This window comes from Streptomyces sp. NPDC006372, assembly GCF_040612515.1.
GTDB lineage: Bacteria > Actinomycetota > Actinomycetes > Streptomycetales > Streptomycetaceae > Streptomyces.
The window spans coordinates 1-55,380 of the sequence record NZ_JBEXQJ010000019.1 but is presented as its reverse complement, the minus strand read 5'-3'; the positions used below and the strand labels follow the sequence as shown (position 1 = coordinate 55,380).

The window sequence follows — 55,380 nt, the reverse complement described above, 5'->3', positions numbered from 1 at the left end:
GACCGTCGATCGCGCGTTCGGGTTGTACGGAAATAGTCGCATTGACCACTGTTCGGAAGGGCCGTTGCATGGGTGAGGGCCCCTCGCCGCGGGGGCGGGGGGCGTTGCCCACCCGGGGGGAAACATGCGTTCTGGGTTACGCGCGGCCGTGGTCTCGGTCGTGGCATCGATGTGCGCGGCGGCGGCCGTGCCCGCCGAGGCGTCCGAGCCGAGACCGCGGCTGGAGTTCGTCGACGTCACGGCTGACGGCGTGAAGGGGAACGGCCATTCGGCGTATCCCGTGGTCAGCGCGGACGGCAGGCAGGTGGCCTTCCTGTCCTGGGCCACGAATCTGGCTTCCGGGGACACCGACAGCGCCGCCGACGTCTATGTGAAGGACTTGCGGACCGGGAGGCTCCGCTGGGTCAGTGACGTCCCCGGCGGCGAGGGCGAGAACGTGGAGTTCGGGACGCCGTCGATCAGCGCCGACGGCACGCGGGTGGCGTTCGCCGCGCTGGCGCCGAACACGTGGCCGCCGTCGCGCGACGTGAGGCTTCCGGCCTACGTGCACGACACCCGGACCGGCCGCATCGAACGGATCGACGAGACGACGGACCCGGCCTTGCGCCGTGTCTCGACACCGGTCCTGAGCGGAAACGGACGGTACGTGGCCTTCACCGGCCAGCCGGCCGGAATCGGCAATCGGTTCCGTGTCCATGTCCGTGACCTCCGGCGCGGCACCGGTTCCTGGATCGACCACCCGCTGCCCAGCGGCGAACAGAGCCTCGCCTCGCCCACGCTGAGCCACGACGGCAGGCGGGTCGCCTACGTCGCGTGGGACGCGGGAACCGATCCCGGCGAGGACCACGAGGGTGTCTACGTCCTCGACCGACGGACGGGCGAGCGGTTCCGTGCGGACGCCGACTGCGCCGGGGATCCCGCGGACAACGGAGTCAGCGCTCCCGCGATCAGCGCCGACGGCCGCCATGTCGCGTTCCGCTGGAAGTGCCTCACCCTGCCCTCGGGCGGCACCAGCGACACCGGCGACGTCTTCGTACGGGATCTGCGGCGGGGCACACTGCGGCACGTGCTGGGCCCGAACCCGAAGTACGCCACACACAGCGCCCGGCCGAGCGCGGACGCCCGCCGGATCGCCTTCGCCGTGTTCGAGTCGGAGACCGGTCAGCGCCCGCGCCAGGTCGTCTACTGGCGCGATATGCGCACCGGACGCGTGGAGTTGGTCAGCGCGCGTCCCGACGGCACGGTGAACCAGCGGCCCGCGGCTCATCCGACCATCGACGCCCGCGGCCGTGTCGTGGCCTTCGACGGGGAGCGGCTGGATCTCCAGGGCGAGGACGGCTTCAGTGAGCGGCAGGCGTTCGTGACGCGGGTGCGCTGAGGGCGGGGCGGCTCGGAATGCACCGGTGGGCAGGGGGAGTTGGCAACGACGCCAGGGCCGCCGCCTGCGGCGACGACCACACTCCGCGAAGGGACCGCCCGACCATGCCGCATGACTCCCGCACCATCACCAACCCGGCCACCCTGCACGACCCGACCCCGTTCGGCTACAGCCACGCCGTCTCGGCGCCCGGCGAAACCGTCTTCATCGGCGGCCAGTACGCCTCCGACGCCACCGGCGCCCCGGTGCCCGGGGACTTCGCCGCGCAGGTGGACCTCGCCTTCGACCGGCTGGGGTCGGCACTGGAGGGGGTCGGGCTCGGCTACGAGCATGTCGTACGGCTCGGTACGTTCATCGTGGACCACGACGTCGACAAGCTGCAGATCCTGGGCAAGGCGCTGCACGCCCGCTTCGGGGAGCGGCTCCCGGCGCAGACGCTGAGCGGGGTCGCCGCGCTGGCGTTGCCGGGGATGCTGTTCGAGGTGGACGCGGTGGCGGTACGCACGGAGGTTGCGGAGGCCGGCTGACCCCACCCGTCGCCGCGCGGCGTGCCCCGGCGCACCGGACGGCTCCTGCCCGTCGCACGGCTAGTCGCGTTCCAGCACGCGCTTGAGGGCGGCGAGGTCGGCGGACACCGCCTCCGCGTCGCGCCGGAACTCCTCGTCGGTCACTCCCGGCCTGCGGCGCAGGGTGAACACCACCTCGCAGCCGGGGCCGTCGGCGATCACCCGCATCGGGTTGTGCACGGTCTCCCCCGACGGCAGGGTCACGTGGTGGTCGAGCACGCCGAAGTCGTTCCTGGGCGTGAAAGCCACCACGATCCGCCCCATGGGCGACTCCCCCACCCACCGGCCGTCCACCAGCTCGAGGGACCGGGCCAGACCGGGGGCCCAGCCGGGGACGTTGGCGGGTTCCGAGACGTAGTCGTAGACCTCCTGGGCGGGGCGGTCGATGGAGATGCCGAGGTGCCGGGACTGCCGGGTCGTGGTCGTCATGGCTGCGACGTTACGGAGCTGATGAAGCGGCGGTCTTGAAGGAAACGGACACCGGCCGGCCTGTGTCCGTTTCCTTCAAGACCGGCCGTCGCCGCACTCTCTACGGTGGGCCCATGACCGCACGATTCGATGCCATCGGCCTCGTCGTCTCCGACATGGCCGCCTCCGTCATCTTCTACCGCCGGCTCGGCTTCGCCTTCCCCGAGGGCGCCGAGAACGAGCCGCACGCCGAGGCCGGACTGCCCGGCGGGCTGCGGCTGTTGCTCGACACCGAGGAGACAGTCCGGTCCTTCCATCCGACGTGGCGGCCCCCCACCGGCGGGGGCCGGGCCGGGCTCGCCCTGCGGTGCGACGCGCCCGAGGAGGTGGACGCGCTGTACGAGGAGCTGGTCGGCGCCGGGTACCACAGCGAGCTCAAGCCCTGGGACGCCTTCTGGGGCCAGCGGTACGCCGTCGTGCTCGACCCGGACGGCAACGGGGTGGACCTGTTCGCTCCCCTACCGGCCACCCAGTAGGGCACGCACCGGCACACCCGCCAGCTCCTTGACGTCCCGGGCCAGATGGGCCTGGTCCGCGAACCCGGCCCGGGCGGCCGTCTCCGCGAGGGGCACGCCGTCCCGGGCCAGTGCGAGGGCACGCCGCATCCGCAGCACCCGGGCCAGCGTTTTCGGACCGTAACCGAAGGCGGCCAGCGAGCGGCGGTGCAACTGCCGGGCGCCGAGGCCGAGTTCGTCGGCGGTCGCGGCGACCGGGCGCCCCGCTTCGAGAGCGGCGACGACCTGCCGGAGCAGCGGGTCAGGCGGGTCGGCGCGGGCCGCGCACGCCAGGGCCACGTCCTCCAGCCCGCTCGCCGGGTCCGGAGCCCCGTTCACCCGGGCCGTGAGGCTCCGCACTTCCGAGGCCGGCCACAGGTCGGCGAGCTCGACCCGCCGGTCACGCAGCTCGTGCGCGGGCACGCCGAGGAGGGCGGGCGCGGTCCCCGGGTAGAAGCGGACCCCCGCCCAGCTCGGGGGCGCGCCTTCGGTGATGTACGCCCGTGTGTCCGGACCCGCGACCAGCAGCCGCCCCTCGGTCCAGAGCAGATCCATACACCCGTCGGGCAGGATGCGCCCGTCACCGCCACCGGCCGGGGTGTTCGTCCACACCACCGCGCCGGGCAGCCGGGACGCCCGCTCCGCGTACACAGGGAAAAGGCTACGCGTCGTCCCGCGCACCCTGCGTCGAGCCGTGGCTCTCCTAGTCGCCGTCGTCGCCGGAGGTCCGGTTCCCACTCCCCCGGCTGCCCTTCCCGGCGCTGTGCAGCAGCTCGCCCGCGGCACGTGTCAGGGCCGCCACGACACGGACCCAGGGAGGACCACCGCGCTCGGCCCACACGACGCACACGCACCCCCCGATGACGAGTGCCAGGACACCGAGCAATACCAGAACGGCCACGTCCCCCACCTCTGCTTCCGTACGGCGGTCCTGATCTTCTCAGATCAGGAGGCGGCGCCTCACCGGGCACGGCCGTCCCGATGATCCCGAGGGCTCACCCCGTACGCCCTCTTGAACGCCGTCGACAGGGCGAACGCGCTCCCGTAGCCCACCCGCCGGGCGATCGTCTCCAAGGTGTCGTCGGAGTCGCGCAGCCGGTCCGCCGCCAGGGCGAGGCGCCAGGCGGTGAGGTAGGACATGGGCGGTTCGCCCACGAGGCCGGTGAAGCGGCGGGCGAGTGCGGCGCGGGAGACGCCCGACTTTGCTGCGAGGGACGCCACCGTCCAGGGGTGGGCCGGGTCGTCCTGCAGCAGCCGCAGGGCCCGGCCCACGACCGGGTCCGCGAGCGCCCGGTACCAGGTGGGCGCCTCGGCGTCCGGGCGGGAGAACCAGGCCCGCAGCGCGGCGATGACCAGCAGGTCCAGGAGGCGGTCCAGGACGACCTCCTGACCGGGCTCGTCGCGGACCACCTCCTCCGTGATCAGCGGGGTGAGCGGGCAGTCCCACACGTCAGGGGTGAGGGTGAGCAGCGGCGGCAGCGCGTCCAGCAGCCGGCTGCTGATCTCGCCGCGCATCGGGTAGGTGCCGATCAGCACCACGGTGGCACCGTCGGGCCGGTCGCCCCAGGTGCGGACGCCCAGGTCCATGGAGCCGTTGAGGGGACGTCCGTCGGGGTAGCGGCACTCCTGGCCGGGCAGGATGAGCGCCTGCGGTGCCGTGCCGGGGTCGTCGGCGCAGGTGTACGGGTCCGGGCCGCGGGCGATGGCGAGGTCTCCGGTCCGCAGCCGCGCCGGCCCGCCCCCGTCGGGCAGGATCCAGGCCTCGCCGCGCACGACGAGCATCACGGTGAGCGGGGCCTCGTCCTCCACACGCACCGCCCACGGCGGGTCGAAACACGCCCTGATCATGAACGCGCCCCGGGCGCGGGGGCCCTCCAGTAGCCCTGCGACTGCGTCCATGGGGCCAGCGTAGACGCGGTCGTATGGGAATGAGCCGTTCAGCGATGGGTCCGTCCCGCGCCCGGCAGTTGACTCGACGGCATGACGAACACGGCAGAGAACACGACAGGTGACGCGACAGCGGACGCGCGGGTCATGACGGTGGTGGTGACGGGTGCCTCGGGCCGGACGGGAAGCCGGGTGGCGCGGGCCGCGGAGGCCGCCGGGCTCACGGTGCGGGCGGCGTCGCGGACAACCGGTTTCGACTGGTGGGACACCTCGACCTGGGCGGACACTCTGCGGGGTGCGGACGCCGCCTACCTCGCCCACCCCATGGACGTCGGCGCACCGGGCGCCGCCGAGGTGATCGGCGCGCTGGCGGGCGAGGCGGTGGGCCTCGGCGTGCGGCGGCTGGTGCTGCTGTCCGCGCGGGGCGAGGACCAGGCCCTGCCGACCGAGGAGGCGCTGCACGCCTCGGGGGCGGCCTGGACGGTCGTACGGGCCGCGTGGTTCGCGCAGAACTTCAGCGAGGGCCCGCTGGTGGCGGAGCTGCGGGAGCGCGGGGAGCTGGTGTTCCCGGCCGGCGAGGTGCGTGAGCCGTTCCTCGACGTGCGGGACATCGCGGACGTGGTGGTGGCCGCGCTGACGGCCGGCGACCGGTACGTGGGGCGGACCCTCGCGCTCTCCGGGCCCCGGCTGCTGACCTTCGGTGAGGCGGTCGCGGAGATCGCGGCGGCCACGGGGCGCCCGCTGGGCTACCGGGCCGTGTCGACGCGGGACTACGGCGCGGCGCTGACCGGCTTCGGGGTGCCCGCGGCGGAGGTCGAGGCCCTGACCGGGATCTTCGACACCCTCCTCGACGGCCGCAACGCGCACCTCTGCGACGGCGTGCGGCAGGTCCTGGGGCGCGCGCCCCGGGACTTCGCCGACTTCGTACGGGAGGAGACGGTGGCCGGGACCTGGACGGCCTGAGAGGCGGCGTCCGTCACTTCTCCTCGGGCGGCTGCACCTCGCCGTTGACCTCGGTGGTCTTTCCGTGCCCGCTCTTCACGTGGGTGCTCTTCACATGGGTGCGCAGCCGGGCCGAGACGTCCTCCGGCGGCAGGAAGCGGGACCAGCGTTCCGGGAACTCGGAGGGCATGTCGGGGTCGGCCTCGCCCTGGGCGGCGGCGCGGGCCACGTACTCGGCGACCTGCGCCTGCCGCAGCCGCTCGTTGGCCTCGCGGGCCGCGGCCGTGGCGGCGGCCGGCCAGACCCGGTCGATGGCGGCGTTGACCGCGGCCCCCACGAGCACGGCGAACGCGGACACACCGATCCACAGGAGCACGGCGACGGGCGCGGCCAGGGAGCCGTAGATCGTGGGGCCCTCGACGGTGCTGGTCAGGTAGATCCGCAGCAGGAAGCTGCCGAGGACCCACATGCCGAGGGCGACGAGCGCGCCGGGCACGTCCTCGATCCAGGGGGAGCGGACGGGCACGGACACGTGGTACAGCGTCGTCAGGAAGGCGATCGACAGCAGTATCACCGTGGGCCAGTACAGGACCTGCACGACCGTCGTCGACCACGGCACGATCCGTACCACCGCGTCCGGCCCGGCCACCATCAGCGGCAGCGCGACCGAGCCGATCAGCAGGGCCACGATGAACAGCAGGAAGGCCAGCAGCCGGGTCTTGACGATGCCGCGGACGCCGTCGAGGCCGTACATGACGGTGATGGTGTCGATGAAGACGTTCACGGCGCGGGAGCCGGACCACAGGGCGAAGAGGAAGCCGATGGAGATGACGTCGGGCCGGCCGCCCTTCATCACGTCGTGCAGGATCGGGTCCGCGATCTCGTGGACGCCCCGGTCGGACAGGACCGTGCGGGAGGCTTCCAGGATGTTGGTCTGGAGGCTCTGGATGGTGTCGGCGCCGGTCCAGGCGTCGACGTAACCGAGCAGTCCGATCATGCTCAGCAGCAGCGGCGGCACCGACAGCAGCGTGAAGAACGCGGCCTCTGCCGCCAGGCCCAGGATGCGGTACTCGACGCAGGAGTTGACGGTGTCCTTGAGCAACAGCCAGGCGGTCCTGCGCTTGGAGACGTTCCGGTAGAGAGCCCGCGCCCGGTGGAGGCGTCCGGAGGGTGTGTCGGGGGTTTCACTTGCTGGCTGCACCCCCTAACGGTATCCGTCGTGCCCGACCCCACTCATCCACAGGCCCGGTCTTCCGCGTCCGGGTCCCGTTCGCTGGTGACCAAGGGGCTACCGCGGGGTACGTTCGCACCATGGCAGGCAGCACCCACACCGTCACGAACCAGGTCCCGCCGCTGGTCGGGTACGACGTCTTCACCGCCGACCGGGCCCTGACGGCCGCGGTCGAACGGCACCTGGATCCGGACCTGGGCGACGAGGTGCTGGGCGAGCTGTCGGCGCTCGGCCGCGCCTCCGGCTCCGCCCAGGTGCAGGAGTGGGGAGCTCATGCCAACGAGATCCCGCCGCGGCTGCGCACCCACGACCGGTACGGCAACCGGATCGACGAGGTCGAGTTCCATCCGTCCTGGCACCGCCTGCTCGGCAAGGGCGTCTCAGCCGGTCTCACGGCCGCCTGGACCCGGCCGGGCGGGCACGTGCGGCGGGCCGCGGCCTTCCTGGTGTGGACGCAGGTCGAGGCCGGCAACGGCTGTCCGCTGTCGATGACGCACGCGGCGGTGCCGGTCCTGCGCACGGACCCGGAGCTGGCCGCCGAGTGGGAGCCGCGGCTGACGTCCCAGACCTACGACCGTGGCCTCAGGCCCGCCCACCTCAAGGCCGGGGCGCTGTTCGGGATGGGCATGACCGAGAAGCAGGGCGGCAGCGACGTACGGGCGAACACCACGGCCGCGCGGCCGCTCGCCGAGGCCGGGACGTACGAGCTGACCGGGCACAAGTGGTTCTGCTCGGCGCCGATGTCCGACGGTTTCCTGGTGCTGGCGCAGGCTCCGGGCGGGCTGACCTGCTTCCTGGTGCCGCGGGTGCTGGCGGACGGCACCCGCAACGTGTTCCTGATCCAGCGGCTCAAGGACAAGCTGGGCAACCGGTCGAACGCCTCCGCCGAGGTCGAGTTCGAGGGTACCTGGGCGCGCCGGGTCGGCGAGGAGGGGCGCGGGGTGCGCACCATCATCGAGATGGTGGCGGCGACCCGGCTCGACTGCGTGCTCGGCTCGGCGGGGCTGATGCGGCAGGCCGTGGCGCAGGCGGTGCACCACTGCACTCACCGCGAGGCGTTCGGCGGGAAGCTCGTCGACAAGCCCCTGATGCGCAATGTCCTGGCCGACCTGGCGATCGAGTCGGAGGCGGCGACGACCCTGGCGCTGCGGCTCGCGGCGGCCTACGACGAGGGCGGCGAGCAGGAGCGGGCACTGCTGCGGATCGCGGTGCCGACGGCCAAGTACTGGGTGACCAAACGGTGCCCGGCGGTGGCGGTGGAGGCGGCGGAGTGCCTCGGCGGCAACGGGTACGTCGAGGAGTCCGGGCTGCCCCGGCTGGTGCGCGAGTCGCCGCTGAACTCGATCTGGGAGGGCGCGGGCAACGTCCAGGCCCTCGACGTGCTGCGGGCGTTGCAGCGGGAGCCGGGGGCGCTCGACGCGTATCTGCGGGAGGTCGGGCAGGCGCGCGGCGCCGATCACCGACTCGACGGGGCGATCAAGAATCTGCTGACCGAACTCGCCGACCTGGAGGGCGTGGAGGGGCGGGCGCGGCGGCTGGCGGAGCGGCTGGCGCTGGTGCTCCAGGGGTCGCTGCTCGTCCGGTTCGCGCCGCCGGAGGTGGCCGACGCGTTCTGCGCGGCACGGCTGGGCGGCGACGGGGGCACGGCGTTCGGGACGCTGCCGCACACCCTGGACCTGGCGTCGGTGGTGGAGCGGGCCCGGCCGGTGTCCTGACCCGGCGCGTTTCGCAGCGGGGGTGGTGCTGCGCCGACACGGCACCACCCCTGCCGCACTGGCCCGTTCGAGCCACTGAACGCCGCTCGGGACGGCGCCGCTCAAGTTTCAGCCACGGCCGGGCTGTCCACCAGGGTTGCAAGGGGTTGCAAGTTGCTGCTGACTGTGTGCGGAGTGTGCGCGCTCCCCGGGGGCAGGCGGCACTATGAGACGGACAGTCAGGAAAGGGCTTCCGGGGGGACACGCCTATGGACGTCACACACCTCGCCGCCGTGGACGCCACCCGTGCGGCCCGGGTGCTCGACGAGGTCCGCGCCGCCCGGCTGGCCGGGCAGCCCTCCCCGGTGGCGCCGCGTCGGGTGATCCAGCAGTCCTGGGAGCGCATGCTGCGCAGCGGGGTGGACCCGGACCACGATTTCCGGTCCGGTCTGCTGTCCCGCGAGGAGGTGCAGCGGCGGCGTGAGGCGTCGGCTTTGCGCCATGTGCTGCCGGTGCTGCGGGAGGGACTGCTGGCGGCCGCGGACGTCGCCCACCACATCATGGTGGTCGCCGACGAGGAGGGCCGGGTGCTGTGGCGCGAGGGCAGCCCGCCCGTGCTCCGCAAGGCCGACGGGCTCGGCTTCGAACTCGGCGCGGACTGGCGCGAGGACGTCGTCGGGACGAACGGGGTGGGCACCCCGGCGGTGGTGCGCCGGCCCGTGCAGGTGTTCGCCGCCGAGCACTTCGTGCGGTCCCAGGCCGGCTGGACCTGCGCCGGCGCTCCCCTGACGGATCCGCGGGACGGCCGGCTGCTCGGCGTGGTGGACGTGAGCGGACCGCTGGAGACGATGCACCCGGCCACGCTCGCCTGGGTCGACTCGGTGGCCAAGCTCGCCGAGGCCCGGCTGCGGGAGATGCACGGGGAGTCGCTGGAGCGGCTGCGCGCGGTGGCGGCGCCGGTGCTGGCCCGGCTCGACGGGCGCGCCCTGGTCGTCGACGCGGACGGGTGGACCGCCGCCGTGAGCGGGATGCCGTACACGCGGCGGGTCGCTCTGCCGAAGTCGCTGTCGCCGGGTGCGAGACGGCTGCCCGTGCTCGGGCCGTGCTCGGTGGAGCCGCTGGCCGGCGGGTGGCTGCTGCGGGCGGCCGTCGACGAGCCGGTGCCGCGCGGGGCCAGCAGGATCGTGCTGGACCTGAGGCGGGCCCGCGGATGGTCGGTCGAGGTGTCCGGTGGCGCGGGCTCCTGGACCCGTGAACTGACTCCCCGCCACGCCGAGCTGCTCTGCCTGCTCGCCGTGCACCGCACCGGCCGTACCGCTTCGGCCCTGGCGGGTGACCTGTTCGGCGACCCGGCCCGCACCGTGACGGTGCGGGCCGAGATGTCCCGGGTGCGGCGCTACCTCGGCGCGTTCCTGGAGCACCGGCCGTACCGCTTCGCCGAGGACACCGAGGTCGAGGTCCTGTTCCCGGAGGATCCGCGCGATCTGCTGCCGTACTCCACGGCACCGGCGATGAGCGGGCTGCGGACGACCGCGGCGATGCCCTGAGGTTCACACTCGGGTGCCGTCCGGCGGTCCTCAGGGTGCATCTTTCGCATATTTGCGGGGTCTTCGTCCGCCACCCCGCCCACCTGCCGTAGCATCCCCTTACGGGCCACCCCACCTGCTCCTCCGTCAACGTACGGATCATCAGGCGCAGTTGGTCCGCCTCGGGAGGACGTTATGAAGCATCGCGGCAGACACCGGCGGCGCAGACGGGGCAGGGCGCTGCGCGCGACCCTGGCCGGGACGGCCCTCGCGCTCACCGCCGCCGCCACGTTGATCAGCGCTTCGCAGGCCACGGTCGCCGACGCCCCCGGGGCACTGAAGCCGATCGGCGGGTCCGCCGAGGCCGGGGGGCTGCCGCTGGCCGAGCACCGCGTGCCCGAGCGGTGGCTCGACCGGCTCGCCTCGTCGATGGGCCGTCCCGTCGGCGTCGGCACGGTACTGGACAGCGCCGACCGCACCCTGCGGGACGCGGTCGACTGCTCGACCGCCGAGAAGCACGCCCTGCCGGTGGAGCCGGCGGCCACCCGCGCGTACTGCTTCGGCGGCGCCGACACCCGGGGCTGGCGGCCCGGCGCGGTCACCACCTCGGGGGACGCCGACGACGACGGCCGCTGGGGCGGGAACCGCGTGATCCTCTCCGGCTGGACCCGCGGGGCCGAGGGCGGCTCGATGGACGGTCCGGCTCCCGAGCGGGGTCTCGCCAAGGTCGCCTTCGTCGACGCCGACGACCTCGGCCGGCCCCGCTACACCTGGGCGCTGCTGGCCGTCCCGGTGGACGGCGGCCGGGACTACCGGGGGCTGGTCTCCTCGCTGTCCGGCATGGTCTGGTACCAGGACAAGCTGCTGGTGACGACCCGCGAGGGCGACCGGAACGCGCTCTACGTGTACGACATGGACCGCATCCAGCGCGCCACCGTCGACTCCGACGCGGTCGGCCGGGTACGGGGCGGCTGGGCGGCGCACGGCTACCGGTACGTCCTGCCCGCCGTCGGCTCGTACGCCCTGCCCGCCGGCGACGACGTGCCGCACCCGGCCGCCGTCTCCCTCGACCGCAGCACCACCCCCGACAGTCTGGTCGCGAGCGAGTGGGTGTCGGCGGACAGCGACCGGCAGACCCGGCTGTGGCGATACGCGCTGAGCCGGGAACCGGGCCGGTCCGGTCTGCTCGCCACCGGGTCCTCCGGACGCGCGGACCCGGTCGAGGCGTACGAGACGAGGACGGCCGACGTGCGGGGTGTGCTGTCGTACCGCTCGCACTGGTACATCGACCGCGCCGCCGACCGGCCGGCCGGGCACGGGACGCTGTGGCGCCAGGACCGGGACGGCGCGCGGGCGACGGAGTGCGGGACCGACGAGACGCGCCAGTGCTGGAGCGGCGGATCGGGGTCGCTGTCCTACTGGCAGGCGACCGGCGAGGTCTGGTCGCAGTCCGGGCGGATGCTGTTCGCACTGCCGCTGGCGTCGGTCGACCGGGCGCTGGGCTGAGGCGGCGAAGCCTCCGGCCTCCACCGGCCTTTACCGGTCTCCGTCGACACGGCACCGGGCCGGATGATTTTCTGGCCCGCATGACCACCATCGCCGTGACCACTTGGTCCCTGGAGCAGACCGCGCCGACCGACCTGCTGTCGGCCGCCGCGCCGGAGGGGGACGTCCGGATCGTCCGCTCCGAGGTACCCTCGCCCGAGTTCAGCCGGTTCCTGTACGCCTCCGTCGGGGGTGACATCCTGTGGACGGACCGGCTGAGCTGGTCGTACGCGCGGTGGCTGGAGCACCTGGAGCGTCCGGGCGTCGAGACGTGGGTGGCGTACGACCGGGGCACGCCCGCGGGGTTCGTGGAGTTGGAGGCCCAGGACGACGCGGTCGTGGAGATCGTCTACTTCGGGCTGCTCCCCGCCTTCCGGGGCAGGCGCATCGGCGGCCACCTGCTGTCGTACGGCACCGCCCGCGCCTGGGACCTCGCGGACCGGTGGGCGGGGCTGACGCCGACGAAGCGGGTCTGGCTGCACACCTGCAGCAAGGACGGCGAGCACGCGATGGACAATTACCAGCGTCGCGGGTTCAAGCTGTTCGACACCAAGGTCGAGGAGGAACCGGACGTCGCGGCTCCGGGACCGTGGCCTGGGGCATTCCCCGTCTGACCTGTACGGACACCCCGTAGCGCCCGAATGTGACCAAGGACACCCACGTCTTGGATTTCGAGACACAGGTGTCCGAATCTTGGACGAAGCTGGACTGTGTCCAGATCGCCGTGACACGCTTCCGTCATGTCTGGAACTGGAATCGCCTTGGTGAGTCGACGGCACGTCGACCTCGGCCGCATGTCCAGCGCCATCTGTCCGGCGCACTGAGCGTACTCAGCCCGCGCCCGACACCCCCTTTTTCTCTCCTCATTCCTGCGCAATGACGCGCCCTATGCCCATGCGCCCGCGCGCGCAGGTCAGAGCCGCTTTCCCGCCTGTCCCGAAGGACGTATCAACCATGGCCGCCACCCCGCAGAAGCCTGCCGCCGCGACTCCCCGCCGCAAGGTGAGCCGTCACCGCGGTGAGGGTCAGTGGGCCGCGGGGCACTTCACCCCGCTCAACGGCAACGAGCAGTTCAAGAAGGACGACGACGGTCTCAATGTGCGGACACGCATTGAGACGATCTACTCCAAGCGGGGCTTCGACTCGATCGACCCGAACGACCTGCGCGGCCGGATGCGCTGGTGGGGCCTGTACACCCAGCGCCGCCCCGGGATCGACGGCGGCAAGACGGCGATCCTGGAGCCGGAGGAGCTGGACGACGAGTACTTCATGCTGCGCGTCCGCATCGACGGCGGCGCGCTGACCACCCAGCAGCTGCGGGTCATCGGTGAGATCTCCCAGGAGTTCGCGCGCGGCACGGCCGACATCACCGACCGGCAGAACGTCCAGTACCACTGGATCCGGATCGAGGACGTGCCCGAGATCTGGAACCGGCTGGAGGGCGTCGGCCTGTCGACGGTCACCGCCTGCGGCGACACCCCGCGTGTGATGATCGGCTCGCCCGTCGCCGGGATCGCCGCGGACGAGATCATCGACGCCACCCCGGCGCTGGAGGAGATGAAGCGCCGCGTCCTGAACAACCAGGCGTACTCGAACCTCCCGCGGAAGTTCAAGACCGCGATCTCGGGCTCGCCGGTGCTGGACGTGGTGCACGAGATCAACGACGTGGCGTTCGTCGGCGTCGTGCACCCCGAGCACGGCCCGGGCTTCGACGTGTGGGTCGGCGGCGGCCTGTCCACCAACCCCAAGCTGGGCGTGCGCCTCGGCGCCTGGGTGCCGATCGACGAGGTGCCGGACGTCTACGAGGGCGTCCTGTCGATCTTCCGTGACTACGGCTACCGCCGGCTGCGCAACCGCGCCCGCCTGAAGTTCCTCGTCGCCGACTGGGGCGCGGAGAAGTTCCGGCAGGTGCTGCAGGACGAGTACCTGAAGCGCGAGCTGGTCGACGGCCCGGCCCCCGAGCAGCCGTCCCAGCAGTGGCGCGACCACATCGGTGTGCACCGGCAGAACGACGGCCGGTTCTACGTCGGCTTCGCCCCGCGCGTGGGACGCGTGGACGGCGCGACCATCACGAAGATCGCCGACCTCGCCGAGGCCCACGGCTCGGGCCGGGTGCGCACCACCGTCGAGCAGAAGATGATCGTCCTCGATGTCGAGGAGGACAAGGTCGAGTCGCTGGTCGAGGGCCTGGAGGCGCTCGACCTCACCGCCCGGCCGTCCTCCTTCCGGCGCGGCACGATGGCCTGCACCGGCATCGAGTTCTGCAAGCTCGCCATCGTCGAGACCAAGCAGCGCGGTTCGCAGCTGATCGACGAACTGGAGCGGCGCCTGCCGGACTTCGACGAGCCGCTCACGATCAACCTCAACGGCTGCCCGAACGCCTGCGCCCGTATCCAGGTCGCGGACATCGGTCTCAAGGGTCAGCTGGTCGTCAACAGCGAGGGTGAGCAGGTCGAGGGCTACCAGGTGCACCTGGGCGGCGCGCTGGGCCTGGAGGCCGGGTTCGGCCGCAAGGTGCGAGGCCTCAAGGTCACGTCCGACGAGCTGCCCGACTACATCGAGCGCGTCCTGAAGCGCTTCGAGGCGGAGCGCGAGGACGGCGAGCGGTTCGCCACCTGGGCGGCCCGGGCCAGCGAGGAGGCCCTGTCGTGAGCGAGCGCGCCGCGCCCTTCTACTGCCCTTACTGCGGGGACGAGGACCTGCGTCCGAGCGAGGAGAAGCACGGCGCCTGGGAATGCGCGGCGTGCAGTCGGGCCTTCCAGCTGAAGTTCCTCGGGCTGCTGGCCCAGGGAGTGAAGCGATCCGAGACCGGAGGGGCACAGATATGACGACGGCTCAGGAAGAGCGCACGACCGACGAGCTGAAGGCGCTCGCCGAGCAGGCGGGCCGCGACCTGGAGGACGCCTCCGCGCTGGAGATCCTCCAGTGGGCCGCCGAGACGTTCGGCAAGCGCTTCTGCGTGACCTCCTCGATGGAGGACGCGGTGGTCGCCCACCTCGCCTCCCGCGCCATGCCCGGCGTGGACGTCGTGTTCCTCGACACCGGCTACCACTTCGAGGAGACCATCGGCACCCGTGACGCGGTCGACGCCGTGATGGACGTCAACGTCATCACGCTCACGCCCCGCCAGACGGTCGCCGAGCAGGACGCGGAGTACGGCCCGAAGCTGCACGACCGCAACCCCGACCTGTGCTGCAAGCTGCGCAAGGTGCAGCCGCTGGAGGAGGGCCTGAAGGACTACCAGGCCTGGGCGACCGGTCTGCGCCGCGACGAGTCCCCGACCCGGGCGAACACCCCGGTGGTCGGCTGGGACGAGAAGCGGCAGAAGGTCAAGATCTCCCCGATCGCCCGCTGGACCCAGGACGACGTGGACGCCTACGTCACCGAACACGGTGTCCTGACGAACCCGCTGCTGATGGACGGCTACCCCTCCGTCGGCTGCGCCCCCTGCACCCGCCGGGTGCTGGAGGGCGAGGACACGCGCGCCGGCCGCTGGGCGGGCCGCAGCAAGACCGAGTGCGGACTGCACGGATGACCGCGACGATTCAGACGACGATTCAGGAGAGCGACGTGACGACCGGAGCCACCGTCTGGCTCACGGGTCTGCCGAGTGCCGGCAAGACCACCATCGCCCACGAGCTGGCCGGCCGGCTGCGCGCCGAGGGCCACCGCGTCGAGGTGCTCGACGGCGACGAGATCCGCGAGTTCATCTCGGCGGGCCTCGGCTTCAGCCGCGAGGACCGGCACACCAACGTGCAGCGCATCGGCTTCGTCGCCGAACTGCTCGCCCGCAACGGCGTGCTGGCCCTCGTCCCGGTCATCGCGCCCTACCAGGACAGCCGCGAGGCGGTGCGCAAGCGGCACCAGGCGAACGGCACCGCCTACCTGGAGATCCACGTGGCGACTCCGGTCGAGGTGTGCAGCGAGCGGGACGTGAAGGGCCTGTACGCCAAGCAGGCCGCGGGCGAGCTCAAGGGGCTCACCGGCGTCGACGACCCGTACGAGACGCCCGAGTCGCCCGACCTGCGCATCGAGTCGCAGAACCAGACCGTGCAGGAGTCCGCGGCGTCCGTGTACGCCCTGCTCAGCGAAAGGGGACTGGCATGACGACGACCGTCGCCACTGTTGCCGGGGACACCGACAGCCCGTACGCGCTCTCCCACCTCGACGCCCTCGAGTCCGAGGCCGTGCACATCTTCCGCGAGGTGGCGGGCGAGTTCGAGCGGCCGGTGATCCTGTTCTCCGGCGGCAAGGACTCCATCGTCATGCTGCACCTGGCGCTGAAGGCCTTCCGGCCGGCGTCGGTGCCGTTCTCGCTGCTGCACGTGGACACCGGGCACAACTTCCCCGAGGTCCTCGACTACCGGGACCGTACGGTCGCCGAGCACGGGCTGCGGCTGCACGTCGCCTCCGTGCAGGACTACATCGACCGCGGTGTGCTCAAGGAGCGCCCGGACGGCACCCGCAACCCGCTGCAGACGCTGCCGCTGACCGAGAAGATCCAGGCGGAGAAGTTCGACGCCGTCTTCGGCGGCGGACGCCGCGACGAGGAGAAGGCACGGGCCAAGGAGCGGGTGTTCTCGCTGCGCGACGAGTTCTCCCAGTGGGACCCGCGCCGCCAGCGCCCCGAGCTGTGGAACCTGTACAACGGCCGGCACGCCCCCGGCGAGCACGTCCGGGTGTTCCCGCTGTCCAACTGGACGGAGCTGGACGTGTGGCAGTACATCGCCCGCGAGGGCATCGAGCTGCCGCAGATCTACTACGCGCACGAGCGCGAGGTGTTCCAGCGCGCCGGCATGTGGCTGACCGCCGGCGAGTGGGGCGGGCCGAAGGACGGCGAGACCGTCGAGAAGCGCCTGGTGCGCTACCGCACGGTCGGTGACATGTCCTGTACCGGGGCCGTCGACTCCGAGGCCGACACCATCGAGAAGGTGATCGTCGAGATCGCCGCCTCCCGGCTCACCGAGCGCGGCGCCACCCGCGCCGACGACAAGATGTCCGAAGCCGCGATGGAAGACCGCAAGCGCGAGGGGTACTTCTAGAGATGAGCACCATCACGACCGAGGAACTCTCGGAGACCACCCTGCTGCGGTTCGCCACCGCGGGTTCCGTCGACGACGGCAAGTCCACCCTGGTGGGCCGGCTGCTGCACGACTCCAAGTCGGTCCTCACCGACCAGCTGGAGGCTGTGGAGCGCGCCTCCGCGAGCCGGGGCCAGGAGGCGCCGGACCTCGCGCTGCTGACGGACGGTCTGCGGGCCGAGCGGGAGCAGGGCATCACCATCGACGTGGCGTACCGCTACTTCGCCACGCCGCTGCGGCGGTTCATCCTCGCCGACACCCCCGGCCACGTGCAGTACACGCGGAACATGGTCACCGGCGCCTCCACGGCCGAGCTGACGGTCATCCTGGTCGACGCCCGCAACGGCGTCGTCGAGCAGACCCGTCGGCACGCCGCCCTCGCCGCCCTGCTGCGCGTCCCGCACGTGGTCCTCGCGGTCAACAAGATGGACCTCGTCGGCTACGAGGAGAAGGTGTTCGCGAAGATCGCCGAGGAGTTCACGGCGTACGCGACGGAGCTGGGCGTCCCCGAGGTCACCGCGATCCCGATCTCGGCGCTCGTCGGTGACAACGTCGTGGAAGCGTCCGCGAACATGGACTGGTACGGCGGCCCGACCGTGCTGGAGCACCTGGAGACGGTGCCGGTCAGCCACGACCTGAGCCACTGCCACGCCCGGCTGCCCGTGCAGTACGTGATCCGGCCGCGGAACGCCGAGAACCCGGACTACCGGGGGTACGCCGGTCAGATCGCCGCCGGTTCCTTCCACGTCGGCGAGGAGGTCACCGTCCTGCCCTCGGGCCGCACCTCGAAGGTCTCCGGCATCGACCTGCTGGGCGAGCCGGTCGACGTCGCCTGGACGACGCAGTCGGTGACCCTCCTGCTGGAGGACGACATCGACATCTCGCGCGGCGACCTGATCGTGCCCACCAAGGACGCGCCCGCGACCTCGCAGGACATCGAGGCGACCGTCTGCCATGTCGCGGACGCCCCGCTGACCGTCAACCACCGGGTGCTGCTGAAGCACGGCACGCGCACGGTCAAGGCGATCGTCAAGGACATCCCGTCCCGGCTCACGCTCGACGACCTGTCCCTGCACCCGCATCCGGGACAGCTCGTCGCCAACGACATCGGCCGGGTGAAGATCCGTACCGCCGAGCCGCTGCCGGTCGACTCCTACTCCGACTCGCGGCGCACCGGCTCCTTCATCCTGATCGACCCCAACGACGGCCAGACCCTCACCGCGGGCATGGTCGGCGAGTCCTTCGCCTCCCCGGAGCCCGTCAAGGACGAGGCCGAGGACGACGGGTGGGACTTCTGACATGAACTCCCCCGACTTCTACTCCTCGTTCGCGAAGGAGGGCGGCCGCGTCGGCAGCGGTGCTCTCGGCAGCGGGCAGGGCGGAGTGGCGCGATGTGTGCGTTGACGTACGCGCACTGCCTGCGCGCCCTCACCCCCCACCGCCGTAGACGAAAACCTGCCGACCTCCCGGCCACGACCTGAAAGACCGTGACCGCCGGGCCTGGCGAGAGGACCACCTCCCGTGCCTGCATCATCCGCTCTGCGCCGCAGCTTCGCGGTCATCGCCGCACTTCCCCTGCTCACGCTGGCCGCCTGCGGCTACGGCTCCCAGTCCAAGGACGACGGTGCCGCCAAGGTCGCCGCCGGGGCGAAGAAGATCGACGGTCTCGACAGCGTCAAGATCGGCTACTTCGGCAACCTCACCCACGGCACCGCGCTGGTGGGCATGCAGAAGGGCTTCTTCCAGAAGGCCCTCGGCGCCACCAAGGCCGACCCGGCCATCTTCAACGCCGGGCCCTCGGAGATCGAGGCGCTCAACTCGGGGTCCATCGACATCGGATGGATCGGCCCGTCCCCCGCGATCAACGGCTACACCAAGTCCGCGGGCAAGAACCTGCGCATCATCGGCGGTTCGGCGTCCGGCGGGGTGAAGCTCGTCGTCAACCCGGACAAGATCAAGTCGCTGAAGGACGTCAAGGGCAAGCGGATCGCCACCCCGCAGCTCGGCAACACGCAGGACGTGGCGTTCCTCAACTGGGCCGCGGAGCAGGGCTGGAAGGTCGACCCGCAGAGCGGCAAGGGTGACGTCACGGTCGTCCGCAGCGACAACAAGGTCACCCCGGGCGCCTACAAGGCCGGGTCGATCGACGGCGCGTGGGTGCCGGAGCCGACCGCGTCGAAGCTGGTCGCCGAGGGTGGCAAGGAGCTGCTCGACGAGTCGACGCTGTGGCCGGACAAGAAGTTCGTGATCACGAACATCATCGTGCGACAGGACTTCCTGAAGGAGCACCCGAAGGTCGTCGAGGCGGTGCTGAAGGGCTCCGTCGAGACCAACAAGTGGATCAACGCCAACCCGGACGCGGCGAAGGCGGCGGCGAACAAGCAGCTGGAAATCGACTCCGGCAAGGCACTGCCCGCCGACGTGCTCGACCCGGCGTGGAAGTCGATCCGCTTCACCGACGACCCGCTGGCCTCCACCCTCAACACCGAGGCGGAGCACGCCGTGAAGGCGGGGCTGCTGCAGAAGCCCGACCTGAAGGGCATCTACGACCTCGCGCCGCTGAACAAGGTCCTCAAGGCCGAGGGCGAGCCCGCGGTCGACGACGCCGGTCTCGGCGCGAAGTAAGCCCGCATCCCGAAGCCGCACTGTGAAGAGTTCCCAGGAGGTGACGACCATGGCCACGACCCTCGCCAAGGCCGCCGACCGCACCGAGTCGGTCACGCACGCCGCCCGGATCGAACACGTTTCGAAGTCGTTCGCGGGCCCCGCCGGGCAGCAGCTCGTCCTGGACGACATCACCCTCGATGTCGCGCCCGGCGAGTTCGTCACCCTCCTGGGGGCCTCGGGCTGCGGCAAGTCCACGCTGCTCAACCTGGTGGCCGGCCTGGACCGGCCCACCGCCGGCGAGATCACCACGGACGGCCGCCCGGCGCTGATGTTCCAGGAGCACGCGCTGTTCCCGTGGCTGACCGCGGGCAAGAACATCGAACTCGCGCTGAAGCTCCGGGGCGTGCCGAAGCCCGATCGGCGCGGCAAGGCCGAGGAGCTGCTCGAACTGGTACGCCTGAAGGGCGCGTACGGCAAGCGGGTGCACGAGCTGTCGGGCGGTATGCGGCAGCGTGTCGCGCTGGCCCGCGCGCTCGCCCAGGAGAGCAAGCTGCTGCTGATGGACGAGCCGTTCGCCGCGCTCGACGCCATCACGCGGGACGTCCTGCACGACGAGCTGACACGCATCTGGCGCGAGACGGAGGTGTCCGTCCTGTTCGTCACGCACAACGTGCGCGAGGCGGTGCGGCTCGCCCAGCGCGTGGTGCTGCTGTCCTCCCGCCCGGGGCGGGTCGCCCGCGAGTGGACCGTCGACATCCCGCATCCGCGCCGCATCGAGGACACCGCCGTGGCGGAGCTGTCCGTCGAGATCACCGAAGAACTTCGTGGGGAGATCCGCCGTCATGGCCAGCACTGATTCGACGACCGTCGCCAAGGACGGCAACGATCTCGCCGGGCTGGAGGCGGGCCTCGACGCGCTGGAGACGCGGCAGACGAGCCGGCCCCCGTTTCGGCAGACCTTCGTCGAGAAGATCCTGCCGCCCGTCATCGCCGTCGTGCTGGTGCTGGCGGTCTGGCAGGCCCTCGTCTCGTTCAAGGTCGTCGACGACCCGACCAAGCTGCCCGCGCCGTCCGACGTGTGGAACGTCGTCCACACCGCGTGGCTCCAGGGCGAACTGCTCGGCTACATCTGGACCAGCGTCTCGCGCGGTCTGCTCGGCTTCTGCTTCGCCCTGGTGATCGGCACGCCGCTGGGCCTGCTGGTGGCCCGGGTGAAGGTGGTGCGCGCGGCCATCGGCCCGATCCTGTCGGGTCTGCAGTCCCTGCCGTCGGTCGCCTGGGTGCCGCCCGCGGTGATCTGGCTGGGCCTGAACAACTCCATGATGTACGCGGTGATCCTGCTCGGCGCGGTCCCGTCGATCGCCAACGGTCTGGTGTCGGGTGTCGACCAGGTGCCGCCGCTGTTCCTCCGGGCGGGCCGCACGATGGGCGCGACCGGGTTGAAGGGCACCTGGCACATCGTCCTGCCCGCCGCCCTGCCCGGGTATGTGGCGGGTCTGAAGCAGGGCTGGGCCTTCTCCTGGCGCTCCCTGATGGCCGCGGAGATCATCGCGTCCTTCCCCGACCTCGGTGTCGGCCTCGGTCAGTTGCTGGAGAACGGCCGCAACGCCAGCGACATGGCCATGGTCTTCGAGGCCATCCTGCTCATCCTGATCGTCGGCATCGCCATCGACCTGCTGATCTTCAGCCCCCTGGAGCGGTGGGTGCTGCGCAGCCGCGGCCTGCTGGTGAAGAGCTGAGTTCCATGATCGACAAGCCTGTCCTCCTCGTCATCGCCCACGGCAGCCGCGACCCGCGGCACGCCGCGACGGTGCACGCCCTCGTACGCCGGGTGCGCTCCCTGCGCCCCGACGTACGGGTGGAGACCGGCTTCCTGGACTTCAACGTGCCGTCGGTGCAGGGGGTGCTGGAGTCCCTGGCGACGCAGGGCGTCCGGAACGTGGTGGCCCTGCCCCTCCTGCTGACCCGGGCGTTCCACGCGAAGGCGGACATCCCGGCGGTCCTCGCGGACGCGCCCCCGCAGCTGCGCATCCACCAGGCGGAGGTCCTGGGCCCCTCGCCGCTGCTGCTGTCCGCGCTGGAGCGACGGCTGTACGAGGCGGGCCTGTCCCCCGCCGACAAGTCCTCGACCGGGGTCGTCCTGGCCTCGGCGGGGTCCACCGACCCGGAGGCGATCGCAGTGATCGCAGAAATCGCGCGGGAGTGGCGGCACACCGGTTGGTGCGCCGTGCGGCCTGCGTTCGCCTCCGCATCTCTCCCGCGCACGGAGGACGCCGTCCGCGAACTCCGCGCACTCGGCTGCTCGCGGGTGGCGGTCGCCCCCTACGTCCTGGCCCCCGGCTTCCTCCCCGACCGCATCGCCCGGGGCGCGGCGGAGGCGGACGTCCTGGCGGACGTCCTGGGCCCGGCGCCGGAGGTGGCGCGGGTGGTGCTGGAGCGGTACGAGGCGGCACGGGTACCGGCGTTGGCGGCCGTGAGCGCCTGACCGACCAGGTGGCCGACGTCCGGGGCGACGGTCACGCGGCGGCCTCCGGCTCCGGCTGGAGGGCGAAGGAGTACGGGGCCCAGGGGCCGGTGAGCTCCACGCGGAGGCCCGGGATGCCCTGGGCGGCCGCGAGGAGGCTGGTGCGGAAGGCGTCGACGCGGTCGGCGGGGACGAGGTAGGCGTCGTTGCCCACGTTGGTGCCGGAGGCCGAGCCTGCCAGGCTGCCGCGCTCCGGGGTGTGGGCCACGCGGTCGACGGCGAGGGCGCCGGCCGTCTCGGTGAGGTGGGCGGCGGCCTGGGCGACCGTGCGCCACGCTTCCTCGTTGCGGCGCTGTCTGCGGCGGCGGATCGCCAGGTAGGCACGGCCGACCCCGAGGCCCGTGGCCGGCTCCTGCGCGTTGCCGGCCTCGGCCTCGGGCGGTGTGACGTCCGGCGTGGCGTAGATCTTGACGCCGAGTTCGACATGGCCGGTGAGGCGGTCCAGGAGGGACAGGAAATACGTGCGGCGGGTGTCGAGGGCCTGCCGGGCGCTGTCCTCGTCGTGGTAGACGGTGGCGAGGCGCAGCGGCAGCACGGCGGCGCCGCCGGCGACGAGTGCGGCGACCACGGCGTGGTGGGAGCGGACCGTGGCCTCCAGCCAGTCCAGGTCGTCGAGGTGGGCCTTCAGGGGCGCCTCGTCGTAGTCGGTGGCCGGGACCCGGCCGACGGCGAAGGCCAGTCGTGGGGCGGGGTCCGTCGGCTCCACCAGGTGGATCCGGTCCCCGGCGACCCCGCGCAGGTCCGCCACCGCCGCGGCGGCCTCGGGGGTGCGGCGCAGGACCGCGTAGGCGTAGACGAGGTCGGGGTCGGTCATGGCTCCGGGCTCCTGTCGGCCGCCTTGAGGGCGGCGATCTCGGCGCGCAGACGTTCGTTCTCGTCGGCCAGGGACCGCTCGGAGCGGGCGGCCCGGGAGGAGAGGGAGGGGTCGTGTTCCCACCAGTCGATGCCCATCTCCTTCGCCTTGTCGACGGAAGCGACGAGCAGGCGCAGCTTGATGGTGAGCAGTTCGATGTCGAGCAGGTTGATCCGGATGTCGCCGGCGATGACCACGCCCTTGTCGAGGACCCGTTCGAGGATGTCGGCGAGGTTGGCGGACTGGGCGCCGGGCGCGTGGCCGTAGGAGGAGGGAAGGCGGGAGGCTTGGTTGAGTCCGCCTGCCGCCGAGGGGGCCGGGTGGGTCATGGTCGGGGGGCTCGCCTTCGGGCGGTGATCTCGTCGAGTCGGTCCAGCAGTTCGTCCTCGCGGCGGTCGTACTCGTCCTCGCCGATCCGGCCCTCCAGCAGGGCGCGTTCCAGTTCGACGAGGGCCTGCCGGACGGGGGCCGGGTCGTAGTACTGCGCCTCGGCGGCGCTCTGGAGCTGCTCGGCGGCCCAGAGGGTGGTGCGCAGGGGCGCGAGCGGGAGGGCGAGGATGCCGGTGAGCAGACCCATGGCCGATCCCCGTCAGGCGGCGAAGCTGTAGGGGGGCAGAGGGCCGCGCAGCCGGAAGTCGTAGGCGGCGCCGTAGTCGTGGGCCAGGGCCTGGCCGGCGGCGCTGAACTCGTCGGCGCGGGCCCGTTCGACGAGGAACGACACGTTGAGGAAGTCGTCCTTGGACGGGTCGGCCACGACACTGGCCCGGGCTATCCCGGACAGCCTCCCGACGATCTCTTCGGCCTGCCGCCGCTGCCGGGCGTCGACCTGCCGGGCCACCAGTTCGCCGAGGGCGAGGCGGTCCTCGTAGGTTCCGGTGCCGTCGCGGGTGCACTGGTTGAGCCGGCGGGCCTCCTCGGATCCGTCGAGCACCTCGCGCAGCAGGTCGTCCTGGGAGCGGGCGGCCTTGAGGTTGAATTCGGCGGTGCCGTGCAGTTCGCCGAGCCTGCGGGCGTAGTCGTCGCGCTTCGACTCCAGGGCCGTTCTGACGGCGGTGTCGTCCGGGGCGAGCAGTCCGAACCGCATGGGCAGGACCGAGCCGTCGGCCATGAGGCGTTCCTGGAGCTCCTGGTGGGCGCCGAGGTCGCGCCGCTTGGGGCGCAGGTCGGGCGGAGCGGCGCTGACCACGGCGGCGAGCGGGCCGTGGACGACGGCGCGCGGGGGTTCGTCCGTCCCGCCGACGGTGCGCAGGCCGTCGAGCCGCAGGGGGTGGTCGGCGCGGGTGACGGCGTAGACGTAGACGCCGCTCACCGCTCGTCCTCCCGGTCCTTGTCGTCGCGGTCGAAGATGTCGCCGATCGCGTCGATGGCGCCGCCGATCGCGCCGCTGGTCTTGCCCCGTGCTCCGCTCTCGACGAGGTTGCCGACGATGTCGGTGAGCTTGTCGGGGGCCTTGCGCCCGGCCTCCAGGTCGAGGCGGTTGCAGGCCTCGGCGAAGCGGAGGTAGGTGTCGACGCTCGCGATGACGATGCGAATGTCGATCTTCAGGATCTCGATGCCGACCAGTGAGACCCGCACGAACACGTCGATGACGAGCCCGCGGTCCAGGATCAGTTCGAGGATGTCGAAGAGGCCGGCGGTCCCCGAACCGCTGGAGGTGGCGGCGGGTTGGATCCCGCCGGACTGCGTCATGACGGTCACGGTGCGTTTCCTCTCGCGAAGGTCCGTTCTCGTGCCGCCCGTAGGTACGGGGGTGGTGGCGGGCGTGTTCACGTGAACACCAAAAACGGTTGCCGGGAACGGGAGTTGAGAGGAGACGGGGGTGCTAGCGCTGCCGGTCGAGCTGGCCACGGGCGTAGCGGCGCACCCTTTCGTAGCCCATGAGCCGGCCCCGCGGGTCCAGGGTGACGCGGTACGTCGCCATGATGGTCATGGTGTCGGGGACCCGCTCCAGCTCCACCACCTCCACGTCGGCCGTCCAGCCGTCCGGGGCGGGGCGGACGGCGGAGACGGAGTCGGGGGTGGTGCCGAGCAGCTCCGCGAGCTGGGCGGCGGCGCCACGCATGGCCTGCAGGGCCGTCAGCCGCTCGGGAGGCGTCGTGTCGTGATCAGTGCTCGTCATGGTCCTACCGTGCCAAGTCCGAGGCACGGGTGGGGGGTGAATCGGCCAGACGCCTACCCCGGCCGTTCGCTGAACGGTGTCGCCTGGTGGAAGTAGAGCAGCCACCGGCCGTCCGTCCGCCGCCACAGCGAACTGCGGTGCGCGCGGCTGCCGTCGTACTCGGTGTCGTAGGTGAGGTGGACCAGCTCCGGGGCGAGCTGTACGCCTCTCATGGCGGAGACGGCGACGGGCCGGGAGCCCGGGCCGGTGGTCGCGGCCAGGGAGGCGATGATGGCGGCCCGGCTCCAGTGCCGGCCGGAGGCGCCGAACTCGTGGAAGTCGGGGTGCAGCAGCGCTCCGACCCTGTCGGGCGAGCTGCGGATCTTCGGGGTGAGGAGGGCCAGTTCAAGCTCCATGGCGGCCTCGACGGCCGCGTCGCGCTCAGACACCCGTCAGCTCCACCAGTTTGACGACGGTGTTCCAGTTGCGGGTCGTGGCGATCACGCCCTTGTTGATGCGGGGTTTGGCCAGGTGTTCGGCCAGTTTGGAGCGGCCGAGGCCGTTCGGGGCGTACAGGTACAGGGCGCGGTCGCCGAGGCGGAACTCCTCGGGGAGGTAGGCGGCCTGGTCGATCTCCGCGAAGCGCTCGGGGCCCACGGGCGCCGAGAAGTAGGTGACGTGGAGCTGCTTGGGCTCCAGGTCGGCGGCCGGGAACGGGCAGGCGTCGGCGATCGCCTTCAGATAGGCGTGGTCGCGCACGATCACGTCGACGCCGAACCCGAAGTGCTGTTCGAGGGCGTGCGCGATCTCGGCGGCCAGCGACTCCTCGTCGCCGCGGCCGGAGGAGAACACGGCCTGGCCGCTCTGGAGGTGCGTGGTCACGTCCTTGTGGCCGAGACCCGCCAGGAGGGTGCGCAGATCGGCCATCGGGACTTTCCTGCTGCCGCCCACGTTGATCCCGCGCAGCAGCGCCGCGTACTTCGTCGTCATCCGCACACGATAGGACGGCCGTCGTGCCCCGTGGGGGTGGGCACGACGGCCGGTGGGCTGCTGCCCGGCCCCGTAAATTACTCATGGGTCACTGTGGGGCACAACCGTCTGCCCAGGATCCACACAGCCGAGGAGCCCGGTATGTCCCCCTTGGGGTCCGGATGGGCGCGACCCGATAGATGTAAGGGCCCGCCGTCCTTTCCGGTCCTCCCCAGTGGGGAGGGAGTGCGGGCCCACTCACGTGAGGCGGCGCACGTGCAGGACGTCCTCGTCGCAGCGCAGGATCTCCAGCTCCCGGTCCGGGCGGGCGCCGTCGAAGGTGAGCGCGATGTGACGGTCCGCCACGAGCCGCCAGCGTCCGGGCACGGCGTCGGGCGCGTCCCCGCGTCCCAGCGGGTGGTCGACGAAGGCGCCGTCGGGCGCGAACCGCATGCCCCGGCGTCCGCGCGCCGGCGGGAAGGGGTAGTCGTCCGGCCGGTACACCCGTACGTCGTCGTGGTCCTCCTCGAAGGAGTGGAACCAGGAGCGGAACAGGCTCGACGGAGGCTCTCGCATGGACGGGCCACCTCACTCGCTCAAAGCTGCCCAAATTGCCGGTATTGCACCCTAGTGACTAGGATTATCAGTGTATGGGTTCGGAGGGAACGGGCAACCGGCCACTCCGCCCGGATGTCGCCCGGCCCCCGCGGCGCGTTCCAGACGCGCAGTTCCGCAGCCGCGAGCGCGGCACACCCTCAGCTCCCCCGAGGGGCAGTCATGTCCGATGCTCAGTCCTATCTTCGCGCCACCTCCGCCGAGTACAGCCGCTGGTGCGGCGCCATGGAGGTGCACCGCAGACTCCTCAGCCTGAACCCCGAGTACGCCGAGAACCGCACCCTGATCGAGAACGCCGCGTTCACCTACGAGTCGACGGAGCAGGTCTCCGCCCGGCAGAGCATCGTCGACATCCCGGTCGTGGTGCACGTCGTGCACAACACCCCGGAGCAGAACGTCGGCGACGTCCAGATCCACAGTCAGATCGCGGTGCTCAACCAGGACTTCCGGGCGGGCAACCCGGATGTCGGCAAGGTTCCCGCGACCTGGCAGGACCTGGTGGCCGACGCCCGCATCCAGTTCCACCTCGCCCGCACCGACCCGCTGGGCCGCCCCACCGACGGCATCACACGGACCCAGACCTCGAACGCCGACTGGGACACGGACGACCTGGTCAAGTTCAGCCTGAGCGGGGGGCACGACGCCTGGCCCGCGGACGTCTACCTGAACCTCTGGGTCTGCCGGCTGCGCCGCGGACTGCTGGGCTACGCCCAGTTCCCGGGCGGCGCCGCCTCCACGGACGGAGTGGTCATCACGTACTCCGCCTTCGGGAACACCGGCACCGCCACCGCTCCGTTCGACGGCGGCCGCACGGCCGTGCACGAGATCGGGCACTGGCTGAACCTGCGGCACATCTGGGGCGACGACGACGAGGGGTGCAGCGGCAGCGACTTCGTGTCGGACACCCCCAACCAGGGCGGGCCGAACCTCGGCTCCCCCAGCTTCCCCCATGTGACGTGCAACAACGGGCCGAACGGCGACATGTTCATGAACTACATGGACTACACCGACGACGCCGCGATGTTCATGTTCACCAAGGGGCAGGCGGCACGCATGGACGCCGCGCTCGACCATGCCCGCTCGCCCCTGACCCGCCAGGCCGTCGCGGTGTGAGGGCGTGACGGCCCGGCACGGGGCGGTCGCCCCGGCGGAGCGGGGCGACCACCCCGACTAGTGCTGACGGGCGCGCAGTTCGGCCTCGATGAGGTCCGCCGCGCGGTGTGTGCCGCCCTCCTCGGTCATCTGGCCCTGGATCGCCTTCAGCCGGCGCGCGACCTCCGGGTCGCCCACGAGGGCCAGGGCGGCTTCGCGCAGGGCCTCGGCGGTCGCCTCCTCCGTGGGGAGGTGCCGGGCGACGCCCAGGCTCTCGAGGACGGCCGCGTTGCCGAACTGGTCCGCGGCCTGCGGGACGGCGATCATCGGCGTGGCGGTGGCGAGGCCCTCCTGGCTGCCGCCCGCGCCCGCGTGCGTGACGAACAGATCGGCCTGCTTGAGGATCGTCAACTGAGGCACCCAGGACCGCACCTCGACAGTGCCGGGTACGTCCGCGAACTCGGCCGGGTCGATGTGCTTGCCGATCGAGAGCACCAGGTGCCAGCCCGGCAGGTCGCCGAACGCCTTGACGCACTCCCGGTAGAAGCCGGGCTGCTTGGTGAAGGCCGACCCGAGGGAGACGAGCGCGACCTTCTCGGCACCGGCCGGCCGCCGCCAGTCGCCCTCGGCGGTCCGGTCGCCCTGGCAGGCTCCGACGAAGGAGTACACGCTCTCGTCGACCCGGTCCGCGTTCGGCTGGAGCGCCCTGGGGATCAGGACGATCGAGCGGTCGGGCCGGCCGCCGAACTCGTCGGGGTGCACGGTGATCCCGTTCTCCCCCAGCCAGGCCTGGAAACGGGCGAAGTAGGCGCGGCCCCGCTCGGTCTCCTTCGGCTCCGCCCACATGGGCTCGGCGACCTCCTTCTCGTACCCCTCCCAGGCGACCATGGCCGGTGACAGGGAGATCGCGGGAACGCCCCAGCGGTGGGCGAGCACGCGGGCCGGGTACGAGGCGATGTCGTGCAGCACGAGGTCCGGCGCGTCGCCCTCGTACGCGTCGATCAGCTGCGGCAGGGCCTGGATCGCGTCCTCGAGGAACGGCTCCACGTTGTCCAGGAGTGTGGTCCCCCACGCCGACGGGTCGTCGTCGGGCGAGGGCAGTGTCGAGTTCCACGGCTTCACCTCGGCGCCGGTCGCCGCGACCTTCTCGGCGAAGACCGGCGGGATCGCGTACGTCACCCGGTGCCCCCGCGCCACGAGCTCGCGGATCACCTCGAGACTCGGGTTCACGTGCCCGTGAGCGGCGATGGAGAACATGGCGATATGAGCGCGACTGGTCATGCGCAGACCGTACGCGAGACGAGACGTCTCGTGCAAGCTCCTTCTGTTCATGCGGCCAGCTCCTCGTGCAGTCGCAGCCACCGCCCGGGCGTCACCTCGCCCACGAGCACCCCTGGATCCAGCCGCGCGGCCCGGAACGCGGCGTCCACCCGCCGCCTCGGGTGGGCCCGCCGCAAGGAGGCGTGCAGCGAACCCCCGACCCCGGAGAAGCCCAGCTCGACCAGGCACCGCCAGCTCCGGTACGCGGTGTCGTCGAGCAGCGGCGTGGCACGCCGTTCGATGCGCACCACCCCGGCGTCCACGCGGGGGACGGGCCGGAAGGCGCGCCGGCCGACCCGGTCGAGCAGCCGCCACTCGTAACGGGGCCAAGTCCGGACCGTCAGCAGCGTCCAGTTGCCGTAGTCCCCCGTGCGTTTGCGGGCGTACTCGAGCTGGGTGAGCAGGGTGGCGTCGGTGAGGGCGGGAGCGCGCAGGCACCAGTCGACGACGGCGGCGGTCCGGGAGAACGGCACGTTCCCGGCGACCGAGAAGGGCGTGCGTGGCGGGTGCCCGGCGAGGAAGTCCCCGTGTACGACGCGCACGTGTGGCGTGCCGGAGAGGCGGCCGCGCAGGACGGGCACGAGCCGCGGGTCGATCTCGTACGCGCGCAGCTCCTGGCAGCGCCGGGCCAGTGGGAGGGTCAATGCGCCTTTGCCGGCTCCGACTTCGAGCAGCAGCGGGATCGGCCGGGCCTGAGGGACGGCGAGCCGGGCGAAGCGTTCGGCGGTGGCGCGGTCGGCGAGGAAGTTCTGCGAGAGAGCGCGGGAGGTCGCGGTGGGGCGGGCCATGGCCTGCGGTCCTTGTCTTCCGTGAGGTGGAAAAGGGCAGCCGAGGGCCCTGACCGGAAGACAGAGAAGAAAGGGAGAAGGAGCGCCGGCCTCGAAAGGCTCAGCGGGCGTGGCTCCCCGGGCCGGTCAGGGCTCCGGGGCCGCGGCGCACCCGTACGGCGTGCGCGCAGCCCTGGAGGTGACCGGAGATGCAGATCGCGTTGATACCCACGAGCGGCACGCTAGGTGGTCGCGTCGGCGACGCACAACGGGTTTTCGCCCGGGCCGGACGACGCGGCAACGGCTGCGCCGTCCCGCCGGTCATACGCCGTCGCGGGTGCGCCGCGGGTTGCGGCGGCCCGCAGGCGCGGCGGACGACGGCGACGCGGCCGGGCCGTGCTCGTGAGGGGATCGAAGCGCAAGGGCCTCGGGCCCGTGCCCTGTGGGTCGTTCCGGTGCGCCCGCCTTCCGGTTCCCGGGCAGCAGTGCCGCAGGGAGCAGGCCGAGGGCCGTGATCGCGGCCAGGGCGAGCAGGGCGGCGCCGGGGGAGGCGGCGGCGCCCAGGCTCGTAGCGACGGCGATGCCGAGGGTCGGGCCGATGTTCGTCGCCGTCTGCTTGAGCCCGCCGACGGCTCCGGCGTACTCGGGCGGCGCGTCGCCGACGACGGTCCCGGTGGCGGTGACCATGACGGCGGCGAACCCGGCACCGATCAGGGCGAAGACGGCACCCACCGGCCCCATCGCGCCGCTCGCGGACAGCTGTGCGAGCCCCGCGACGCCGAGCACGACCAGGAGCGTTCCGGTGACGGCGGTCGGTCGCGGACCCCACCGGACCAGGGCGGCGCTCGCCAGGGGCGACCCGAGCACCATCAGCACCGTGAGCGGCAGGACCCGCAGCCCGGTGGCGAGAGCGTCCAGGCGCAGGACGCCCTGGAGGAGGAACGTGGCGGTGAACAGGCTGCCGAACAGACCCGCGGTGGCGAGCAGGAGCAGCACCATCGAGGCCGTCACCGGAACCGACCGCGCCACGGCCGACGGCACGATCGGATGGGCGGCCCGGCGCTGGCTCAAGGCGAGAGCGGCCGCCAGGGCCGCCACGGCGGACAGTTCGAGCAGCGTGGGCGCGGCGGTCCAGCCGTGCGACGGGACGCCCGCCAGGGCGTGGACGAGGAGCGCGAGGGTGCCCGCCAGCAGTACCGCGCCGGTGAGGTCGAGCCGCTGCGGGGCCGGGCGCTCGGGGGCGGGAAGGCGGACCACGAGGGCGAGCAGCACCGCGGCGAGCACGATCGGGACGTTGAGCCAGAACACGGCCCGCCATCCGAAGTGCGCCACGAGGACTCCCCCGAGCACCGGGCCGCTCCCGGCGGCCACCGCGATCGCCCCGGTCCGCACGGCGACGGCCCGGCGGAGCTCCCGTTCCGGGTAGGCGAGCCGCAGCACCGCGAGTGTCGCCGGCTGGAGCAGGGCGCCGAACAGGCCCTGGAGCACGCGCAGGGCGATCACCCAGCCGACCGAGGGCGCGAGCGCGATCCCGGCGGAGGCGGCGCCGAAGCCGAGCAGACCGGTACGCAGCAGCCGCAGGTGCCCGTACCGGTCCCCCAGCCGGCCCGCGAGGACGAGCAGGGCGGCCACCGCGACGAGGTAGCCGGTGCTGGTCCACTGGACCTGTACGGGGCCGGCGGCGAGCGCGCGCTGCAGGCTGGGCTGTGCCACCAGCAGGACGGTGCCGTCCAGCGCGACGATCATCGCCCCGGCCGCGCTGACGAGGAGCGGAGCGGAGCGTCGCAGCCGCCCGGTCATGAGGCGGCCGGGCCGAGATGGGCGTCCAGCGCCGCTTCGACGATCCGGTCGGGGCTGTCGGCGGGCTGCTCGCCCGGACCGCCGCCGAGGGCGAGTTGCAGGCTGCCCCAGGACCACAGTTCGGCGATGCCGTGCAGATTCGACCAGAGGGCGGCCGCGGTGACGGGCGCCGGGACCTCCGTGGCCTTTCCCCGGCACCGGGCGACGAGCGTGACGACCCGCTCGAACATCGGAAGCGTCGCCTCCCGCAGCCGGGGCCCCGCCGGAGCCTCGCTCTGCCCGTCGCTGTCGAGGAGGTCATGACGGAACATCAACTCGAACATGCCACGCCGCTCCCGCGCATAGGCGACGTACACCCGCGCCAGTGCCGCCAACTGCGCACGCGGCGACGCGGATTCGGGCGTGGCCGCGACGGCCCGCGCGCCCAGTTCCTCGAAGCCCCGGCGGGCGATGGCCGACAGCAGTGCCCGGTGCGTCGGAAAGTACCGCCGGGGCGCGCCGTGCGACACACCCGCCCGGCGGGCGATCTCCCGCAGCCCGACCGAGCCGCTGCCCTCGGACAGCACCAGCTCCACCCCGGCATCGACCAGCCGCACCCGCAGCGTCCCCTCGGCGTCCATGTGACAGTGTCTACCAGGAGCCCGTAGACACTGTCTACGCCCTTGATCGTGGCGCTGACCGGGGCCGGTACTCAGCGCTGGTAGCGCGCCAGCACCAGGTTGCCGTCCCGCTCCAGGCGTTCCCGCAGCTCACGGATGCCGATCGCGCCGCTGTAGTACTCCTGGAGGGCCGGGGTCGCCACCTTGTCCTTCCACTCGGGATAGCCCCGTACGGTCTGGGCGGGCGCGGGGCTCAGGTGGGTGGCGAGCGCCGTGCCCGTCGACCAGCCGTGCTCGGCCGTGCGCAGCGCCGGGTCGTTCAGGGCCTGGGTGCCGGTGGGCAGCATCCAGTCGCCGAGGGCGAGACGGACCATGTTCCGCGGCCTCAGCAGGAAGTCGATGAAGGCGGCCGCCTCCTTCTGGTGCGGGCAGTCCTCGGCGATCGAGAGGGTCTGCGGGCTGACACCCTGGGTGAGTCCCCCCGCGCCCGCCGGAGCCGGCAGCACCTGCCACTCGAAGCCCTTCGGGGCCTGCTGCACGATCTGCTGGCGGTAGGAGAAGCCCAGCGGGACCATCGCGTACCGGCCGCCGAAGAAGCCGGGCAGGGTGTCCGAACCGCCGCTGCCCAGAGTGGTGGGCGAGGCACTGCGGTCGGTGCCGACCTGCTCGTGGACGGTGCGCGGCACCACCTGGTCGGCCGCTTCGAACCGGACCGTCACCTTGCCGTCCGGCCCGCGGTGGAAGAGCTGTCCGCCCGCCGACAGGGAGAGGTTGAGCGTGGCGGAGACCGGTTCCTTCAGCGGCCAGGCGACGCCGTACGTGCCCTGGCCGCTGAGGCGTTCGGTGATCCGGCGGAACTCGGCCCAGGTCCAGGGGTGCTCGGGTGTCGGGATCCGGACACCGGACCGCTCGAGCCACTTCGCGTTGGCGATCAGCACGCGGGGTTCCTGGAGGAAGGGCACGCCGTAGACGCCGTCGCCGAAGGTGGTCGTCTGCCAACTGCGCGGCGGGATGTCCGACTTCAGCCGGGCGGGCAGCAGGTCGGTGAGATCGGCGAGGTAGCCGCCGTAGGCGAAGTCCGCGAGGTCGTCGGAGGCGTCGTGGATGATGTCGGGTGCCTCGCCGCCCTCGAAGGCGGTGAGGAGCTGGTCGTGAACGCTGTCCCAGGTGCCTTGCACGTACTCGACCCGGACGTCCGGGTGGGTGGCGTTCCACTCCTCGACCAGTTCCTTGTTGGCCTCGACCGACTCCTGCTGCCAGGCCAGGGACTGGAAGCGCAGGGTGATCCGGCCGTCGTCGCGGGTGCCTCCGGAGGAGCAGCCGGCGAGGAGCAGGAGGAGGACCGGTAGCAGCAGGCGTACGTGTCTCATCAGCTCTTCACCGCCCCGGTGAGCATGCCGCCCGTGATGCGCCGCTGGATGATCGCGAAGACGACCAGCGAGGGCAGCGTCGCGAGGAACGCCGCCGCCGCGAGGGGGCCGAGGTCGGCGACGCCCTCGGCTCCGATGAAGTGGGTGAGCACGACCGGCAGGGTCTGTTTCTCCGGCGTCTTGAGCAGCACGAGCGCGAAGAAGAACTCGTTCCACGCGGTGATGAACGCGAACAGCGCGGTCGCCACGATGCCCGGCGCGAGCAGCGGCGCTGTCACCGACACGAGTGTCCGCAGCCGCCCGGCACCGTCGACCGCGGCGGCCTCCTCCAGTTCGGGCGGTACGGCCCGCACGTACCCGGCGAGCATCCACAGCGCGAACGGCAGCGCCCACACCACGTAGACCAGCACCAGCCCGGGCACGGAGTTGATCAGGTGGAGGTTCTTCAGGACCAGGAACAGCGGGATGATCAACAGGACGAAGGGGAACGCCTGGCTGACCACCACCCAGCCCGTCACCGCCTTGGCGAGCCGGGTGCGGCGCCGGGCGACGACGTACGCCATCGGTGTGGCGATCAGCACCGCGACGACCGCCGCCCCGAGCGCCGCGAGCAGGGAGTTGAGGGCGGCGTGCAGCAGCGGCTGTTCGTCGAAGGCCTGCCGGAAGTTGTCGAGGGTGGGGTCCTTCGGGATCCAGGTCGGGTGCGGACTGCCCAGTTCACGCGGCGGTTTGAACGCGGTGGAGACCAGCCAGAGGAACGGGAAGGCGAGGAAGACGAGGTAGGCGAGGAGCGCCGTGTACTGGCCGACGCGGGCCGGGGTGCTGGTCCTCACGCCTCGTCACCTCCCCGGAGGCGGCCGGCGAGGAAGACGGCCAGCGCGATCGAGATCACGGCCACCATCACGCAGCCCATCGCCGCCGCGTAGCCGAACTGTCCGTAGCGGAAGGCCTCTTCGTAGGCGAAGAGCATCGGCAGGCGGGTCCGGCCGCCGGGGCCGCCGCTGGTGAGGACGTACACCAGGGCGAAGGAGTTGAAGTTCCAGATGAGGTTGAGCGCGGTGATGGCCAGGGCGACGGGTCTGAGGGCGGGCCAGGTGACCGTGCGGAACCGGCGCCAGGCGCTCGCGCCGTCGACCGCCGCGGCCTCGTGGAGTTCGCGCGGGGTGTTCTGCAGACCGGCGAGCAGCGCCACCGTCGTCTGGGGCATGCCCGCCCACACTCCCACGACGATCACGGCGGGCAGCGCGGTGGCGAGCCCGCTGAGCCAGTCGCGGCCACCGCCCAGGCCGAGGTCGCACAGGGTCTCGTTGAGAATGCCCGCGTCGGGGTTGTAGACGAGCCGCCACATGAGGCCGACGACGACCTCGGGCATGGCCCAGGGGATGATCGCCAGGGCACGGGCCAGCCAGCGCAGCCGCAGGTCCTGGTCGAGCAGCAGGGCGAGGCCCAGCGCGAGCAGGAACTGCGGCACGGTCACCCCGACCGCCCACACCAGCCCGATCCGGAACGACTCCCAGAACAGCGTGTCGTGCAGCAGGTCCCGGAAATTGAGTGCGCCGATCCACTGGGTGGGTTCGGTGCGGCCGGACTGGGCGTCGGTGAAGGCGAGCAGGATCCCGTACAGCAGCGGGCCGACGCTGAGGACGAGGATGGGGAGCAGTGCGGGCAGGACGAGGAACCAGGCGCCGTGGTCGACGGCCCGGCGGGGCCGGACCTCGCCGGGCTTGCGGCCGGCCGGTCTCTTCGGCGTCGGCGGCGAGGACTCAGTCACCGATGTCACGGAATCAGCCCCTTTGGCGGCTCGGCCGACCAGGTCATGGTCGTGAAGGCGTTCTGCCTCGTCAAGGCACCGCGCATGCCGCCCCACCTGTGCCGATGCGACACTGACCGGCGGATGGCCGGAACCCGACGGCACAGGACGTGAACGACGGAGGCGGACGATGGACGAGGCACGGGCGCGGGACGTACTGACCGCGGCGGGGGTGCTGCCCGGCGCGGGGACCGGCTCTGCCCGCGGGGCACGGCTGCTCGCGCTGGGTGAGAACGCGGTGTTCGCCGCCGGTGACCTGGTCGTCAAGGTGGGTCGCGACGCGGAGCTCCTCGACCGGGCGCGGCGCGAACTGGACATCGCGCTGTGGCTCGACGAGGCGGGGGTGCCGGCGGTGCGGGCGGCCGCGTCCGAGCCCCTGCTGGTCGACGGGCATCCGGTGACGGTGTGGCATCGGCTGCCGGATGCCGTACGGCCCGCCGAGCCGCGGGATTTGGCCGAACTGTTGCGGGTCGTGCATGCCACGCCTCCTCCTCCTTTCGAGCTTCCCGGCCGTGATCTGCTGGGTGGTGTGGAACGGTGGCTGCGGCTTGCGGGCGATGCGATCGATCCCGCGGACACGGCGTATCTGCGGGCGCGGCGGGACGGATTCGCGGCGGAGGCCGCCGCGTTGACGCCGCACCTGCCGCCGGGCCCGATCCACGGCGACGCGTTGCCGCGCAATGTGCACGTCGGGCCGGACGGTCCGGTGCTGGTCGATCTGGAGACGGTCTCCTCGGACCTGCGCGAGCACGATCTGGTGGTGATGGTGTTGTCGCACGACCGGTACGGGGTGCCGGACCAGGCGTACGAGTCCTTCACCGAGGCCTACGGCTGGGACGTTCGCGCCTGGGAGGGCTGCGGTGTCCTGCGCGGCGCCCGGGAGACGGCCAGTTGCGCGTGGGTCGCCCAGCATGCGCCGAGCAACCCGAAGGCATTGGCCGAGTTCGAGCGGCGGGTGGCGTCTTTGCGGGACGGCGGTGAGACGGTGAGGTGGTTTCCGTTCTGACTGCCCGCAGCCGGGGTCAGGCCGGCTCGTCCGCCAATTCCCGCAAGGGCCATGCCCCGTCGACCAGCGCTGTCGCGTCGCCCTTCTTGCGCAGGAAGGTCTGGAAGTCCGCCGCCCACTCCGCGTACCACTCGATCTGGCGGTGGTGCAGGGTCGCCGGGCCGAGGGCGGCGATCTTGGGGTGGCGGGTGGCTATCGCGCAGGCGAGGCGGGCCGCCGCGAGGGCGTCGGCCAGGGCGTCGTGGGCGGAGTCGAGGACCACGCCGTACTCGGCGCAGACCGCTTCGAGGTTGCGTTTGCCGCGGCGGTAGCGGTCGACCCAGCGGTCGATGGTGTACGGGTCGATGACCGGGGCCGGGTCCACGCCGCCGAGACGGTCGCGCAGGGACGGCAGGCCGTGGCGCCGCAACTCGGCGGAGAGCAGGGTCAGGTCGAAGGCCGCGTTGTAGGCGACGACCGGCACACCGGTCTTCCAGTAGGAGGTGAGGACCTCGGCCATGGCGTCCGCCACCTGGTCGGCCGGTCTGCCCTCGGCCGCCGCCCACTCGCTGCTGATGCCGTGCACCGCCACCGCGTCCTCGGGGATCGGCACCCCCGGGTCGGCCAGCCACTCCCGGCGCCCCGCCGGCTCCCCGCCCCTGACCTCGATCACGGCCCCCGTGACGATGCGCGCCTCGCGCGGATCCGTGCCCGTCGTCTCCAGGTCGAAGCCGATCAGCAGCTCCCGGTGCCAGCCCATGGGCGGTCCCCCTTCTTGTGGTGCGTTCCCCCAGTGGGCTCCACCTTCGCACGCACCACTGACAATCAGAGGATCGCGTTCCGCTTACCCGCCCGGCCGCACACCAGGGCCCCGCTCACGACACCGGTCGCGAATCCGCCCACATCACCTCGAACTCCTCGCGATACGTGGGGAAGAGGCCGCTTTCGTCGATCTCGCCCGACTTGACCACCTTGCCGCCGTTGCGCAGCACGAACACCGGCGCCTCCATCCCCCGCGTCCGGCGCAGGTAGTTCTGCACGACCGCGATGCCGTCCGCACCGTCACCGTCGACCAGGTACGCCGTGAAGCGGGGCGTCTCGTCGAAGACCTGGATCTCGAAGGCGCCCGGGTCGCGTAGCCGGGCACGCACCCGGCGCATGTGCAGGATGTTCATCTCGACGGCCCGGCTGAGCTCACCGCGCTTGAGGCCCAGTTCGCGCTCGCGTCGCTTGACCGCGCTGGAGGCCGGGTTGAGGAACAGCAGCCGCACCCGGCAGCCGGACTCGGCGAGCCGCACCAGACGCCGGCCGGAGAAGTTCTGCACGAGCAGGTTGAGGCCGATGCCGATGGCGTCGAGGCGGCGGGCGCCGCCGAAGATGTCCTCGGCCGGGAACTGCCGCATCAGCCGCACCCGGTCCGAGTGGACGGCGACCACGTCCGCGTACCGGTCACCGACCAGGTCCTCGACCGCGTCGATGGGCAGCCGGCGGGCGGACGGCACGTCACCACCCGCGCCGAGCATCTCCAGCAGCCGGGCCGAGGCGCGCTCGGCCTGGTTCAGGACGGCCTCGGACAGGGCCCGGTTGCGGGAGACGACGTTCCGGGTGACCTCCAGCTCGTCCAGGGCGAGCTCGACGTCCCGGCGGTCGTCGAAGTAGGGCTCGAAGCAGGGCCAGTGCTGCACCATCAGCTCGCGCAGCTGCGGCAGGGTGAGGAAGGACAGGACGTTGTCGTCGGCGGGGTCCAGCAGATAGCCCTTGCGGCGGCTGACCTCGCGCACGGCGACCGCGCGCTGCACCCATTCCTGCCCGGCGGGTCCGGCGGCGGCCACCACCCAGTCCTCGCCGTGGACGGGTTCGTAGACGGGACGCAGCACTGCGGCGACGACCGCGCGCAGCCGCTGTTCGACGAGGTTCAGCCAGATGTAGGCCCGGCCGGCCCGCTGGGCGCGGGTGCGTACCTCGCGCCAGTTCTCGGCGTCCCAGTCCAGTTCCGGACCGATCGAGCCCGACGCGTCCATCGGCCGTGCCAGGGACACGGCTCCGGCCGGGACGTCTGCGGAGTCCCCCTCGTGACCCTCGTCACCAGGGGGCAGCTCCAGCCCTCCCGAGCCCACCCGCGCACCGCCTTCCGCTCCCCCGAGCACCGCCCTTGTCAACGATCAAGGAAGGGTACTCCGGGAGCGGTCGGCGGTGCAGCCGGATGGGCAGGGTGATGCTCAACCGCGCGGCTGCCAGTGCCCGTTCTGCCAGCCGAGCTCGGCCGGAGTGAGCGGATTCATGGCGGTGACGTCGCGCGGGGCGATGGAGAAGCCCTGCCAGTGCACGGGCATGGGCTGCTGGTCCTCGTCCCGGGCGATGTGGTGGAAGCCGATGTTCATCCAGACCACGGGGTGTTTCAGGGCCTGTCCGTTCACCCACTTGTCGACGGCGGTGCCGGCTCCGGGCCCGCAGTTGCCGGGGTTGTTGCTGGCGAACAGTTCGCACTTGTTGTACTGCGTGACGTACAGGTCGTGCTTGGTGAAGCTGCGGCCCGGGTACTTGGTGGTCGGCCCCGGAACGAGCTCGTAGGAGCGGGCATGCCCGTCCTTGTTCTTGCCGGCCGCGCTGACCACGCGCCACCAGCGGTAGTTCTTGCTGTCGGCGGCGAGTTCCTTGGTGATCTTGGTGCGGGTCGTCTTCGTGCTCGGGGCCCGCTGTCCGCTGGTCGGGGCGGAGACGGTGGAGTCGTACTGCTCGACGCTGTTCTTCGTGGAGCCGTCGAGGGCGAAGTCGAGTCGCCAGAAGGCGTTGTGGCTGTGGCTGGTGGCCTTCGCGGCGGCGGCCCCCTTGCCGATCGGCCAGCCGCGGCCGTCACCGGCGTCGTAGTCGTCCCAGGAGAGGCTGCCCGTGGCACCGACGTTCATGGTGATCGCGCCGTCGTCCTGGAAGCGCCACTCGGTCATGTACTCGTACCAGCCGACCTGGTTCACCGTGTAGACGAGGAGGTCCTTGCCCTGGGTCTGGTAGACCTTGTTCGCGGTGTCGCCCTGCATGCGGTAGGCGTGGCCGCGGGAGCGGGTGGTGGTGCACAGGCCCTTGACGTTCGGGTCCTCGTTCCAGGAGTCCGGGACCTTGACCGTCTTGATGGTGCCGCCGGGGCACTCGCCGGGGGCGAGGTTCATCAGGCCCTGGGCGAAGTCGAAGCCGGTCAGGTCGTCGTACTCGACGTTGCCGTCGTCGTAGGGGACGTGGATCTGGCCGAGCCTGGCGCTGTTGAGGACCTTGATCGGCTTGGGTTCGCCCTTGGGCTGGTACGACACGTTCTCCAGGACGAGGCCGGCCTTGCCGTCGTAGCGCCAGCACATCTGCCAGGTGGTGCCGGTGGAGAGCTTCTGTTCGATGCGGTGGGCCGCGCCGCAGTAGGCCGCGGCGGGGGCCGCGGGGGCGGTCTGCGGCCGGGCGGTGGCGGGTCCCGCACCGGTCGTGGCGCCGGCGGCCAGCGCGGCCACGGTGAGCCCCACGGCCGCCCGGGTGCGGGCCCTGCTGATTCTGTTCACGCGCATGACGAGGTGACTCCCTCAGGAGGAGCGAGGTGGACAGGTGGGTGGAGCGGGCCGGGTCAGTGGCCGAGCTCGGCGATCTTGCGGGCGCTCAGGTCGATCACGAGCGACCTCATGTCGACCCACGGCCCGTTCTTGATCTTCGGGAACAGCCGGACGCAGCGGTGCTCGCCGCACTGGTCGAGCACGGCGGGCTGGGCGCCCGGCGCGGCCCGGTAGACGGCGCCGCTGAGCTGGAGCTGGTCCGGCGAGGTGAGGGCCTTGCCGGTGGCGTCCTTGTAGTCGGCCTTGAGGCCGGCGCCCAGCGGGTCGGCGATCAGCAGCCCGGCCGCCTCGGCCTTCTCGGCGCGGCTCAGGGGCGGCTGGACACCGTGCTGGGTGCCGGTCGCGACCACTTTGCCGGTGCCCAGGTCGACGGTCCTGGTGACGAGGGTGTCGTCCCGGTAGTCGTAGAAGGTCACGTCGGCGCGCCGGGGCGCGGCCGGGTTGCCGGCGTCGTCGGCCTCCGGTTCCGCGAGGTCGACGCCGAGGCGCTGCGGTCCGCGCTCCCCGTCGACGCTCTCACTGCTCCGGAACAGCTGCCGGCTGAGGGCGATCTTCTCGGCCCGTTCCGTCTCGTCGTCGGTCAGCGGATCGCGGCCCGTGCCCTTCTCCCCTTCGGCCGGTGCCTCCTCGACGACCCCGGGCGCGACGGCCCGTTCCGCACCGGCCGCCTGCCGGGCGGACTGCCCCGTCGCGCCCCCCGTCTCGTCGGCCCCGGCCGTGCCCGGCAGGGTGACGCCGACCATCACCGCGCTCGCGGCGACCGCTATGGCCGCACCGGCCACGACCTTTCCGAGATGGCGGTGCACTATGTTGCGCACATCTTCCCCCTACTCCCCCAACGGCCCCGGGAGTATGTGTTGGCCCCAATGGTTTCGGCATACCGCGTATGCACTGGTCGCCCGGTAAGAGGGAGACAAGTCACAGGTGGTTCCCTCACTTTTGGGGAGACTCGGAGCCAAGGCGTCCCCACCGGCGCCGCACACCTGAAAGAGTCGTATCCATGCAGGTCTGGCCTGGAGAGGCGTATCCACTCGGTGCCACGTACGACGGCGCCGGTACCAACTTCGCGGTCTTCACGGAGGCCGCGGACCGAGTAGAGCTGTGTCTGCTGCACGACGACGGTTCGGAGACCGCGGTCGAGCTCCGGGAGAGCGACGCCTTCGTGCGGCACGCGTACCTGCCGGGCATCATGCCGGGCCAGCGGTACGGGTTCCGGGTGCACGGCCCGTACGCCCCGGAGCACGGGCTGCGCTGCAACTCCGCGAAGCTGCTGCTCGACCCGTACGCGCGTGCGATCAGCGGTTCGATCAGCTGGGGCGAGGAGGTCTACGGCTACCACTTCGACGATCCCGACCGGCGCAACGACCTGGACTCTGCGCCGCACACCATGACGTCGGTCGTGGTCAACCCGTACTTCGACTGGGGCGACGACCGGCGGCCGCGCACCGAGTACCACCACACGGTGATCTACGAGGCCCACGTCAAGGGCCTCACCATGCGGCATCCGGGGCTGCCGGAGGAGCTGCGCGGCACCTACGCGGCCCTCGCCCACCCGGCGATCATCGAGCACCTCACGGAGCTCGGGGTCACGGCCCTGGAGCTGATGCCCGTACACCAGTTCGTGAACGATCACCGCCTGGTCGACATGGGCCTGAACAACTACTGGGGCTACAACACGATCGGTTTCTTCGCCCCGCACAACGCCTACGCCTCCTGGGGCGACCGGGGCCAGCAGGTGCTGGAGTTCAAGTCGGCGGTGAAGGCGCTGCACGAGGCCGGGATCGAGGTGATCCTCGACGTGGTCTACAACCACACCGCCGAGGGCAACCATCTGGGTCCGACGCTGTCCTTCAAGGGCCTCGACAACTCGCGCTACTACCGGCTGACCGACGACCCCCGCTACTACATGGACACGACAGGGACGGGGAACTCCCTGCTCATGCGGTCCCCGCACGTGCTCCAGCTGATCATGGACTCGCTGCGGTACTGGGTCACGGACATGCACGTCGACGGGTTCCGCTTCGATCTGGCCGCGACCCTCGCCCGGCAGTTCCACGAGGTGGACCGGCTCTCGTCGTTCTTCGACCTGGTCCAGCAGGACCCGGTGGTCTCGCAGGTCAAGCTGATCGCCGAGCCGTGGGACGTGGGCGAGGGCGGTTACCAGGTGGGCAATTTCCCGCCGCTGTGGACCGAGTGGAACGGCAAGTACCGGGACACCGTGCGCGACCTGTGGCGGGGCGAGCAGCGCACGCTCGCCGAGTTCGCCTCCCGGCTGACCGGCTCCTCCGACCTGTACCAGGACGACGGACGGCGCCCACTGGCCTCCATCAACTTCGTGACCTGCCACGACGGCTTCACGATGCACGACCTGGTGGCCTACAACGACAAGCACAACCAGGCCAACGGCGAGGACAACCGGGACGGCGAGAGCCACAACCGGTCCTGGAACTGCGGGGCCGAGGGCGAGACGGACGACCCGGACGTGCTGCGGCTGCGGGCCCGGCAGATGCGGAACTTCATCGCGACGCTGATGCTCTCCCAGGGCGTGCCCATGATCAGCCACGGTGACGAGCTCGCCCGCACCCAGCGCGGCAACAACAACGCCTACTGCCAGGACAACGAGCTGGCCTGGGTGGAGTGGCCGGAGGGCGACGAGGAGGAAGGGGGACTCGCGCGGGAACTGCTGGCCTTCACGCGCGCGATGGTGTGGCTGCGCCGGGACCACCCGGTCTTCCGCCGGAGGCGCTTCTTCCACGGCCGGCCCGTGGAGGGCACGCACGACGACCTGTCCGACATCGCCTGGTTCACTCCGGAGGGCGGCGAGATGACCCAGCGCGACTGGGACTCGGCCCGGGCCTCCGCGCTGACGGTGTTCCTCAACGGCAACGCCATCTCGGAGCCCGGCGCGCGCGGGGAGCGCATCACCGACGACTCGTTCCTGCTGATGTTCAACGCCTCGCCGAAGGCGCTGGACTTCGTGGTCCCGGTCGACCACGGGCGGCAGTGGCAGGTCGTGGTCGACACGGCCCGCCCCGAAGGGGTGCCGCCGGACACCGGCCCGAAGGTGCAGGCCGGGGACCGGCTGACCCTCACGGACCGGAGCATGACCGTGCTGCAGCGCCCCGTGTAGCGCGGGCTCCGGCCGCCCCGCCGCGTCGTCCGGGTGAGGCACCCGTCCGGGCGACGCGCGGCGCACCCGGCGTGCGGGAGGGCACGAACGGCGGCGGGGCGGGTACGTACGTTTCCATGACGCCTGAGCGAACTGACCCGGTGGTGCCCACGGCCACGTACCGGCTGCAGCTGCAGCCCGACTTCCCGTTCGGGGCCGCGGCGGCCGTCGTGCCGTACCTGGCCTCGCTCGGTGTCTCGCACCTGCACCTCTCCCCCGTCCTGGAGGCCGTGCCGGGCTCGGCGCACGGCTACGACGTCGTCGACCACGCGCGCGTGCGCGAGGAACTGGGCGGCGAGGAGGGGCTGCGGGCCCTGGCGCGCACCGCACGGGAGCACGGCCTCGGCCTGGTGGCCGACATCGTCCCGAACCACATGGCCATGTCCCCGCGCCACAACCGCGCCCTGTGGGAGGTGCTGCGCGAGGGCCCGAAGTCGCCGTACGCGCGCTGGTTCGACATCGACTGGGAGGCCCAGGACGGGCAGGTGCTGCTGCCGGTGCTCGGCGGGCCGCTGGGCGAGGTGCTCGGGGAGCTGCGCGTCGACGGGGACGTCCTGCGCTACTACGACCACGCGTTCCCGCTGCGCGAGGGAACCGGGGACCTGCCGCTGCCGCACCTGCTGGACGCGCAGTGGTACCGACCGGTGTGGTGGCGGCTGGCCCGGACCGAGCTGAACTACCGGCGGTTCTTCAGCATCTCGGAGCTCATCGGGGTGCGGGTGGAGGACCCCGAGGTGTTCGAGGCCACCCACGACAAGATCCTCCAGCTGCTCCACGAGGGCGTGATCGACGGATTGCGCGTCGACCACCCCGACGGCCTCGCCGACCCCGACGGCTACCTCCGGCGGCTGCACGAGGCGACGGGCGGCCGGTGGACGGTCGTGGAGAAGATCCTGGCCGACGGCGAGCGGCTGCCTGCCTCCTGGCCCGTCGCCGGGACCACCGGGTACGACGCGCTGCGGCACGTGGACGGGCTCTTCACGGATCCGGCCGGGTTCGGGGACCTCCTGGGGCAGTACCGGCGGTTCGCGGCCCCTCAGACGGACCGCGGCGGGCACTGGGACGCGACGGTGCGGCGGGCGGCCTACAAGGTCCTCACGCACGAGCTGGCCACCGAGACGGACCGGCTCACCCGGGTTGCGGCCCGGATGTGCGCGACCTCGCCTGAGCCGGCCCTGCGCGACCGCGCGCCCTGGGCGCTGCGCACCGCGTTGCAGGAGCTCCTGGTCCGGATGGAGGTCTACCGGCCGTACGAGTCCGCCGACGCCGCCTCCGTGGTCACCGAGGAGGCCGCCGCCGAGGCCCGGCTCGCCTTCGCGGTACCGGAGGAGGCCGGCGCGGTGGACGTCGTACGGGACCTGGTGCTGGGGCGGTACGGCGACGGGCCCGCGCAGGTGGAGTTCCGGACGCGGTTCGCGCAGACCTCCTCGGCGCTGCGGGCGAAGTCCGTGGAGGACACGGCGTTCTACCGCTATGTGCCGTTGCTGTCGGCGACCGAGGTGGGCGGCGATCCGGGCGGTCCGGCACTGTCGCCTGAGGAGTTCCACGCGTACTGCGCGCGCGTGCAGCGCGACTGGCCGCTCACCGGGACGGTCGCCTCGACGCACGACACCAAGCGCAGTGCCGACGTCCGGGCGGCGCTGAACGTGCTGACCGAGTGCCCGGACCGCTGGGCGGACGTCCTCGCCGAGGTGACCCGCACCGGCGAGGGCGTGCCGGACGCACAACTGGCGTGGGCGGCCTGGCAGACGGTGTTCGGGCTGGGCCCGGCGGACCCGGAGCGGGTGCGGGGCGCGCTGCTGAAGCACGTGCGCGAGGCGGGTCTGTACACGAGCTGGACCGAGCAGGAGCCGCCGTACGAGGAGGCGGTGGCACGGTTCGTGACGGCCGGGCCGTGCGGGACACCGGGCGAGCGGGTCGCCGCGTTCCGCGACGCGCTCGACCCGCACGTCCGGGCGAACGTGCTGGGCACGGCCCTGGTCCAGCTGACGATGCCGGGCGTCCCGGACGTCTACCAGGGCACGGAGGCCGAGTACCGGGCTCTGGTCGACCCGGACAACCGGCGGGCGGTGGGCTTCCCGCCCGAGGTGTCCGGCGCGACGTCCGAGGCGAAGCTCGCGGTGACGCGCGCGGCACTCGGCCTGCGGGCGCGACGCCCCGGCGTCTTCGGCGACACGGCGACGTACACGCCCCTGCTCCCCGAGGGCCCGGCGGCACACCACTGCCTGGCGTTCGTCCGCTCCGGCCGCGTGCTGACGGCGGTGACCCGCCTTTCGCTGCGGCTCGAGGAGGCCGGCGGCTGGCACGACACCCGGCTGCCACTGCCCCCGGGGCGCTGGGCGGATGTCCTGGAGCCGGGGCGGGAGTTCACCGGGCACGCGCGCGTCGCGGACCTCCTCGGGCCGTCGCCGGTGGCTCTGCTGGAACGGGTGGGTGAGTGAGCCGGGGCCGGCCGTCAGCCGCGTTCGCGACGGAACCGCTCCCTCCAGAGGGCCGCCTCCTCCATCCGGCGGGCCGTGCTTCCGGGCGCCCCGTGCGGGCTCCCCTGCCGCGCCCTTGACACCGCCCCACGGCCGTGGGGTACTGCGACTGCGAACTCGGGCGGATGTGACGGGGGTGAGTGTCCTGCCGGAGCTGCGCTACCCCACGGTGACCGAACAGGTCTCCGCTGCCCGGGCGTTGACCACCCACCGCCCCGGCGTCTGCACCCTGCGGCAGGTGGGCGCCTCCCGTGCGGGCCGGCCCCTGTATCTGCTGTCGGTGGGCCGGGCCCGCCGCGCGGTGCTGGTGGTCGCCGGCGCCCACGCCAACGAGCCGACGGGCTCCTGCACCCTGCTCGCGGTCGCCCGGAGGGTGCTGGAGCAGCGGCGGTTGCGCGACGGCATCTCCTGGCACTTCCTGCTGTGCGCGGACCCCGACGGGGCGAGCCTGCATGTGACGCCGGCGCCGCGCAGCCTGTTCGACTACCACCTCGGCTTCTTCCGCCCCGCGGGCCCGGAGCAGCCGGAGTGGGCGCCGTCCCTCCTGCCGCCCGACCGGCTGCCGCCCGAGACCAGGGCCCTGACCGGTGTCATCGACGAGCTGCGGCCCTACCTCCAGGTGACGCTGCACGGCACGGACCTGGGCGGCAGCTGGGTGCAGCTGACCAGGGACGTGCCGGGGCTCGCCGAGCCCTTCGCCAAGTCCGCCGCCGAGCTGCACATCCCGGTCGAGACCGGTGCTTCGGACGCCGCGGGCTGGCCCGCCTCCGGACCGGGCGTCCATGTGATGCCCGCGCCGGAGATCGGACCGGCGTACCCGAGCCTGCCGGACGACGCGCGGCACAGCACCTGGTTCCACGCCCACCGGTACGGCGGTCTCACTGCGGTCGTCGAGGTGCCGATGTGGGCGAGCGACCTGGTGGACGACCCGGCTCCGCATCCTGCTCCGGCGGCGGCGATCGGGCGGCTCGCGCGCCGGCTGCAGCGGGACGCGCTGGAGGTGACACGGGTGCTCGACGACGCCCTGCCCCGGCTCACCGGCCCGGACGGGCCGCTGCTGCGGGCCGCCCGGTGGGGGCTGGAACTGGTGCCGGGCCTGGCCTCGGACCTGCTCCACACTCCGCCCGCCGACCTCACCAGGGCGTACGTCGGCAGCGTGGACGCGTTCGCGCGCCGCGTGCCGCTGCGGGCGGCGGCCATGCTGCTGCGGGTGCTGCGCGAGACCGACGACCGGGCGGCGAAGCAACTCGAAGAACTCGTCGCGACCTGGAGCGACGCCTTCGCGGAACGTTTCCGCGCCCGTTGGGTGCCCTTGGAGCACCAGGTCGAGCACCAGTCCCGCACGGTGGTCGCCGCGGCGCTGCACGCGCGCGAGCGGGCGTGGTAGGCCTCCGGGCGGGACCAGGCACCTCACGTGGTGGTGGGACGCCTCAGTCCCGCTGCATCGGTACCGCCGCCCCGGCCTCCAGCCCCGGCTCGCCCGACGGGGCACCCGCGTGCGGGTGCCGCGCGGCCAGTTCGAAAGCAGAGAGCACCACGCGCGCCTGGTACTCCGCCTGGCGTGCCACCGGGATCCAGCGCGCCCCGCAGCCGTCGCGGTAGTCGGCGCACCACGCGTCGATCAGCAGGTCCAGCTCCGGCAGGGCCCCGGCCGGGTCGTGGCCGGCGGCCCGCACGAGCTGGTGCAGCAGGCCCGCTGTGCGCAGCGCCAGGCGTCGCCCGGAGATGCGCAGGGCGGCCAGGTGGGCGGTGCTCAGGGGCGGGAGGGGGTGGGCCGCGGCGTCGCCGGTGTCCGGATCCCAGGCGTCGGCGAGGCCCGGGCAGACGAGTAAGTAGTCGTCGACCGGGGCGAGCAGCCGCGCCGCGTCGGGCACGGCCGCGAGGTGCGGCCGGATCCGGGCCAGCAGGTGGCGCAGGAGGCCCGTGTCGTGGCGCAGGGTGCGGCTGACGGCCCGCAGCACCGCGTCCCGGTCCACGGGCGGGGAGCCGTCCGCCACGGCCGCCACGCCCCACATGGGCGACTCGACGACCGCGGTGACGGTGCCGTGCCGGTACGGGTGGAACCACGTCGACTCGACGGCGGCCTCCGTGATGGCCGCGGCCAGGCCGGCCCGGCGCGGCGGCGGTATCCGGTAGACGGCGGCCCCGAGGCCGGGCCAGTACAGGGCGTCGTAGGCGCCGAGCTCGCGGGGGATGCCGAGCCGGGTGGCGATGGGGGCGAGGCGCTGCGCGAGGCCGGGCAGGTCGTGGGTGAGCTCGACGAATCCGCCGCCGACGTCGACACCGTGCAGGGAGCACTGGAGGAACGGGCGCAGTTCGTCCTGGACGTCGAGGAGTGCGCGGGTCTCGGGCAGCGCGGCGCCCGCCGCGCCGTCGGGCAGCCACTCGGGCTGTTCCAGGAAGCCGGGCCGGAAGAAGTTCCGGAAGTACTGGCCGAGGATGTAGGGGCCGGTCAGCCAGCCCTCGTTGCGGCGCAGCCCGTCCGGGTCGAGGCACAGCAGCAGGTTCCAGGTGGCGTCGGCGCCCTCGGTGAGCCGCGGGTCGGCCAGGGCACGCTCGGCCAGGCGCAGCACGGTGGCGCCGCCCACGGGTTCGTTGGCGTGGGGACCGGCGACGACGAGGGCCTGGCGGGGCCCGTGGCCGACGGAGAGCAGCCACAGGGGCGTGCCCGCACGGGAGGTGCCGACCCGGCGCAGCCGGGCGTCCCGTGGGTGGCGGGCGACGAGGGCGGCGGCCCGGGTGCCCAGTTCGTCGACGGTCGGGTAGCGCGGGAGGGGCGGCAGGGCACACCTCCCCAGTGCGGCGCCGTCGGTTCACCAGGTGTACATGGCGTACGCACAGTCAGTCACGACTTCCGGGGCGCGTCAACACTTCGGGAGGCACAGGGTTTTGGCCACCCCCGGCGGGGCGACAGCCGGTAATCCCCAGGCCAGAGCTGAGGGAGGGCTTGATTTCCGGTCAGTTCGCCGACAGCCGGAACGTCATCCGGCCGAAGCCCACCTGGTCGCCCTCGCGGACGACGGCCGCGCCGACGACCCGCCGTCCGTTGACCGTGGTGCCGTTGGTGGAGCCGAGGTCGCGCAGAACCCACATGCCGCCCTGGTGGCGGAGTTCGGCGTGCACCCGGGAGACCGTCTCGTGGTTGAGGCGCAGTCCGCTGGCGGGGTCGCGCCCTATGCGCAGCGGATGGCCGAGCCCCGGGTGCGGCAGCAGCAGCTTCGGCAGCCGCTCGGCCCGCCACGCCCTGCGCAGCCGTACGGTGAACCCGGAGAGCGCCTCGACGGTGCCGAACACCACGCGGGAGAAGCGGCTCTCCGTGGGCAGGTCCGCGGTGAGCACCGCCAGCTCGTCCGGGCGGCGGGCGGCGAGTGCCAGTTCCATGCGGTGGACGAACGTGTCATGGGACAGGCGGCCCATGGCGACGCCGTCACGGAGCACCTTCAGCACCCTGTCGCGCTCCGCGTCGGAGAGCCGCGCGGGGTACGTGTTGAACTCGAAGGACGACGTCACGCTGGTGATTCTCGGGCAGCACGGCCGGGCTGTCCAGAAAACGGGAAAACGGCCGCCACGCGCGCGTACCCGGCGACACCCGCTGCAAAAGGGTGGATGCACCGGCGGATTGATCTCGTTTGCCGCACCATGGGACGGGCTACATCACGGTGAGCAGACGAAGGGGAACCGTCCGTGCAGTTCGAGGTGTGGGCACCGCAGGCAGACCGCGTGACGCTCCAGTGCGACGGCGTCAGGCACGCGTTGGAGCGCGATCCGGAACGGACGGGATGGTGGTGGGGCGAGGCGGAGGCGCACGACGGGTCACGTTACGGATTCGCGCTGGACGACGGTCCCGTGCTGCCGGATCCGCGGTCGCGCCGGCAGCCGGACGGCCCGGACGGGCTGAGCGCGGTCGTCGACCACCAGCGGTACGCGTGGCGCGCGGGGTGGCGGGGGCGGCCGCTGCCCGGCGCGGTGCTGTACGAACTGCACGTGGGGACGTACACCCGCGAGGGCACGCTGGACGCGGCCGCCGGGCGGCTCGGCCATCTCGCCGAACTGGGCGTCACCCACGTGCAGCTGATGCCGCTGTGCCCCTTCCCGGGCACGCACGGCTGGGGGTACGAGGGCGTCTCCCTGTGGGCGGTGCACGAGCCCTACGGCGGGCCCGACGCGCTGAAACGCTTCGTCGACCGGGCCCACGAACTCGGCCTGGGTGTGGTGCTGGACGTGGTGCACAACCACTTCGGACCGTCGGGCAACTACCTGCCCGTCTTCGGGCCCTACTTGACGGACACGCACCACACGCCCTGGGGCTCCGCGGTCAACCTGGACGCGCCCGGCTCGGACGAGGTGCGCGCCTACCTGATCGAAAGCGCGCTGGCGTGGCTGCGCGACTACCGGATCGACGGGCTGCGCCTGGACGCGGTGCACGCGCTGGTGGACACGCGCGCCCAGCACTTCCTGGAGGAGCTGTCGACGGCCGTGGACGCGCTGGCCGCCGAGGTGGACCGGCCGCTGTTCCTGGTCGCCGAGTCGGACCTGAACGACCCGCGGCTCATCACCTCCCGGAACGAGGGCGGCTTCGGGCTGCACGCGCAGTGGAACGACGACTTCCACCACGCCCTGCACACCACGCTGACCGGTGAAGCGCAGGGCTACTACGCCGACTTCGCGCGTGCTCCGCTCGCCGGGCTCGCCAAGACCCTCACCGGCGGCTGGTTCCACGACGGGACGTACTCGAGCTTCCGCGAGCGGCACCACGGGCGTCCCCTGGACCGGACGCGGGTGGCCGCCCACCGGCTCCTCGGTTACGCCCAGACCCACGACCAGGTCGGCAACCGCGCCCAGGGGGACCGGCTTTCGGCCCTGGTCTCCCCCGGGCTGCTGGCCTGTGCGGCCACGCTGGTCCTGACGGCGCCGTTCACGCCGATGCTCTTCATGGGCGAGGAGTGGGCGGCGGGCACGCCCTGGCAGTTCTTCACCGACCACACCGACCCGGAGCTCGCGGACGCGGTACGACGGGGCAGGCGGCGGGAGTTCGCCGCGCACGGCTGGAAGGAGGAGGAGGTGCCCGACCCGCAGGACCCGGCGACCCGGGACCGCTCCTGCCTCGACTGGTCGGAACCGGAACGCGAGCCCCACGCGCGTGTGCTGGCCTGGTACCGGCAGCTCCTCGCGCTGCGCCGGGAGCAGCCCGACCTGACCGACCCCGACCTCGCCGACACCAAGGTGGCCCACGACGAGGAGCGGCGCTGGATCGCCTTCCGGCGTGGGGACGTCTTCGTGGCGGTGAACCTGGCAGCGGAACCGGCGGAGCTGTCGCTCGGCGTCCCGCACGCACGGGTGCTGGCCGCGTGGGAGCCGGTGGAGACACCCGGCGCGGACGGGGTGCTGCGGGTGCCCGGGGAGTCGGGCGTGGTGCTCGCCCAGGACTGAGTGCGCGGAGATCAGCGGAGCTTCGCGTCCTGCGCCTCGATCACGGGCGTGAGGACCCCGGGGCTCGCGATGCGGGCGCCGCCCACCGCGGTGCAGACGGCGATGACGTCCCCGTGGCGTACGACGGTGGTGCGGATCGGCCGGGGCGTGCCGCCCTCGGGTGTGACGACGCCGCGGTAGGCGAGGGCCTCGTCGCCGGCCTCGGGGGTCTCCTCGGGCTCGAACGGGTAGTACTGCTCGGCGGTGCCCCGCGCCTTGACGGTGAAGCCGAGGGAGCAGCCCCGCACGGCGTCCGTGAGGAGGGTGTCCATCGCCGCCACCGCCATGCCCTTGCCGTAGAGGGCGAGGGTGACGTAGACGCGGGTGCCGGGGGCCTTCCGGGTCTCGACGAGGCGGCTCAGGGAGCCCTGCGGGGTGCCGAGGGGCAGTTGGTGCGTCATGGCCGCCAGCGGGGTGCAGGCGCTGCCGGTGATCTCGCGCGCGGACCGGGCGAAGACGGACTTCCCCTCGGCCGGGTCGAACTTCCGTACGGAGGAGCCGGTACCGAGGTCGGCCGCCGTGACCATGAGCGTGGTGAGCCGCTCCGCCGGGGTCTGCTGCCGTGCCGGGGACGTCCTGGCGCCGGGGGTGGAGGGCGCGTCGGTACCGGAGCAGCCCGCCAGGCACGTGAGGGCGGAGGCGGTCAGCAGGGACACGGCCGCGGCGGTGCGCTTCATGAGCGGAGGATAGCCGCACGGGAGCACGTCGCCCCTCCCGTCACAGGGCGTCGTCCGTGTCCCGCAGGTCCGTCACGCGTTCCAGCAGGATCGGCTCCCAGGCGCGACGCAGCCGGGTCCGCGCCGGGGTGGTCCTGGCGGCGGTGCGGCTGTCGAGGGCCTCGGCGAGGTGGATGACGCTGTCGCACCGGGCGAGCCACAGTCCGCGCAGACAGGGCCGGGCGCCGTAGCCGGCGAGGGTGGCGGCGCGTACGGCGGCGGGCGAACCGACGGCGAGGGCGAGGCCCGCGATGTCCTCGGCGGGATCGCCGGCGACCGCGTCGGCCCAGCCGAGGACACCGCGTACCCGCCCGTCGGCGCTGACCACGAGGTGCCCGCTCGTGAGGGCGTGGTGGGTGAGGACCACCGAGCCGGACTGGGCGGCGAGCTGGGCCGCGGCGGCCGCGGTGAGCTGGTTGAGGCGGGCGGCGTCGAACTCGTCGGCGTCCGCGAGGCGTTCGGCGGAGCGTACGGCGGAGCGGCGCAGGGCCTCCAGGGAGCGCGGAGCGGCCCGTGGCACGCCGAGGGTCTCGGCCTGCCGGACCGGCACCTCGCGCAGGCCCGTGAGCAGTCCGGCCAGGTCGGCCTCGCCGACGGCGGACACGTCGTGCTCCTCCCCCGAGCCGCCCGGCACCTTGGTGTCCAGCGTGTAGGTCAGCCCGGCCGCCCACTCGCCCTGGGCCACGCTGGCCGGCACCGCCACCGGGACGTGCGGGCGGACCAGGTCACGCAGGCGCAGTTCGCGGCGCTGGCGCAGGGTGGCCTCGCGGTCGGGGGCGAGGCGCAGCACGTGGCGGGTGCCGACCCACCAGGTGACGGGGTCGGGGCCGGCGCCGGCGGGCCGGACGTCGGGGCCGGCACCGCCCCTGCCCTGCCCGGTCTCCTTGGCGTCCTTGCCGGTCGTGCGGTCCTTGCTGTCCCTGCTGTCCTTGCTGTCCTTGCTGTCCTTGCTGTCCTTCAGCAGGGAACGGACCAGGTCGCGGACGGTGTCCGCGGTGGGTGTCGGTGCCTGGGTCATGGTCGCGCCGTTGCCGTTCGAGGGGCGTGCGGGGGACATCGGTGGCGTCACTCCACTATGACCAGCTCGCGGGAGGTGGTGTTCAGCCGCCGTCCGCCGTCCTCGGTGACGCTCACGATGTCCTCGATGCGCACACCGAACCGGCCGGGCAGGTAGATGCCGGGTTCCACGGAGAAGCACATGCCGGGCACGAGGGGCTGCTCCTCGCCCTCGATCATGTACGGCGGCTCGTGGGTCGTGACGCCGATGCCGTGTCCGGTGCGGTGGATGAAGTACTCGCCGTATCCGGCGTCGGCGATGACCGCGCGGGCGGCCCGGTCGACGTCCTGGCAGGCGGCGCCCGGCCGCACGGCGTGGAAGCCCGCCTCCTGGGCCGCGCGCACGACGTCGTGCACCCGGCGTTCCTCGTCGGTGGGTTCACCGACGTGGACCGTGCGGGAGGTGTCGGACCCGTAGCCGTCGCGCAGACCGCCGAAGTCGAGGACGACCATGTCGCCGCGTTCGATGACGCGGTCGCCGGCCTCGTGGTGCGGGTTGGCGCCGTTCGGGCCGGAGGCGACGATGGTGAAGTCCACCGTCTCGTGTCCGTGCCGGCGCAGGTGCCGGTCGAGGTCCGCGGCCACCTCGGATTCCCGTCGGCCGGAGAAGCGGACGTTCCGGATCTCCTCGAAGGTCGCGTCCGCGGCGGCTCCCGCGGCTGCCATGAGGTCCAGTTCGGCCGCGTCCTTGACGGCGCGCAGCATCGGCAGGGCCTCGGTGAGCGCGGTGTAGGAGCTGCCGGGCATCGTCTGCCGCAACGCCAGCAGGTGCAGGGCCCAGGCGTTGTCGCTGATGCCGAACCGGCCCGAGGCGTCGAGCAGGGCGGCGGTGGCGGCGTAGGGGTCCTTGCCGTCGGTCCAGTCGCGCAGGGCCAGGGCGGGCGCACCGGCCGCCTTCCGTGCGTCCGGTGCCTCCAGGGCCGGGACGACGAGGACGGGGTCCTGGCCGGGGGCGAGGACCAGCAGGGTGAGCCGTTCGGTGACCGCCGGAGGCGTGTAGCCGGTGAGCCACACCAGGTCCGGTCCCGGGGCCACCAGCAGGCCCGCGAGACCCGCCTCGGCGGCGGTCCGCGCGGCGCGCTCCATGCGGGCCCGGTAGTCGTCGGCGGTGAAGGACGTGGCCGTGCTTCCGGTCATCCGGGCCTCCCAGGACGGGCGAAGGGGCTACGGGCAGCATCCTGCCCGGCCGGAGGTGGCAGCGCGAGCGGTCTGCGCACTTCGCCCGGACACCGCCACCAACGGCGGATGATTGCCCGAGCACTGATTTTAATGCTTTGATGCGCCACAACCATTAGTTGGCTCATCAAGGGGGCGTACGACCGTGCTCGTACTCGCACACATCAGCGATCTGCATCTGGACGGAAGCCCACGGGCGACGGAGCGCGCCGAGCGGGTGCGCGACCGGCTGTGGGAACTGCCGGGCCGGGTGGACGCGGTACTGGTGACCGGTGACATCGCGGACAACGCGACGGAGCCGGAGTACGAGGAGGCCGCCCGCCTCCTGGGACTGCGCGACGGCGACGCCCCCTTCCCCGTACTGACCTGCCCGGGCAACCACGACAACCGCGCGCCCTACCGCAAGGCGCTGCTGGGGCGGCCCGGCGCGGAGGGCCCGGTCAACAGCGCGCACGTCTTCGACGACGGTGCCGTGCTGATGTGCGACTCCAGCATCCCGGGCAGTGACGAGGGAGAGCTGGACGAGGAGACGTACGACTGGATCGAGACGACCCTCGACGAACTCGACGACGGTCTGCCGGCCCTGCTCGCCTTCCACCACCCTCCGGTGCCACTGCACCACCCGCTGCCCGACTCCTACCCGCTGCGTCACCCCGACCGGCTGGCCGGCCTGCTGGAGCGCCGGCCCGGGATCGCCGGTCTGATCACCGGCCATGCCCACACCGCCGCCGCCACCTCGTTCGCAGGGCGCCCGCTGGTCGTCGGCCCCGGCGTGACGTGGACCCTGCGGCTGCCCTGGGAGGGCGAGCGGGCCGCCGACCGCGACGCGCCGCCCGGGCTCGCCTTCCATGTGCTGGACGACGCGGGACGGCTCACGAGCCACTTCCGGGTGGTCAGGTGATGACGGCCGGGACGACCGTCAGCTGCTGGTAGCCGCCGCTGCGGTGCCGGACCGTCAGCCTGACCTCGCGCCCCGGGCGGGCGCGGGCGACGGCCCGGGCCAGGTCGGCGGCCGTGTCGATGCGGGTTCTGCCGAAGACGAGGAGGACGTCGCCGCGCACCAGGCCCGCCGCCTGCCCGGGTCCGGGAACGTGGACCCCGACGACCCGGGCTCCCGGCTTCCCGGCGTCCATGACCTGTACGCCGAGCGTCACGGCGGCGGGCTCGGACACAACGGCGCCCGGCGACACGACGGCGGACGGCGAGGGGCCGCCGGACAGCCATGGCAGGTGCCGCCCCCTCGGGTCGATGACTCCGTCCTCGCCGATCACCGTGGCACCCATCGCCCCCAGCCCCACCCCGGACAGCACCAGGACCGCTCCGGCGAACGCGCCGAACAGCGCGTTGAGGAGCCGTCGGCCACGCCGTCGCGCGGCGTGCGGGCGCGGCCGGGCCGACGGGCCGGCACCGGCCCTCACCGCCAACACCGACCCCGACCAGCACCTCACCGTCTGGACCGCCGAGCCCGGCTCCCCCACCCACGAACGGCTGCGCATCCTGGCCTCC

The 55,380-nt window shown here is 72.4% G+C and carries 57 protein-coding genes and 1 pseudogene; 27 read left to right on the top strand and 31 right to left on the bottom strand.

Annotated features, from left to right (window positions below):
• The first annotated feature begins 124 nt into the window (after positions 1-124).
• Together ABZ016_RS25580 and ABZ016_RS25575 are read left to right on the top strand one after the other, a co-directional pair.
• Positions 125-1,378 carry a hypothetical protein gene (locus ABZ016_RS25580; protein ID WP_356919017.1) on the top strand — a complete coding sequence of 418 codons (1,254 nt, stop codon included), beginning with the start codon at positions 125-127 and terminating at the stop codon, positions 1,376-1,378.
• Positions 1,379-1,482: 104 nt separating this feature from the next.
• On the top strand, positions 1,483-1,905 hold the full coding sequence (locus ABZ016_RS25575) for a Rid family hydrolase (RefSeq protein ID WP_356919016.1): 423 nt from the start codon (positions 1,483-1,485) through the stop codon (positions 1,903-1,905).
• 60 nt (positions 1,906-1,965) lie between these two features.
• Here the strand turns inward: ABZ016_RS25575 and ABZ016_RS25570 are convergent, their stop codons facing one another.
• Positions 1,966-2,373, bottom strand: a complete 408-nt coding sequence (locus tag ABZ016_RS25570) for an SRPBCC family protein (protein WP_356919015.1) — start codon at positions 2,371-2,373, stop codon at positions 1,966-1,968.
• A gap of 113 nt (positions 2,374-2,486) precedes the next feature.
• Here ABZ016_RS25570 and ABZ016_RS25565 point away from each other — a divergent pair, with 113 nt between their 5' ends.
• Positions 2,487-2,888: a VOC family protein gene (locus ABZ016_RS25565; protein WP_356919014.1), complete on the top strand. Its 402-nt coding sequence runs from the start codon at positions 2,487-2,489 to the stop codon at positions 2,886-2,888.
• Here the strand turns inward: ABZ016_RS25565 and ABZ016_RS25560 are convergent.
• Genes ABZ016_RS25560 through ABZ016_RS25550 form a run of 3 tightly spaced genes read right to left on the bottom strand, consistent with a single transcriptional unit; the run spans position 2,871 to position 4,805 of the window.
• Positions 2,871-3,557: a helix-turn-helix transcriptional regulator gene (locus ABZ016_RS25560; protein ID WP_356919013.1), complete on the bottom strand. Its 687-nt coding sequence runs from the start codon at positions 3,555-3,557 to the stop codon at positions 2,871-2,873. The two genes, ABZ016_RS25565 and ABZ016_RS25560, sit on opposite strands and share 18 nt — an antisense overlap.
• A gap of 52 nt (positions 3,558-3,609) precedes the next feature.
• On the bottom strand, positions 3,610-3,816 hold the full coding sequence (locus ABZ016_RS25555; RefSeq protein WP_356919012.1) for a hypothetical protein: 207 nt from the start codon (positions 3,814-3,816) through the stop codon (positions 3,610-3,612).
• 50 nt (positions 3,817-3,866) lie between these two features.
• Positions 3,867-4,805: an AraC family transcriptional regulator gene (locus tag ABZ016_RS25550; protein ID WP_356919011.1), complete on the bottom strand. Its 939-nt coding sequence runs from the start codon at positions 4,803-4,805 to the stop codon at positions 3,867-3,869.
• Between the two features lie 81 nt (positions 4,806-4,886).
• Between ABZ016_RS25550 and ABZ016_RS25545 the strand changes: the two genes are divergently transcribed.
• Entirely contained in the window at positions 4,887-5,756 is an 870-nt protein-coding gene (locus ABZ016_RS25545; protein ID WP_356919010.1) for an NmrA family transcriptional regulator, read from the top strand.
• Positions 5,757-5,769: 13 nt separating this feature from the next.
• On the opposite strand, the gene ABZ016_RS25540 is transcribed toward ABZ016_RS25545, so the two are convergent.
• Positions 5,770-6,936, bottom strand: a complete 1,167-nt coding sequence (locus tag ABZ016_RS25540; RefSeq protein ID WP_356919009.1) for a YihY/virulence factor BrkB family protein — start codon at positions 6,934-6,936, stop codon at positions 5,770-5,772.
• 110 nt (positions 6,937-7,046) lie between these two features.
• Here ABZ016_RS25540 and ABZ016_RS25535 point away from each other — a divergent pair, with 110 nt between their 5' ends.
• From ABZ016_RS25535 to ABZ016_RS25465, 15 genes are all read left to right on the top strand, one after another.
• Positions 7,047-8,681, top strand: a complete 1,635-nt coding sequence (locus tag ABZ016_RS25535) for an acyl-CoA dehydrogenase family protein (protein WP_356919008.1) — start codon at positions 7,047-7,049, stop codon at positions 8,679-8,681.
• A 248-nt stretch (positions 8,682-8,929) separates the two neighbouring features.
• A complete protein-coding gene (locus ABZ016_RS25530; protein ID WP_356919007.1) occupies positions 8,930-10,207 on the top strand; it encodes a GAF domain-containing protein in 1,278 nt (425 codons plus the stop codon).
• A gap of 174 nt (positions 10,208-10,381) precedes the next feature.
• Positions 10,382-11,692, top strand: coding sequence for a hypothetical protein (locus tag ABZ016_RS25525; protein WP_356919006.1), 1,311 nt, complete (start codon positions 10,382-10,384; stop codon positions 11,690-11,692).
• A gap of 80 nt (positions 11,693-11,772) precedes the next feature.
• Positions 11,773-12,345 (top strand): GNAT family N-acetyltransferase, encoded by a 573-nt coding sequence (locus ABZ016_RS25520; protein WP_356919005.1) that lies wholly within the window; start codon positions 11,773-11,775, stop codon positions 12,343-12,345.
• A gap of 126 nt (positions 12,346-12,471) precedes the next feature.
• Positions 12,472-12,555, top strand: coding sequence for a putative leader peptide (locus ABZ016_RS25515; RefSeq protein ID WP_311241247.1), 84 nt, complete (start codon positions 12,472-12,474; stop codon positions 12,553-12,555).
• A 130-nt stretch (positions 12,556-12,685) separates the two neighbouring features.
• Entirely contained in the window at positions 12,686-14,383 is a 1,698-nt protein-coding gene (locus tag ABZ016_RS25510; protein ID WP_356919004.1) for a nitrite/sulfite reductase, read from the top strand.
• Complete coding sequence (locus ABZ016_RS25505; RefSeq protein WP_356919003.1) at positions 14,380-14,559, top strand: hypothetical protein; 180 nt, start codon at positions 14,380-14,382, stop codon at positions 14,557-14,559. Before ABZ016_RS25510 ends, ABZ016_RS25505 begins: the two co-directional genes overlap by 4 nt.
• On the top strand, positions 14,556-15,266 hold the full coding sequence (locus ABZ016_RS25500; RefSeq protein ID WP_356919002.1) for a phosphoadenylyl-sulfate reductase: 711 nt from the start codon (positions 14,556-14,558) through the stop codon (positions 15,264-15,266). Before ABZ016_RS25505 ends, ABZ016_RS25500 begins: the two co-directional genes overlap by 4 nt.
• A 35-nt stretch (positions 15,267-15,301) precedes the next feature.
• On the top strand, positions 15,302-15,838 hold the full coding sequence (cysC, locus tag ABZ016_RS25495) for an adenylyl-sulfate kinase (protein WP_356919102.1): 537 nt from the start codon (positions 15,302-15,304) through the stop codon (positions 15,836-15,838).
• Positions 15,835-16,773 carry a sulfate adenylyltransferase subunit CysD gene (gene cysD / locus ABZ016_RS25490; protein WP_356919001.1) on the top strand — a complete coding sequence of 313 codons (939 nt, stop codon included), beginning with the start codon at positions 15,835-15,837 and terminating at the stop codon, positions 16,771-16,773. Before cysC ends, cysD begins: the two co-directional genes overlap by 4 nt.
• 2 nt (positions 16,774-16,775) lie before the next feature.
• Entirely contained in the window at positions 16,776-18,110 is a 1,335-nt protein-coding gene (locus tag ABZ016_RS25485) for a GTP-binding protein (protein ID WP_356919000.1), read from the top strand.
• A gap of 223 nt (positions 18,111-18,333) precedes the next feature.
• Positions 18,334-19,437, top strand: a complete 1,104-nt coding sequence (locus ABZ016_RS25480) for an ABC transporter substrate-binding protein (protein WP_356918999.1) — start codon at positions 18,334-18,336, stop codon at positions 19,435-19,437.
• 49 nt (positions 19,438-19,486) lie between these two features.
• Entirely contained in the window at positions 19,487-20,275 is a 789-nt protein-coding gene (locus ABZ016_RS25475) for an ABC transporter ATP-binding protein (protein WP_356918998.1), read from the top strand.
• Positions 20,262-21,158, top strand: coding sequence for an ABC transporter permease (locus tag ABZ016_RS25470; protein WP_356918997.1), 897 nt, complete (start codon positions 20,262-20,264; stop codon positions 21,156-21,158). Before ABZ016_RS25475 ends, ABZ016_RS25470 begins: the two co-directional genes overlap by 14 nt.
• A gap of 5 nt (positions 21,159-21,163) precedes the next feature.
• Positions 21,164-21,904: a sirohydrochlorin chelatase gene (locus ABZ016_RS25465; protein WP_356918996.1), complete on the top strand. Its 741-nt coding sequence runs from the start codon at positions 21,164-21,166 to the stop codon at positions 21,902-21,904.
• 31 nt (positions 21,905-21,935) lie between these two features.
• Here the strand turns inward: ABZ016_RS25465 and ABZ016_RS25460 are convergent, their stop codons facing one another.
• The 9 genes from ABZ016_RS25460 to ABZ016_RS25420 form a co-directional block, all read right to left on the bottom strand.
• Entirely contained in the window at positions 21,936-22,757 is an 822-nt protein-coding gene (locus ABZ016_RS25460; protein WP_356918995.1) for a GvpL/GvpF family gas vesicle protein, read from the bottom strand.
• Positions 22,754-23,125, bottom strand: coding sequence for a gas vesicle protein (locus ABZ016_RS25455; RefSeq protein WP_356918994.1), 372 nt, complete (start codon positions 23,123-23,125; stop codon positions 22,754-22,756). Before ABZ016_RS25455 ends, ABZ016_RS25460 begins: the two co-directional genes overlap by 4 nt.
• Entirely contained in the window at positions 23,122-23,373 is a 252-nt protein-coding gene (locus ABZ016_RS25450) for a gas vesicle protein GvpG (RefSeq protein ID WP_356918993.1), read from the bottom strand. The genes ABZ016_RS25455 and ABZ016_RS25450 overlap by 4 nt, the downstream gene beginning before the upstream one ends.
• A gap of 12 nt (positions 23,374-23,385) precedes the next feature.
• The gene (locus tag ABZ016_RS25445; protein WP_356918992.1) at positions 23,386-24,105 is read right to left on the bottom strand and encodes a GvpL/GvpF family gas vesicle protein; all 720 of its coding nucleotides are present in this window, start codon (positions 24,103-24,105) and stop codon (positions 23,386-23,388) included.
• Positions 24,102-24,485, bottom strand: a complete 384-nt coding sequence (gvpJ, locus tag ABZ016_RS25440; protein WP_086025191.1) for a gas vesicle protein GvpJ — start codon at positions 24,483-24,485, stop codon at positions 24,102-24,104. Before gvpJ ends, ABZ016_RS25445 begins: the two co-directional genes overlap by 4 nt.
• Before the next feature lie 133 nt (positions 24,486-24,618).
• Positions 24,619-24,915, bottom strand: coding sequence for a gas vesicle protein (locus ABZ016_RS25435; protein ID WP_356918991.1), 297 nt, complete (start codon positions 24,913-24,915; stop codon positions 24,619-24,621).
• A gap of 53 nt (positions 24,916-24,968) precedes the next feature.
• Positions 24,969-25,343 (bottom strand): nuclear transport factor 2 family protein, encoded by a 375-nt coding sequence (locus tag ABZ016_RS25430; protein ID WP_356918990.1) that lies wholly within the window; start codon positions 25,341-25,343, stop codon positions 24,969-24,971.
• Entirely contained in the window at positions 25,336-25,884 is a 549-nt protein-coding gene (locus ABZ016_RS25425; protein WP_356918989.1) for a DUF1697 domain-containing protein, read from the bottom strand. Before ABZ016_RS25425 ends, ABZ016_RS25430 begins: the two co-directional genes overlap by 8 nt.
• Positions 25,885-26,121: 237 nt before the next feature.
• Positions 26,122-26,439 carry a hypothetical protein gene (locus ABZ016_RS25420; RefSeq protein WP_356918988.1) on the bottom strand — a complete coding sequence of 106 codons (318 nt, stop codon included), beginning with the start codon at positions 26,437-26,439 and terminating at the stop codon, positions 26,122-26,124.
• Between the two features lie 201 nt (positions 26,440-26,640).
• On the opposite strand from ABZ016_RS25420, the gene ABZ016_RS25415 reads away from it, so the two are divergent.
• Positions 26,641-27,591 carry a zinc metalloprotease gene (locus tag ABZ016_RS25415; RefSeq protein WP_356918987.1) on the top strand — a complete coding sequence of 317 codons (951 nt, stop codon included), beginning with the start codon at positions 26,641-26,643 and terminating at the stop codon, positions 27,589-27,591.
• Positions 27,592-27,648: 57 nt separating this feature from the next.
• Here ABZ016_RS25415 and mgt read toward each other — a convergent pair whose 3' ends face one another.
• The 7 genes from mgt to ABZ016_RS25380 form a co-directional block, all read right to left on the bottom strand.
• The gene (gene mgt, locus ABZ016_RS25410) at positions 27,649-28,902 is read right to left on the bottom strand and encodes a macrolide-inactivating glycosyltransferase (protein WP_356918986.1); all 1,254 of its coding nucleotides are present in this window, start codon (positions 28,900-28,902) and stop codon (positions 27,649-27,651) included.
• Complete coding sequence (gene erm(O) / locus ABZ016_RS25405) at positions 28,899-29,678, bottom strand: 23S rRNA (adenine(2058)-N(6))-methyltransferase Erm(O) (RefSeq protein WP_356918985.1); 780 nt, start codon at positions 29,676-29,678, stop codon at positions 28,899-28,901. Before erm(O) ends, mgt begins: the two co-directional genes overlap by 4 nt.
• Before the next feature lie 300 nt (positions 29,679-29,978).
• The gene (locus ABZ016_RS25400) at positions 29,979-31,457 is read right to left on the bottom strand and encodes an MFS transporter (RefSeq protein WP_356918984.1); all 1,479 of its coding nucleotides are present in this window, start codon (positions 31,455-31,457) and stop codon (positions 29,979-29,981) included.
• Entirely contained in the window at positions 31,454-32,077 is a 624-nt protein-coding gene (locus tag ABZ016_RS25395; protein ID WP_356918983.1) for a TetR/AcrR family transcriptional regulator, read from the bottom strand. The genes ABZ016_RS25400 and ABZ016_RS25395 overlap by 4 nt, the downstream gene beginning before the upstream one ends.
• A 71-nt stretch (positions 32,078-32,148) precedes the next feature.
• Positions 32,149-33,426, bottom strand: a complete 1,278-nt coding sequence (locus ABZ016_RS25390) for a sugar ABC transporter substrate-binding protein (RefSeq protein ID WP_356918982.1) — start codon at positions 33,424-33,426, stop codon at positions 32,149-32,151.
• Positions 33,426-34,259: a carbohydrate ABC transporter permease gene (locus ABZ016_RS25385; RefSeq protein ID WP_356918981.1), complete on the bottom strand. Its 834-nt coding sequence runs from the start codon at positions 34,257-34,259 to the stop codon at positions 33,426-33,428. Before ABZ016_RS25385 ends, ABZ016_RS25390 begins: the two co-directional genes overlap by 1 nt.
• Positions 34,256-35,206: a sugar ABC transporter permease gene (locus ABZ016_RS25380; RefSeq protein ID WP_356918980.1), complete on the bottom strand. Its 951-nt coding sequence runs from the start codon at positions 35,204-35,206 to the stop codon at positions 34,256-34,258. Before ABZ016_RS25380 ends, ABZ016_RS25385 begins: the two co-directional genes overlap by 4 nt.
• A 160-nt stretch (positions 35,207-35,366) precedes the next feature.
• Between ABZ016_RS25380 and ABZ016_RS25375 the strand changes: the two genes are divergently transcribed.
• The gene (locus tag ABZ016_RS25375) at positions 35,367-36,242 is read left to right on the top strand and encodes an aminoglycoside phosphotransferase family protein (protein WP_356918979.1); all 876 of its coding nucleotides are present in this window, start codon (positions 35,367-35,369) and stop codon (positions 36,240-36,242) included.
• Positions 36,243-36,258: 16 nt separating this feature from the next.
• Here the strand turns inward: ABZ016_RS25375 and ABZ016_RS25370 are convergent, their stop codons facing one another.
• The 4 genes from ABZ016_RS25370 to ABZ016_RS25355 form a co-directional block, all read right to left on the bottom strand.
• Positions 36,259-36,981: a 3'-5' exonuclease gene (locus ABZ016_RS25370; RefSeq protein ID WP_356918978.1), complete on the bottom strand. Its 723-nt coding sequence runs from the start codon at positions 36,979-36,981 to the stop codon at positions 36,259-36,261.
• A 115-nt stretch (positions 36,982-37,096) separates the two neighbouring features.
• Positions 37,097-38,338 (bottom strand): SAV2148 family HEPN domain-containing protein, encoded by a 1,242-nt coding sequence (locus ABZ016_RS25365; protein ID WP_356918977.1) that lies wholly within the window; start codon positions 38,336-38,338, stop codon positions 37,097-37,099.
• A 102-nt stretch (positions 38,339-38,440) separates the two neighbouring features.
• Positions 38,441-39,766, bottom strand: coding sequence for a copper amine oxidase (locus tag ABZ016_RS25360; protein WP_356918976.1), 1,326 nt, complete (start codon positions 39,764-39,766; stop codon positions 38,441-38,443).
• Positions 39,767-39,822: 56 nt separating this feature from the next.
• Positions 39,823-40,626: a Tat pathway signal sequence domain protein gene (locus tag ABZ016_RS25355; protein ID WP_356918975.1), complete on the bottom strand. Its 804-nt coding sequence runs from the start codon at positions 40,624-40,626 to the stop codon at positions 39,823-39,825.
• A 182-nt stretch (positions 40,627-40,808) separates the two neighbouring features.
• Between ABZ016_RS25355 and glgX the strand changes: the two genes are divergently transcribed.
• The 3 genes from glgX (at position 40,809) to ABZ016_RS25340 (ending at position 46,844) form a co-directional block, all read left to right on the top strand.
• Positions 40,809-42,938, top strand: coding sequence for a glycogen debranching protein GlgX (gene glgX / locus ABZ016_RS25350; protein WP_356918974.1), 2,130 nt, complete (start codon positions 40,809-40,811; stop codon positions 42,936-42,938).
• A gap of 116 nt (positions 42,939-43,054) precedes the next feature.
• Entirely contained in the window at positions 43,055-45,418 is a 2,364-nt protein-coding gene (treY, locus tag ABZ016_RS25345; RefSeq protein WP_356918973.1) for a malto-oligosyltrehalose synthase, read from the top strand.
• A gap of 175 nt (positions 45,419-45,593) precedes the next feature.
• Positions 45,594-46,844, top strand: a complete 1,251-nt coding sequence (locus ABZ016_RS25340) for a M14 family zinc carboxypeptidase (protein ID WP_356918972.1) — start codon at positions 45,594-45,596, stop codon at positions 46,842-46,844.
• A gap of 43 nt (positions 46,845-46,887) precedes the next feature.
• Here ABZ016_RS25340 and ABZ016_RS25335 read toward each other — a convergent pair whose 3' ends face one another.
• Complete coding sequence (locus ABZ016_RS25335) at positions 46,888-48,255, bottom strand: M14 family zinc carboxypeptidase (protein ID WP_356919101.1); 1,368 nt, start codon at positions 48,253-48,255, stop codon at positions 46,888-46,890.
• Between the two features lie 160 nt (positions 48,256-48,415).
• Positions 48,416-48,967, bottom strand: coding sequence for a DUF1707 and FHA domain-containing protein (locus ABZ016_RS25330; RefSeq protein WP_356918971.1), 552 nt, complete (start codon positions 48,965-48,967; stop codon positions 48,416-48,418).
• Between the two features lie 174 nt (positions 48,968-49,141).
• Here ABZ016_RS25330 and treZ point away from each other — a divergent pair, with 174 nt between their 5' ends.
• Positions 49,142-50,887 (top strand): malto-oligosyltrehalose trehalohydrolase, encoded by a 1,746-nt coding sequence (gene treZ, locus ABZ016_RS25325; protein ID WP_356918970.1) that lies wholly within the window; start codon positions 49,142-49,144, stop codon positions 50,885-50,887.
• Between the two features lie 11 nt (positions 50,888-50,898).
• Here treZ and ABZ016_RS25320 read toward each other — a convergent pair whose 3' ends face one another.
• Genes ABZ016_RS25320 through ABZ016_RS25310 form a run of 3 tightly spaced genes read right to left on the bottom strand, consistent with a single transcriptional unit; the run spans position 50,899 to position 53,835 of the window.
• On the bottom strand, positions 50,899-51,603 hold the full coding sequence (locus tag ABZ016_RS25320; protein WP_356918969.1) for a hypothetical protein: 705 nt from the start codon (positions 51,601-51,603) through the stop codon (positions 50,899-50,901).
• A 40-nt stretch (positions 51,604-51,643) separates the two neighbouring features.
• Entirely contained in the window at positions 51,644-52,660 is a 1,017-nt protein-coding gene (locus ABZ016_RS25315; protein ID WP_356919100.1) for an aminoglycoside phosphotransferase family protein, read from the bottom strand.
• Positions 52,661-52,707: 47 nt separating this feature from the next.
• Positions 52,708-53,835: an aminopeptidase P family protein gene (locus ABZ016_RS25310; protein WP_356918968.1), complete on the bottom strand. Its 1,128-nt coding sequence runs from the start codon at positions 53,833-53,835 to the stop codon at positions 52,708-52,710.
• Between the two features lie 184 nt (positions 53,836-54,019).
• Here ABZ016_RS25310 and ABZ016_RS25305 point away from each other — a divergent pair, with 184 nt between their 5' ends.
• The gene (locus ABZ016_RS25305) at positions 54,020-54,775 is read left to right on the top strand and encodes a metallophosphoesterase (RefSeq protein ID WP_356918967.1); all 756 of its coding nucleotides are present in this window, start codon (positions 54,020-54,022) and stop codon (positions 54,773-54,775) included.
• On the opposite strand, the gene ABZ016_RS25300 is transcribed toward ABZ016_RS25305, so the two are convergent.
• Entirely contained in the window at positions 54,768-55,292 is a 525-nt protein-coding gene (locus tag ABZ016_RS25300; RefSeq protein ID WP_356918966.1) for a PDZ domain-containing protein, read from the bottom strand. The genes ABZ016_RS25305 and ABZ016_RS25300 overlap by 8 nt on opposite strands.
• Between ABZ016_RS25300 and ABZ016_RS25295 the strand changes: the two are divergent.
• Positions 55,288-55,380: pseudogene (locus ABZ016_RS25295) on the top strand (transcriptional regulator); the annotation flags it as partial. The gene ABZ016_RS25300 and the pseudogene ABZ016_RS25295 sit on opposite strands and share 5 nt — an antisense overlap.

What these genes read in the sequence shown, in the direction of transcription:
- ABZ016_RS25535 (WP_356919008.1), top strand. Translation starts at nt 7,047, where the DNA reads ATGGCAGGCAGCACCCACACCGTCACGAACCAGGTCCCGCCGCTGGTC.
- ABZ016_RS25485 (WP_356919000.1), top strand. Translation starts at nt 16,776, where the DNA reads ATGAGCACCATCACGACCGAGGAACTCTCGGAGACCACCCTGCTGCGG.
- glgX (WP_356918974.1), top strand. Translation starts at nt 40,809, where the DNA reads ATGCAGGTCTGGCCTGGAGAGGCGTATCCACTCGGTGCCACGTACGAC.
- ABZ016_RS25360 (WP_356918976.1), bottom strand. Translation starts at nt 39,766, where the DNA reads ATGCGCGTGAACAGAATCAGCAGGGCCCGCACCCGGGCGGCCGTGGGG.
- ABZ016_RS25475 (WP_356918998.1), top strand. Translation starts at nt 19,487, where the DNA reads ATGGCCACGACCCTCGCCAAGGCCGCCGACCGCACCGAGTCGGTCACG.
- ABZ016_RS25420 (WP_356918988.1), bottom strand. Translation starts at nt 26,439, where the DNA reads ATGCGAGAGCCTCCGTCGAGCCTGTTCCGCTCCTGGTTCCACTCCTTC.
- ABZ016_RS25525 (WP_356919006.1), top strand. Translation starts at nt 10,382, where the DNA reads ATGAAGCATCGCGGCAGACACCGGCGGCGCAGACGGGGCAGGGCGCTG.
- ABZ016_RS25460 (WP_356918995.1), bottom strand. Translation starts at nt 22,757, where the DNA reads ATGACCGACCCCGACCTCGTCTACGCCTACGCGGTCCTGCGCCGCACC.
- ABZ016_RS25550 (WP_356919011.1), bottom strand. Translation starts at nt 4,805, where the DNA reads ATGGACGCAGTCGCAGGGCTACTGGAGGGCCCCCGCGCCCGGGGCGCG.
- cysD (WP_356919001.1), top strand. Translation starts at nt 15,835, where the DNA reads ATGACGACGACCGTCGCCACTGTTGCCGGGGACACCGACAGCCCGTAC.
- ABZ016_RS25470 (WP_356918997.1), top strand. Translation starts at nt 20,262, where the DNA reads ATGGCCAGCACTGATTCGACGACCGTCGCCAAGGACGGCAACGATCTC.
- ABZ016_RS25320 (WP_356918969.1), bottom strand. Translation starts at nt 51,603, where the DNA reads ATGAAGCGCACCGCCGCGGCCGTGTCCCTGCTGACCGCCTCCGCCCTC.
- ABZ016_RS25425 (WP_356918989.1), bottom strand. Translation starts at nt 25,884, where the DNA reads ATGACGACGAAGTACGCGGCGCTGCTGCGCGGGATCAACGTGGGCGGC.
- ABZ016_RS25370 (WP_356918978.1), bottom strand. Translation starts at nt 36,981, where the DNA reads ATGGGCTGGCACCGGGAGCTGCTGATCGGCTTCGACCTGGAGACGACG.
- gvpJ (WP_086025191.1), bottom strand. Translation starts at nt 24,485, where the DNA reads ATGACGCAGTCCGGCGGGATCCAACCCGCCGCCACCTCCAGCGGTTCG.
- ABZ016_RS25455 (WP_356918994.1), bottom strand. Translation starts at nt 23,125, where the DNA reads ATGACCCACCCGGCCCCCTCGGCGGCAGGCGGACTCAACCAAGCCTCC.
- treY (WP_356918973.1), top strand. Translation starts at nt 43,055, where the DNA reads ATGACGCCTGAGCGAACTGACCCGGTGGTGCCCACGGCCACGTACCGG.
- ABZ016_RS25400 (WP_356918984.1), bottom strand. Translation starts at nt 31,457, where the DNA reads ATGACCGGGCGGCTGCGACGCTCCGCTCCGCTCCTCGTCAGCGCGGCC.
- ABZ016_RS25395 (WP_356918983.1), bottom strand. Translation starts at nt 32,077, where the DNA reads ATGGACGCCGAGGGGACGCTGCGGGTGCGGCTGGTCGATGCCGGGGTG.
- ABZ016_RS25530 (WP_356919007.1), top strand. Translation starts at nt 8,930, where the DNA reads ATGGACGTCACACACCTCGCCGCCGTGGACGCCACCCGTGCGGCCCGG.
- ABZ016_RS25500 (WP_356919002.1), top strand. Translation starts at nt 14,556, where the DNA reads ATGACGACGGCTCAGGAAGAGCGCACGACCGACGAGCTGAAGGCGCTC.
- ABZ016_RS25375 (WP_356918979.1), top strand. Translation starts at nt 35,367, where the DNA reads ATGGACGAGGCACGGGCGCGGGACGTACTGACCGCGGCGGGGGTGCTG.
- ABZ016_RS25575 (WP_356919016.1), top strand. Translation starts at nt 1,483, where the DNA reads ATGCCGCATGACTCCCGCACCATCACCAACCCGGCCACCCTGCACGAC.
- ABZ016_RS25580 (WP_356919017.1), top strand. Translation starts at nt 125, where the DNA reads ATGCGTTCTGGGTTACGCGCGGCCGTGGTCTCGGTCGTGGCATCGATG.
- ABZ016_RS25435 (WP_356918991.1), bottom strand. Translation starts at nt 24,915, where the DNA reads ATGACGAGCACTGATCACGACACGACGCCTCCCGAGCGGCTGACGGCC.
- ABZ016_RS25310 (WP_356918968.1), bottom strand. Translation starts at nt 53,835, where the DNA reads ATGACCGGAAGCACGGCCACGTCCTTCACCGCCGACGACTACCGGGCC.
- ABZ016_RS25465 (WP_356918996.1), top strand. Translation starts at nt 21,164, where the DNA reads ATGATCGACAAGCCTGTCCTCCTCGTCATCGCCCACGGCAGCCGCGAC.
- ABZ016_RS25390 (WP_356918982.1), bottom strand. Translation starts at nt 33,426, where the DNA reads ATGAGACACGTACGCCTGCTGCTACCGGTCCTCCTCCTGCTCCTCGCC.
- ABZ016_RS25570 (WP_356919015.1), bottom strand. Translation starts at nt 2,373, where the DNA reads ATGACGACCACGACCCGGCAGTCCCGGCACCTCGGCATCTCCATCGAC.
- ABZ016_RS25415 (WP_356918987.1), top strand. Translation starts at nt 26,641, where the DNA reads ATGTCCGATGCTCAGTCCTATCTTCGCGCCACCTCCGCCGAGTACAGC.
- mgt (WP_356918986.1), bottom strand. Translation starts at nt 28,902, where the DNA reads ATGAACAGAAGGAGCTTGCACGAGACGTCTCGTCTCGCGTACGGTCTG.
- ABZ016_RS25545 (WP_356919010.1), top strand. Translation starts at nt 4,887, where the DNA reads ATGACGAACACGGCAGAGAACACGACAGGTGACGCGACAGCGGACGCG.
- ABZ016_RS25315 (WP_356919100.1), bottom strand. Translation starts at nt 52,660, where the DNA reads ATGACCCAGGCACCGACACCCACCGCGGACACCGTCCGCGACCTGGTC.
- ABZ016_RS25565 (WP_356919014.1), top strand. Translation starts at nt 2,487, where the DNA reads ATGACCGCACGATTCGATGCCATCGGCCTCGTCGTCTCCGACATGGCC.
- ABZ016_RS25515 (WP_311241247.1), top strand. Translation starts at nt 12,472, where the DNA reads ATGTCTGGAACTGGAATCGCCTTGGTGAGTCGACGGCACGTCGACCTC.
- ABZ016_RS25450 (WP_356918993.1), bottom strand. Translation starts at nt 23,373, where the DNA reads ATGGGTCTGCTCACCGGCATCCTCGCCCTCCCGCTCGCGCCCCTGCGC.
- ABZ016_RS25510 (WP_356919004.1), top strand. Translation starts at nt 12,686, where the DNA reads ATGGCCGCCACCCCGCAGAAGCCTGCCGCCGCGACTCCCCGCCGCAAG.
- ABZ016_RS25520 (WP_356919005.1), top strand. Translation starts at nt 11,773, where the DNA reads ATGACCACCATCGCCGTGACCACTTGGTCCCTGGAGCAGACCGCGCCG.